Annotated in this window: 38 protein-coding genes (1 of these 38 cut by a window edge); 30 read left to right on the plus strand and 8 right to left on the minus strand. The window is 71.4% G+C overall.

The window, feature by feature from the left end; all coding sequences use genetic code 11:
* Window positions 1-829: the 5' portion of a peptidylprolyl isomerase gene (locus Psi01_RS24875; RefSeq protein WP_204066499.1), read on the minus strand. It extends 23 nt beyond the left edge of the window; 829 of the gene's 852 nt are visible here — the first part of the coding sequence; it begins with the start codon at window positions 827-829; the stop codon falls past the left edge of the window.
* A gap of 147 nt (window positions 830-976) precedes the next feature.
* On the opposite strand from Psi01_RS24875, the gene Psi01_RS24880 reads away from it, so the two are divergent.
* The 3 genes from Psi01_RS24880 to aspS are packed head-to-tail and all read left to right on the plus strand — an operon-like array spanning window position 977 to window position 4,723.
* The gene (locus tag Psi01_RS24880; RefSeq protein WP_204066500.1) at window positions 977-1,672 is read left to right on the plus strand and encodes an MBL fold metallo-hydrolase; all 696 of its coding nucleotides are present in this window, start codon (window positions 977-979) and stop codon (window positions 1,670-1,672) included.
* Window positions 1,673-1,676: 4 nt separating this feature from the next.
* Window positions 1,677-2,939, plus strand: coding sequence for a histidine--tRNA ligase (gene hisS / locus Psi01_RS24885; protein ID WP_204066501.1), 1,263 nt, complete (start codon window positions 1,677-1,679; stop codon window positions 2,937-2,939).
* The gene (gene aspS, locus Psi01_RS24890; protein WP_204066502.1) at window positions 2,936-4,723 is read left to right on the plus strand and encodes an aspartate--tRNA ligase; all 1,788 of its coding nucleotides are present in this window, start codon (window positions 2,936-2,938) and stop codon (window positions 4,721-4,723) included. The genes hisS and aspS overlap by 4 nt, the downstream gene beginning before the upstream one ends.
* A 146-nt stretch (window positions 4,724-4,869) precedes the next feature.
* On the opposite strand, the gene Psi01_RS24895 is transcribed toward aspS, so the two are convergent.
* Complete coding sequence (locus Psi01_RS24895) at window positions 4,870-6,093, minus strand: cytochrome P450 family protein (RefSeq protein ID WP_204066503.1); 1,224 nt, start codon at window positions 6,091-6,093, stop codon at window positions 4,870-4,872.
* A gap of 148 nt (window positions 6,094-6,241) precedes the next feature.
* Window positions 6,242-7,129, minus strand: a complete 888-nt coding sequence (locus Psi01_RS24900; protein WP_204066504.1) for a peptidylprolyl isomerase — start codon at window positions 7,127-7,129, stop codon at window positions 6,242-6,244.
* Between the two features lie 201 nt (window positions 7,130-7,330).
* On the opposite strand from Psi01_RS24900, the gene Psi01_RS24905 reads away from it, so the two are divergent.
* The 8 genes from Psi01_RS24905 (at window position 7,331) to Psi01_RS24940 (ending at window position 15,509) form a co-directional block, all read left to right on the plus strand.
* Window positions 7,331-7,792, plus strand: a complete 462-nt coding sequence (locus tag Psi01_RS24905) for a DUF2231 domain-containing protein (protein WP_204066505.1) — start codon at window positions 7,331-7,333, stop codon at window positions 7,790-7,792.
* 109 nt (window positions 7,793-7,901) lie between these two features.
* Complete coding sequence (locus Psi01_RS24910) at window positions 7,902-9,236, plus strand: replication-associated recombination protein A (RefSeq protein WP_239127996.1); 1,335 nt, start codon at window positions 7,902-7,904, stop codon at window positions 9,234-9,236.
* 41 nt (window positions 9,237-9,277) lie between these two features.
* Window positions 9,278-9,670: a DUF948 domain-containing protein gene (locus Psi01_RS24915; RefSeq protein WP_204066506.1), complete on the plus strand. Its 393-nt coding sequence runs from the start codon at window positions 9,278-9,280 to the stop codon at window positions 9,668-9,670.
* A complete protein-coding gene (locus tag Psi01_RS24920) occupies window positions 9,667-9,921 on the plus strand; it encodes a hypothetical protein (RefSeq protein WP_204066507.1) in 255 nt (84 codons plus the stop codon). Before Psi01_RS24915 ends, Psi01_RS24920 begins: the two co-directional genes overlap by 4 nt.
* Window position 9,922: 1 nt before the next feature.
* A complete protein-coding gene (gene alaS, locus Psi01_RS24925) occupies window positions 9,923-12,595 on the plus strand; it encodes an alanine--tRNA ligase (protein WP_204066508.1) in 2,673 nt (890 codons plus the stop codon).
* A gap of 74 nt (window positions 12,596-12,669) precedes the next feature.
* On the plus strand, window positions 12,670-13,146 hold the full coding sequence (gene ruvX, locus Psi01_RS24930; protein WP_204066509.1) for a Holliday junction resolvase RuvX: 477 nt from the start codon (window positions 12,670-12,672) through the stop codon (window positions 13,144-13,146).
* Window positions 13,147-13,518: 372 nt separating this feature from the next.
* Window positions 13,519-14,682 (plus strand): endolytic transglycosylase MltG, encoded by a 1,164-nt coding sequence (gene mltG, locus Psi01_RS24935; protein WP_204066510.1) that lies wholly within the window; start codon window positions 13,519-13,521, stop codon window positions 14,680-14,682.
* A complete protein-coding gene (locus tag Psi01_RS24940) occupies window positions 14,679-15,509 on the plus strand; it encodes a shikimate dehydrogenase (protein ID WP_204066511.1) in 831 nt (276 codons plus the stop codon). The genes mltG and Psi01_RS24940 overlap by 4 nt, the downstream gene beginning before the upstream one ends.
* A gap of 129 nt (window positions 15,510-15,638) precedes the next feature.
* On the opposite strand, the gene Psi01_RS24945 is transcribed toward Psi01_RS24940, so the two are convergent.
* Both Psi01_RS24945 and Psi01_RS24950 read right to left on the minus strand, forming a co-directional pair.
* Window positions 15,639-16,784 carry a hypothetical protein gene (locus Psi01_RS24945; RefSeq protein WP_204066512.1) on the minus strand — a complete coding sequence of 382 codons (1,146 nt, stop codon included), beginning with the start codon at window positions 16,782-16,784 and terminating at the stop codon, window positions 15,639-15,641.
* Window positions 16,781-17,167: a PadR family transcriptional regulator gene (locus Psi01_RS24950; RefSeq protein ID WP_239127997.1), complete on the minus strand. Its 387-nt coding sequence runs from the start codon at window positions 17,165-17,167 to the stop codon at window positions 16,781-16,783. The genes Psi01_RS24945 and Psi01_RS24950 overlap by 4 nt, the downstream gene beginning before the upstream one ends.
* A gap of 371 nt (window positions 17,168-17,538) precedes the next feature.
* Here Psi01_RS24950 and infC point away from each other — a divergent pair, with 371 nt between their 5' ends.
* From infC to Psi01_RS24995, 9 genes are all read left to right on the plus strand, one after another.
* On the plus strand, window positions 17,539-18,150 hold the full coding sequence (infC, locus tag Psi01_RS24955) for a translation initiation factor IF-3 (protein ID WP_275424598.1): 612 nt from the start codon (window positions 17,539-17,541) through the stop codon (window positions 18,148-18,150).
* Window positions 18,151-18,280: 130 nt separating this feature from the next.
* The gene (rpmI, locus tag Psi01_RS24960; RefSeq protein WP_204066513.1) at window positions 18,281-18,475 is read left to right on the plus strand and encodes a 50S ribosomal protein L35; all 195 of its coding nucleotides are present in this window, start codon (window positions 18,281-18,283) and stop codon (window positions 18,473-18,475) included.
* Between the two features lie 22 nt (window positions 18,476-18,497).
* A complete protein-coding gene (gene rplT / locus Psi01_RS24965; protein WP_203878766.1) occupies window positions 18,498-18,881 on the plus strand; it encodes a 50S ribosomal protein L20 in 384 nt (127 codons plus the stop codon).
* Window positions 18,882-19,011: 130 nt separating this feature from the next.
* The gene (locus Psi01_RS24970) at window positions 19,012-19,845 is read left to right on the plus strand and encodes a TrmH family RNA methyltransferase (RefSeq protein WP_204066514.1); all 834 of its coding nucleotides are present in this window, start codon (window positions 19,012-19,014) and stop codon (window positions 19,843-19,845) included.
* Between the two features lie 51 nt (window positions 19,846-19,896).
* Entirely contained in the window at window positions 19,897-20,979 is a 1,083-nt protein-coding gene (locus Psi01_RS24975; protein WP_204066515.1) for a sensor histidine kinase, read from the plus strand.
* 182 nt (window positions 20,980-21,161) lie between these two features.
* Window positions 21,162-22,202 carry a phenylalanine--tRNA ligase subunit alpha gene (pheS, locus tag Psi01_RS24980; RefSeq protein WP_239128006.1) on the plus strand — a complete coding sequence of 347 codons (1,041 nt, stop codon included), beginning with the start codon at window positions 21,162-21,164 and terminating at the stop codon, window positions 22,200-22,202.
* Window positions 22,202-24,718, plus strand: coding sequence for a phenylalanine--tRNA ligase subunit beta (gene pheT, locus Psi01_RS24985; RefSeq protein ID WP_204066517.1), 2,517 nt, complete (start codon window positions 22,202-22,204; stop codon window positions 24,716-24,718). Before pheS ends, pheT begins: the two co-directional genes overlap by 1 nt.
* 84 nt (window positions 24,719-24,802) lie before the next feature.
* The gene (locus Psi01_RS24990) at window positions 24,803-25,048 is read left to right on the plus strand and encodes a hypothetical protein (RefSeq protein WP_204066518.1); all 246 of its coding nucleotides are present in this window, start codon (window positions 24,803-24,805) and stop codon (window positions 25,046-25,048) included.
* 203 nt (window positions 25,049-25,251) lie between these two features.
* The gene (locus tag Psi01_RS24995) at window positions 25,252-27,099 is read left to right on the plus strand and encodes an RCC1 domain-containing protein (RefSeq protein ID WP_204066519.1); all 1,848 of its coding nucleotides are present in this window, start codon (window positions 25,252-25,254) and stop codon (window positions 27,097-27,099) included.
* A 134-nt stretch (window positions 27,100-27,233) separates the two neighbouring features.
* Here Psi01_RS24995 and Psi01_RS25000 read toward each other — a convergent pair whose 3' ends face one another.
* Together Psi01_RS25000 and Psi01_RS25005 are read right to left on the minus strand one after the other, a co-directional pair.
* Window positions 27,234-28,499 (minus strand): MFS transporter, encoded by a 1,266-nt coding sequence (locus Psi01_RS25000; RefSeq protein WP_239127999.1) that lies wholly within the window; start codon window positions 28,497-28,499, stop codon window positions 27,234-27,236.
* Between the two features lie 109 nt (window positions 28,500-28,608).
* Window positions 28,609-30,270, minus strand: coding sequence for a class I adenylate-forming enzyme family protein (locus Psi01_RS25005; protein ID WP_204066520.1), 1,662 nt, complete (start codon window positions 30,268-30,270; stop codon window positions 28,609-28,611).
* A 266-nt stretch (window positions 30,271-30,536) separates the two neighbouring features.
* Here Psi01_RS25005 and argC point away from each other — a divergent pair, with 266 nt between their 5' ends.
* From argC to Psi01_RS25050, 9 genes are all read left to right on the plus strand, one after another.
* On the plus strand, window positions 30,537-31,559 hold the full coding sequence (gene argC / locus Psi01_RS25010; protein ID WP_204066521.1) for an N-acetyl-gamma-glutamyl-phosphate reductase: 1,023 nt from the start codon (window positions 30,537-30,539) through the stop codon (window positions 31,557-31,559).
* On the plus strand, window positions 31,556-32,710 hold the full coding sequence (argJ, locus tag Psi01_RS25015; RefSeq protein ID WP_204066522.1) for a bifunctional glutamate N-acetyltransferase/amino-acid acetyltransferase ArgJ: 1,155 nt from the start codon (window positions 31,556-31,558) through the stop codon (window positions 32,708-32,710). Before argC ends, argJ begins: the two co-directional genes overlap by 4 nt.
* Window positions 32,707-33,699: an acetylglutamate kinase gene (gene argB / locus Psi01_RS25020; protein ID WP_204066523.1), complete on the plus strand. Its 993-nt coding sequence runs from the start codon at window positions 32,707-32,709 to the stop codon at window positions 33,697-33,699. Before argJ ends, argB begins: the two co-directional genes overlap by 4 nt.
* Before the next feature lie 29 nt (window positions 33,700-33,728).
* Entirely contained in the window at window positions 33,729-34,877 is a 1,149-nt protein-coding gene (locus Psi01_RS25025) for an acetylornithine transaminase (RefSeq protein WP_239128007.1), read from the plus strand.
* Window positions 34,870-35,799 (plus strand): ornithine carbamoyltransferase, encoded by a 930-nt coding sequence (argF, locus tag Psi01_RS25030; RefSeq protein WP_204066525.1) that lies wholly within the window; start codon window positions 34,870-34,872, stop codon window positions 35,797-35,799. The genes Psi01_RS25025 and argF overlap by 8 nt, the downstream gene beginning before the upstream one ends.
* A gap of 5 nt (window positions 35,800-35,804) precedes the next feature.
* Window positions 35,805-36,299 (plus strand): arginine repressor, encoded by a 495-nt coding sequence (locus Psi01_RS25035; RefSeq protein WP_204066548.1) that lies wholly within the window; start codon window positions 35,805-35,807, stop codon window positions 36,297-36,299.
* A 65-nt stretch (window positions 36,300-36,364) separates the two neighbouring features.
* Window positions 36,365-37,561 (plus strand): argininosuccinate synthase, encoded by a 1,197-nt coding sequence (locus Psi01_RS25040; protein WP_204066526.1) that lies wholly within the window; start codon window positions 36,365-36,367, stop codon window positions 37,559-37,561.
* A gap of 91 nt (window positions 37,562-37,652) precedes the next feature.
* Window positions 37,653-39,071: an argininosuccinate lyase gene (gene argH, locus Psi01_RS25045; protein ID WP_204066527.1), complete on the plus strand. Its 1,419-nt coding sequence runs from the start codon at window positions 37,653-37,655 to the stop codon at window positions 39,069-39,071.
* Entirely contained in the window at window positions 39,053-39,799 is a 747-nt protein-coding gene (locus Psi01_RS25050) for a DNA-3-methyladenine glycosylase (RefSeq protein WP_204066528.1), read from the plus strand. Before argH ends, Psi01_RS25050 begins: the two co-directional genes overlap by 19 nt.
* Window positions 39,800-39,933: 134 nt before the next feature.
* Here Psi01_RS25050 and Psi01_RS25055 read toward each other — a convergent pair whose 3' ends face one another.
* Entirely contained in the window at window positions 39,934-41,091 is a 1,158-nt protein-coding gene (locus Psi01_RS25055; RefSeq protein ID WP_204066529.1) for a DNA glycosylase AlkZ-like family protein, read from the minus strand.
* Between the two features lie 154 nt (window positions 41,092-41,245).
* Between Psi01_RS25055 and tyrS the strand changes: the two genes are divergently transcribed.
* On the plus strand, window positions 41,246-42,505 hold the full coding sequence (tyrS, locus tag Psi01_RS25060) for a tyrosine--tRNA ligase (RefSeq protein ID WP_204066530.1): 1,260 nt from the start codon (window positions 41,246-41,248) through the stop codon (window positions 42,503-42,505).
* The last annotated feature ends 332 nt before the right edge of the window (window positions 42,506-42,837 follow it).

The following is a 42,837-nucleotide window of genomic DNA, read 5'->3' on the forward strand; positions in this document are numbered from 1 at the left end:
CGTCTTCGATCTCGACGGTTTTCTTCGGTGCCCCGGTGCCGTCCTGTCCGGGAGTGATGACACCACCCTTGTTCACCTTGTCGACGATCTCCAGGCCCTTGGTAACCGTACCGAACGGGGTGTAGTTCGCTGGCAAGGTCGTGTCGCCGAACACGATGAAGAACTGGCTGCCGTTGCTGTTGGGACCGCTGTTGGCCATGGCCACCACGCCGCGGGTGTACTTGGCGCCTTCGAGGTTCTCGTCCACGAAGCGGTAGCCGGGGCCGCCCTGGCCGTCGGTCAGGTTCTTGCCGTCGGCCTTGGCCAGCGGGTCGCCGCACTGCAGGACCGGGAACTGCTCGGAGCCCAGACGGTGGCACTTGGAGCCGTCGAAGTAGTCCTTGCTCGCCAGGTGCGCGAAGGAGCCGACCGTGCAGGGGGTCTTCCCGCCGTCCAGCTTGATGACGATGTCGCCCTGGCTGGTCTTCAGCGTCATCGACTTGGCGGAGACGTCGAGCTTGGCCGGGGGCATGCCGACGTCCTTGACCTGACCGCTCTCCGTGGCGGCCACGTAGCCGCAGCCGCCGGTGGCCGGGTCGAAGGCCGCCGGTTCGGCGGTGGACTGGCTCGCGGAGGGCTCGGGGGTGACCGCGGCCTCCGTGTCCGAGGGGTCCGAGGACCCTCCGATCAGGGCCACCGCGGCGATGATCCCGCCTACGACCACCACGGTGCCCACGGTGCTACCGATGATCGCGTTGCGCTTGCCCTTGGCCTCGCGCTCCGCGCGTCGCTGCATCTGCCGCTCGTAGTGCTCGCGCGCCAGCTGCTTCTGGCGGTCCTTGCCGCTCACCGCTTCGCCCTCCCGAGTGCCGGAGTATTACATATTGAGTGGGCGAATCGTATCGGCCACAGGGCGATGGTTCGCAGCCCGCCGACCCGCACCGGTACCCTTCGGTTACATTCCCATCCGCATTCTTGACGAGATCAGCTGAGGCAGATGCTCATCGCCGGCTTTCCCGCAGGGTCCTTCCAGACCAATTGCTATGTCGTCGCTCCCGCCGCGGGAGAGGAGTGCGTCATCGTCGATCCCGGGCAGAACGCCGTCGGCGATCTGGACGAAGTGCTGCGCGAGCATCGGCTCAAGCCGGTCGCGGTGCTGGTCACCCACGGTCACATCGATCACATGTGGTCGGTCGCCCCGGTCTGCGGCGCGCGCGACGTGCCGGCCTGGATCCACCCCGAGGACCGCGATCTGCTCTCCGACCCGGGCAAGGGACTGTCGCTGACGACCCGGCAGCAGCTGTTCGGCGGGCTCACCTTCACCGAGCCCGACGACGTGCGCGAGCTGTCCGACGGCGCGGTGCTGAAGCTGGCGGGCATGGAGCTCACGGTCGACCACGCTCCCGGCCATACCAGGGGGTCGGTGACGTTCAGGCTGCCCGCCACGGACGAGATTCCGCACGTGATGTTCTCGGGCGACCTGCTGTTCGCCGGCTCCATCGGCCGCACCGACCTTCCGGGCGGCGACTACCCGACGATCCTGCGCAGCCTGGCCGACAAGTGCCTGCCGCTGCCGGACGACACGGTGGTCCTGCCCGGCCACGGACCACAGACCACGATCGGCCAGGAGCGCGCCACCAACCCGTATCTCGCGGAGGCGGCTCCCCACGCCGGTCCCGGCAGGGGACTTTAGAGACATGAGTTTTCAGGCGCCCAAGGGCACCTTCGACTGGATCCCGCCGCGTTCCGAGCGGGTCCTCGCCGTGCGGGAGGCGCTCGCCGCCCCCGTCCGCCGCGCGGGGTACGGCTACGTCGAGACGCCGGTCTTCGAGGACACCGCGCTGTTCGTGCGCGGCGTCGGAGAGTCGACCGACGTCGTCTCCAAGGAGATGTACACCTTCACCGACAAGGGCGGGCGCTCCATCACGCTGCGCCCGGAGGGCACCGCGTCGGTCGTGCGGGCCGTCCTGCAGCACGGCCTGCACAACGGGCAGCTCCCCGTCAAACTCTGGTACTCCGGGAGCCAGTTCCGCTATGAGCGCGCCCAGAAGGGCCGCTACCGCCACTTCTGGCAGGTCGGGGCCGAGGCCATCGGCGCCGAGGACCCGGCGCTGGACGCCGAGCTGATCCTGCTGGCCGCCGACGGCTACGCGGCCCTGGGCCTCACCGGGGTCCGGCTGCTGCTCAACACGCTGGGCTGCAAGGAGTGCCGTCCCCGCTACCGGGCCGCGCTCCAGGAGTTCCTGCGCGGGCTCGACCTCGACGAGCCCACCCGGGCCCGCATCGAGATCAACCCGTTGCGCGTGCTGGACGACAAGCGGCCCGAGGTGCAGGCCCAGCTGGCCGGCGCGCCGCTGGTCGTCGACCACCTGTGCGAGGCGTGCAAGGCCTACCACGAGGAGGTCCGCGAGCTGCTGACCGCCGCGGGCGCCGCCTTCACCGACGACCCCCGCCTGGTGCGCGGCCTCGACTACTACACGCGCACCACTTTCGAGTTCGTCCACGACGGCCTGGGCTCGCAGTCCGCGGTCGGCGGCGGCGGCCGCTACGACGGGCTGAGCGAGATGATCGGCGGCCCGGCGCTGCCGAGCGTCGGCTGGGCGCTCGGCGTGGACCGGACGCTCCTGGCGATGGAGGCCGAAGGCCTGCTTGCGGAGGAGGCCATCGGGGAACGTGTGCAGGTGTACGGTGTCCCGCTGGGCGAGGAAGCCCGCCGCCGGATGTTCCTGCTCGTCACCGAACTGCGCCGGGCGGGCCTGACCGCCGACATGTCGTTCGGGGGCAAGGGCCTCAAGGGAGCGATGAAGGGCGCCGGCCGGTCGGGTGCCCGCTACGCGCTGGTCCTGGGCGAGCGCGACCTGGCGGCGCAGGCCGTACAGCTGAAAGACCTGACCACCGCAGAGCAGACCGAGGTGCCGTTGGCCGAGGTCGCCGACATTCTGAAGGGGAAGTTTTCGTGATCCGCACGCACACCGCCGGTTCGCTCCGCAAGGAGCACGCGGGTGAGCAGGTAACGCTGGCCGGATGGGTGGCGCGCCGCCGCGACCACGGCGGCGTGGTCTTCATCGACCTGCGCGACGCCTCCGGCTCGGCCCAGGTGGTCTTCCGCGAGGAGGACGACGCGCACGGCCTGCGCGCCGAGTACTGCGTCAAGGTCGTCGGGGAGGTGCGGGTCCGCCCCGCGGGCAACGAGAACCCCGATCTGCCCACCGGTGAGATCGAGGTCGTCGCCTCCGAGGTCGAGGTGCTCAGCGAGTCGGCCCCGCTGCCGTTCCCGATCGAGGGCCACTCCGGTGTCTCCGAGGAGGCCCGGCTGAAGTACCGCTACCTCGACATCCGCCGCCAGCAGGTCGCCCAGGCCATGCGGATCCGCTCCAAGGCCACCTACCTCGCCAACGAGGTGCTGAACGAGCACGGGTTCGTCTACGTCGAGACGCCGACGCTGACCCGCTCCACCCCCGAGGGCGCCCGCGACTTCCTGGTCCCGGTCCGCCTGCAGCCCGGCAACTGGTACGCCCTGCCCCAGTCGCCGCAGCTGTTCAAGCAGCTGCTGCAGGTCGCGGGCCTGGAGCGCTACTACCAGCTGGCCAAGTGCTACCGCGACGAGGACCTGCGCGCCGACCGGCAGCCGGAGTTCACCCAGATCGACCTTGAGATGTCCTTCGTCGACCAGGAGGACGTCATCGCCGTCGGCGAGGCGCTGATCGGGCGGGTCTGGAAGGAGATCCTCGGCTACGAGATCCCCGCGCCGCTGCCCCGGATGACCTACGCCGACGCCATGGCCCGCTACGGCTCCGACAAGCCGGACCTGCGCTTCGGCCACGAGCTCGTCGAGATGACCGAGTTCTTCGCCGACACCACCTTCCGCGTCTTCCAGGCGCCGTACGTCGGCGCCGTGGTCATGCCGGGCGGCGCCTCCCAGACCCGCAAGGAGCTGGACGGCTGGCAGGAGTGGGCCAAGTCGCGCGGCGCGCGGGGCCTGGCCTACGTGCTGGTCGGCGAGGACGGCACGCTCGGCGGCCCGGTCGCCAAGAACCTGTCGGAGACCGAGACCGCCGGTCTGGCGGCCAAGGCCGGCGCCAAGCCCGGTGACGCGATCTTCTTCGCCGCCGGTGCGGCCGCGGCCTCCCGCGACCTGCTCGGCGCGGCCCGCCTGGAGATCGGCCGGCGCTGCGGCCTGATCGACGAGTCGCAGTGGAGCTTCCTGTGGGTCGTCGACGCGCCGATGTTCGAGCCCGTGCTCGACGACGCCGGCGACCAGATCGGCTGGACCGCTGTTCACCACCCGTTCACCGGTCCCAAGCCCGAGTGGGCCGACACCTTCCAGGACAGCCCGGGTGAGGCCCTGGCCTACGCCTACGACATGGTCTGCAACGGCATGGAGATCGGCGGCGGCTCGATCCGTATCCACCGCGCCGAGATGCAGCAGCGCGTCTTCGACGTGCTCGGCATCTCCAAGGAGGAGGCGGAGAGCAAGTTCGGCTTCCTGCTGGAGGCGTTCAAGTACGGCCCGCCGCCGCACGGCGGCATCGCCTACGGCTGGGACCGCATCTGCATGCTGCTGGCGGGCGGCGACTCGATCCGCGACGTCATCGCCTTCCCGAAGACGGCCTCCGGCTTCGACCCGCTGACCGGCGCGCCGACCCCGATCACGGGCGAGCAGCGCAAGGAGGCGGGCGTGGACGCCCGGCCCAAGGAGACGGGTGCGAAGGAGCCGGAGGAGGCCGGGCCCGCCAAGGCCTGACCTCCCCGCGCGGCGGGAGTACGGCGGAGCCCCGGCGAGCACCTCGCTCGCCGGGGCTCCGCCGGTCTCGGCGTCCTTCGCCGGCCCCGTGCCGATCCCGCGCTCTCCCGTCGTCTCCGCGGCTCGTACGGCGGGCCGTACGCCTTTCAGAAACGCACAGGCAGGGCCTGCACGCCGCGGATGATCGAGCCGGCGCGCCAGCCGATCTCCTCCACGGGGCAGTCCAGGGCGATGCCCGGCAGGCGGCGCAGCAGCGTCCCGAAGGCGATCGTGCCCTCCAGACGGGCCAGCGGGGCGCCCAGGCAGAAGTGGATGCCGTGGCCGAAGGCGATGTGGCGGACGTCGGCGCGGGTGATGTCCAGCGTGTCCGGGGCCTCGACCAGGGCGGGGTCGCGGCCGGCCGCGCCGAGCGAGATCTGCACCACGCTGCCCTTGGGGACGGCGACGCCGGCGATCTCCATGTCCTCGGTGGCGAAGCGCAGGGTCGCCCGCTCCACCGGTCCGTCGTAGCGCAGGAACTCCTCGATCGCCGCCGGGATCAGCTCGGGCCCGTCCTGCAGGAGGCGGAGCTGGCCGGGGTGGGTCAGCAGGGCCAGCATGCCGTTGCCGATGAGGTTGACCGTGGTCTCGTGCCCGGCGATGAGCAGCAGCGTGAAGGCGGCGACCAGCTCCTGGTCGCTCAGCAGGTCGTCCTCGTCGTGCGCGGTGACCAGCGCGCTGACCAGGTCGTCCCGGGGGTCGGCCCGGCGGGCGGCGGTGATCTCGCCGAAGTAGGCGTGGATGGCGGCGTTCACCTCGTCGCGGAGCCGGATCTCCTCGGGGGTGAAGGCGGGGGCGAGCAGGACCGCCGACCAGTGGCGGAAGTCGTCGCGGTCCTCGGCGGGCACCCCCAGCAGCTCGCAGATCACGGTGACCGGCAGCGGGAAGGCGAAGTCGTCGATGAGCTCGGCCCGGCCACGGGGCTCCATCGCGTCGATGAGCCCGTCGGTGATCTCCTGGATCCGGGGGCGCAGGCTCTCGGTGCGGCGCGGGGTGAACGCCTTGGTGACCAGCTTCCGCAACCGGGTGTGGTCCGGCGGGTCGGTGTTGAGCATGTTCTCGGCCAGCGCCGGGTTGGTGCTGACCTCCTCGCGGTGGAAGAAGGCGGGGGCGTGACGCGATCCCTTGGCCAGCCGGGGGTCGTTCAGCGCCGCCCGGCCGTGCTCGTAGTCGATGACCAGGAAGGCCGGGATGTCCGTCCCCGGGATGAACTCGACCGCGTGGACCGGCCCCCGCTCGCGCAGCGCGCCGTACTGGGTGTAGGGATCCCGGCTGAACTCCGGGCTGAACAGGAACTCGACCGGTAGCTTCTCCGTCGTCGGCTTGGACATGAGCGCCCCTCAGTGAGATGGATCACGGTTCCCTCTCCATCCAGCCTGTCCCCGGCCGCCCCGCGACCGGCGGGTTGTGAGCGGTATCACACTCCGGACGCCGAACACCCCGGCGGCAGATCGCCGCCGGGGTGTTCGATGGGTCGCGTCAGGAGAGCTTGACGTCCTTGATGATGACCGGGATCTTGGGGGCGTTGGAGCCGCCGTCGCCGGTGATGTCGTCGGGGTTGGTGATCCAGCCGCCCGCGTAGACCTTCTCCAGGATGTCCATGCCCTTGGAGACCGTGCCGAACGGCGTGTAGGCGGGCTGCAGCTGGGCGGTGTCGTCGGCCAGGGAGATCCAGAACTGGCTGCCGTTCTGGTTGCTGGCGTCGCCGGCCTGCGCCAGCGCGACCGTGCCCTTGGTGTACGGCAGGCCGCCCAGGTTCTCGTCGTTGAAGACGTAGCCGGAGCTGCCCTGGCCGTCGGTGGGGTTCTTGCCGTCGGCCTTGGCCTGCGGGTCGCCGCACTGCAGCAGGCCCAGGCCCGAGTTCTCGGGGGTGGCCAGGCGGTGGCAGCGGGTGTTGTCGTAGAAGTTCTTCTTGGCCAGGAAGGCCATGGAGTTCACCGTGCAGGGGGCCGCCTGGGTGGCCAGGTCGATCACGACGTCACCGTGGTTGGTGGTGATCGTCATGGTCTTCAGCTTCAGGTTCGGCTTCTTCGGCGGGTAGCCGACCTTCTTGGCCGGGCTGCCGCTGGTGTCCTCGCGGTACTCGCACGAGACGGGCCCGGCGCTCACCGCGGTGCTGGGCGTCGGCTGGGCGGAGACGGACGCGGAGGCGCTCGGCGAGGGATCCGAGGAGGCCGCGACGTTCGTCCTGTCGTCGCCGCCACCCAGCAGGACCGTCGCGGCGATCACGCCTCCGACCACGACGACCGTTCCGACGCCGGCGCCGACGAAGGTGCTCCGCCTGGCCTTCCTGGCCTCCTCGGCACGCTGGACCTGCCGCTCCTTGTGCTCCCGCGCCAGCTGGCTCTGGCGGTCTTCGCCGCTCACCGCTATGTCCTCCAGGATTACCGTTTCATGACTACTGACCCGGCGAAAGCGTACCGGCCCTGGAGTGTGCTGGATGTAAGTGGCGGAATCCTGCCTATGTGACGGGAGGGGAGGAGACGCAGATCTTTACAGATTTCAGAACCTCTTCGTGCTGAGATTCGTACTCGGCGAAGACGAACCCCGTAAGACCGGAGCACCACCATGTTCGACGAGATCCTGGGCCTTCCCGCCCACCCTCTCATCATCCACGCCACCGTGGTCATGACGCCGCTGCTGGCGGCCCTGGCCGCGGTCTACGCGCTGGCGCCGCGCACGCGCGCCGCGCTGGGCTGGGCGGTGCTGGGACTCGCAGTGGTAACCCCGATCGCCACTCTGGCCGCCCGGCAGAGCGGCATCTCGCTCAAGGAGAACCGCTTCGCCTCCGCCCAGGGGGAGTTCGGGCAGCGCATCGCCGAGCACGAGGCCTTCGGCACGCCCCTGACGCTGGCCGTGGCCGGGCTCGGGCTGGTCTCCCTGGGCCTGATCTACGTGAACCGCGGTGAGAGGTTCGGCGGGCCGGTGCGCACGGCCGTGACGGTGCTCACGGTGGTCCTGGCCGCGGTGGCGGTCTACTACGTGATCAGGGCCGGGCACAGCGGGGCCGCGGCCGTCTGGACGAACTGAGGCCCGGCACGGGGCGGGGGGACCGGGCCGGGGGCCGGGACCGCGTACGGCGGGGCCGGGGCCGCCCGGCCACGCTGAGACGCCCGCGAGGGGCGGTACTGTCGGGGACGTGGACAGCCTGTTCGATTCGGTGGCCGAGGAGGCTCACCGGGGCCAGGAGCCCCTCGCGGTCCGGATGCGCCCCCGCGGGCTCGACGAGGTGATCGGCCAGCGGCACCTGCTCGGGCCCGGCACGCCGCTGCGCCGCCTGGTCGAGGCCGAGGCGCCGATGTCGCTGTTCCTGTGGGGACCGCCCGGCACGGGCAAGACCACCCTGGCCTACGTCGTGGCGGGTGTGACCCGGCGCCGCTTCGTCGAGGTCTCGGCGGTCTCGGCCGGGGTCAAGGAGGTCCGCGCGGCCATCGAGCAGGCCCGGCGCGAGCTGGGCATGTCCGGCCGCCAGACCGTGCTGTTCGTGGACGAGGTGCACCGCTTCAACAAGGCCCAGCAGGACGCGCTGCTGCCCGCGGTGGAGAACCGCTGGGTGACCTTCATCGGCGCCACCACGGAGAACCCCTTCTTCTCCGTCATCTCGCCGCTGCTGTCGCGCTCGCTGCTGCTGACCCTGGAGCCGCTGTCCGACGACGACGTCCGCACGGTCGTCGAGCGCGCCGTGGCCGACCCCCGGGGCCTGGACGGGAAGGTACGGCTGGCGCCCGAGGCCGCCGACCACCTCGTGCGGCTCGCCGGAGGCGACGCCCGCCGGTCCCTGACCTACCTGGAGGCCGCCGCGCTCATCGCCGACGGCGAGATCACCGTCGAGGTGGTGGAGCGGGCCGTGGACAAGGCGGCCGTGCGCTACGACCGCCAGGGCGACCAGCACTACGACGTGATCAGCGGCTTCATCAAGAGCATGCGCGGCTCCGACGCCGACGCCGCCCTGCACTATCTGGCCCGGATGATCGAGGCGGGGGAGGACCCCCGGTTCATCGCCCGCCGAATCGTGATCTTCGCCTCCGAGGACGTCGGCATGGCCGACCCGACCTGCCTGCAGGTGGCGGTGGCCGCGGCCCAGGCGGTGGAGTTCATCGGCCTGCCCGAGGGACGGCTCAACCTCGCCCAGGCGGTCATCCACTGCGCGCTGGCCCCCAAGTCCAACGCCGTGATCACCGCCATCGGGGAGGCCGTCTCGGACGTGCGGCGCGGCGACATCGGCCAGGTGCCCGGCCATCTGCGCGACGCCCACTACGCCGGGGCGAAGAAGCTCGGCCACGGCAAGGGCTACAAGTATCCCCACGATTTCGAGCACGGACTGGTCCGCCAGGACTATCTTCCCGAGCCGCTGCGCGACCGGAGTTACTACCGGCCCACCAGGCACGGCGCCGAGGCGGGCTTCGCCGACCGGTGGTCCAGGATCCGCGCCTTCCTACGCGGCCTGCCGGGAGAGACGGGCAAGACGCGATAAGGTCGTGCCGTTCCGGCCGGTGACGTAGGGAGATTCGGCGCATGCTTACCGCAGGGGAGGTCGCCGGGCTGATCGCGGCCGTGGCCTGTGTGGTCCTGGTCTGCTTCATGATCATGGTCCTGGTCAGGCTGGCCCGGCTGGTCACCGAGACCACCAAGATGGTCTCCGAGCTGAGCGACCGGGTCGTGCCGCTGCTTGAGGACGTGGCGGTCGCCGTCGGCGAGACCAACCGCCAGCTCGTCGCGGTGGAGGCCATCACCCGTGACATCAAGCAGATCAGCGGGCACGCGGCCAAGGTCAGCAACGTCACCCAGACGCTGGTCACCGGCCCGATGATCAAGGTCGCGGCGTTCGGCCACGGCCTGCGCCGGGCCGTGGGCGCCCGTTCCCGGGGCCGCTCCGCCTCGCGCGTGCTGGAGAGGCGGCGGCGATGATCCGGCGGCTGTTCTACATGGGCCTGGGCGCCTTCGGCGCCGTGTGGGCCATGCGCAAGCTCCAGGCGCTGCACCCCAACCACGTGGCCCGCCGCGCCGTCCGCGGCGCCTCCGGCCTGCTGGAGCAGGCCCGGGACATCGCGGGGGACGCCCGCGATGTCGCGGCCAGGCGGGAAACGGAGTTGCGGTCCCGCTTCGGTCTCGACAGTGTGGAAAACACCTATCACTACGACGTAAAGGATGGCCGCTGACATGGAGTCGGCAGAGATCGCCCGCCGCTTCCTGCGCTTCTTCGAGGAGCGTGGGCACACCGTCGTGCCCTCGGCCAGCCTGATCGCCGAGGACCCGACGCTGCTTCTGGTCCCCGCGGGCATGGTCCCCTTCAAGCCTTACTTCCTCGGCCAGCAGAAGCCGCCCTACAAGCGGGCCGCCAGCGTGCAGAAGTGCGTGCGCACCCCGGACATCGACGAGGTCGGCAAGACCACCCGGCACGCCACGTTCTTCCAGATGCTCGGCAACTTCTCCTTCGGCGACTACTTCAAGGACCAGGCGATCCCGTTCGCCTGGGAGCTGCTGACCACCTCCGAGGCCGAGGGCGGCTTCGGCTTCCCGGAGGAGCGGCTCTGGGTCACCGTCTACCACGACGACGACGAGGCCGCCGAGATCTGGCACAAGCGGGCCGGGGTGCCGCTGGAGCGCATCCAGCGCCGCGGTCTGGCCGACAACTACTGGCACATGGGCGTGCCGGGCCCGGGCGGGCCGTGCACCGAGATCTACTACGACCGCGGTCCCGAGTACGGCCGTGAGGGCGGTCCCGTCGCCGACGAGAACCGCTACCTCGAGGTCTGGAACAACGTCTTCATGCAGTTCCAGCTCGGCACGGTCCGCAGCAAGGTCGACTTCGACGTCACCGGCGAGCTGCCGGCCAAGAGCGTCGACACCGGCATGGGCCTGGAGCGCATGGCCGCGATCCTGCAGGGCGTCGACAACATCTACGAGATCGACACCACCTACAAGATCCTCGACCGCGCCGCCGACCTCACCAAGACCCGCTACGGCCGCGACACGCGCTCCGACGTCAGCCTCCGCGTGGTCGCCGACCACCTGCGCACCAGCACCATGCTGGTCGCCGACGGCGTGCTGCCCGGCAACGAGGGCCGGGGCTACGTGCTGCGCCGCATCCTGCGCCGCTCGATCCGCAACCTGCGCCTGCTCGGCTCCGGCGAGGAGCGCTACATGCACGAGCTGACCGCCGTCGCGATCGACGTGATGAGCGAGCTCTACCCCGAGCTCAAGGCCGACGCCCCGCAGATCCACGCGGTCATCGACGCCGAGGAGGCGTCCTTCCTGAGCACCCTGCGCACCGGCACCGCGATCTTCGACGTGGCCGTGGAGGAGACCAAGCGCAAGGGTCAGAGCGTGCTGGCCGGCGAGCAGGCCTTCCAGCTGCACGACACCTACGGCTTCCCGATCGACCTGACCCTGGAGATGGCCTCCGAGCAGGGCCTGAAGGTCGACGAGGAGGGCTTCCGCCGGCTGATGAAGGAGCAGCGCGACCGCGCCAAGGCCGACGCCGCCGCCAAGAAGACCGGCAACGCCGACATCTCGGTCTTCGGGCAGATCCTGGAGAAGGCCGGCAAGGTCGAGTTCCTCGGCTACGACCAGGTGACCGCCGAGACGGAGGTCATCGGCCTGCTCGTCGACGGCGCGCCGGTCCCCGCCGCGGGCTCCGGCAGCATGGTCGAGGTCGTGCTGAGCCGTACCCCCTTCTACGCCGAGGGCGGCGGCCAGCTCGCCGACCAGGGCGTCATCCGCACCTCCGGGGCCGAGATCGAGATCGTGGACGTGCAGTCCCCGGTGACCGGCGTCATCGTGCACCGCGGCAAGGTCCGCACCGGCGAGGTCCGGGTGGGCGACCAGGCCGAGGCTGAGATCGACATCGAGCGCCGCCGCGCCATCTCCCGCAGCCACACCGCCACCCACCTGGTGCACCGCGGCTTCCGCAACGCGCTGGGCGAGACGGCGGCGCAGGCCGGATCGGAGAACTCGCCCGGCCGCTTCCGCTTCGACTTCACCTCCGCCGGGGCCGTGCCGCCCAGCGTGCTGCGCGACGTCGAGGACGAGGTCAACGCCGTCCTGATCAACGACCTGCAGGTCAACGCCTACCACACCTCCCAGGCCGAGGCCCGGGCGATGGGCGCGCTGGCCCTGTTCGGTGAGAAGTACGGCGACGTCGTGCGCATCGTCGAGGTCGGCGACTACTCCCGTGAGCTGTGCGGCGGCACCCACGTCAGCAACTCCGGCCAGCTCGGCCTGGTCAAGGTGCTGGGCGAGTCCTCGATCGGCGCCGGCGTGCGCCGGGTGGAGGCCCTGGTCGGCCTGGACGCCTTCCGCTTCCTGGCCCGCGAGAGCGTGCTCGTCGCCCAGCTGTCCGAGCAGCTCAAGGCGCGCCGCGAGGAGCTGCCCGAGCGCGTCGAGGGCATCGTCACCCGGCTGCGCACCGCAGAGAAGGAGCTGGAGCGCCTGCGCTCGGCCCAGGTGCTCGCGATCGCCGGCGAGCTGGCGTCGGGCGCCGAGGACGTGCACGGCGTCTCCGTCGTGACGCACCGCGCGCCCGACGGCACCTCCGCCGACGACCTGCGCAAGCTCGCCCTCGACGTGCGCGGCCGCTTCCCGGCCGACCGCGCCGCGGCGGTCGTGGTCGCCGGCGTCCCCGGTGACCGGCCGGTCGTCGTCGCCGTGGTCAACGACGCGGGCCGGGGACGGGGCCTGAAGGCGGGCAACCTGGTCGGCGTCGCCGCCAAGGCCCTCGGCGGCGGTGGCGGCGGCAAGGACGACATCGCCCAGGGCGGCGGCGCCCGTCCCGAGGCGATCGGCGACGCTCTCGCCGCCGTCCGGCAGGCGATCTCCCAGACGTCGGCCTGATCCGTCCCGGCGACCTGCCCGATGAAGGAAGACGCCCGTGAGCCCGTCCGGCTCACGGGCAGGGGGCGAAGACGATGAGGAACGGCACACGCCTGGGCGTGGACGTCGGCTCGGTCCGGATCGGCGTGGCCCGCAGCGACCCCTCGGGGCTGCTGGCCACGCCGGTCGAGACCGTACGGCGGGGCAAGGGCGACCTGGAGCGGATCGCGCAGATCGCGGCCGAGCACGACGCCGTCGAGATCGTGGTCGGCCTGCCGACCTCGCTGTCCGGCCGCGAGGGGCAGGCGGCCGAGCTCGCCCGGGCCTTCGCGGCCCGCATCGCGGCCCGGCTGGATCCGGTCCCGGTCCGGCTGTTCGACGAGCGGCTCACCACGGTCACCGCACAGCAGAGCCTGCGGGCCAGCGGCGTGCGGGCGAAGAACCAGCGCGACGTGGTGGACCAGGCGGCGGCCGTGGTGCTGCTCCAGGCGGCCCTGGACGCCGAGCGGGCCACGGGGGCGCCGCCGGGGCGGCCCGCCGTACCGCCGCCGGACGACCGGCCCGGCCGCTGAGCGGTCACCGGCGGATCGCGTGGCGGCATGGGAAAGATCACACAAGTGCGGGAGAGAACTCGCTGGTCACCAGGTCGTTGTGCTGAACGCGCTGGTTGGCCCGGTTTGCCGCTGATACTTTGGAGCATAGAATCACGAAATTCACTGACAAAGAGAGTGAGTTTGTGACAATCCGGGAAGAGTCGAGCGACCACCGCGGGCGGATCTGATGCCCGGCGGAGGGCTCCCCGTCCCGTCATGTGAGGCGGCACGCCCCGGAAGACCGAGACTCGAGGCACGCGGTACCGGCACGTTTGCATCGGTGAACCCCCATGGTTTGGCACACTCTCTTGACGCCGGGCCGTCCGCACCGGGAGATTGGCCAGCGCATCTATGAACGATCTAGATATGGACTTCCTGGTCGGCGCCGACAACGACGATGGTCGAGCGAGGCGCGGATCCCGCGCGTCCTCAGGGCGTGACGGCAGGCGCGGCCGCCGCCGCAGGCGCCGCCGCAACAAGGGCGGCTTCCTGGCCCCGATGCTCGCCGTCATCGTGCTGGTGGGCGGTCTCGGCGGGGCCGGCTACTACGGCTACACGTGGCTGCGCGGCGTGATGACCGTCGAGGACTACACCGGTTCCGGCACCGGCGAGGTCACGGTGGAGATCAAGCAGGGGCAGAGCGCCTCCGACGTCGCCCAGACCCTGGAGGAGCAGGGCGTGGTCAAGAGCGCCCGCGCCTTCACCGACGCCATCGCCGAGGCGGGCAAGAGCTCCTCCCTGCAGCCCGGCGTCTACACCCTGCGCAAGCAGATGTCGGCCGCCGCCGCCGTCGAGTTGCTCGACCCTAGCAAGCAACTGCTGGACCGGGTGACCCTCAAGGAGGGGCTGCGCCTGTCCGACACGCTGAGCACCCTGGCCAAGGCGACCGGCAAGCCGCTCAAGGAGTTCCAGACGGCGGCCAAGAACAGCGCGGCGCTGGGCCTGCCCGCCTACGCCAAGGGCAGGCTGGAGGGCTACGCCTTCCCGGCCACCTACGACATCACCCCCAAGATGTCGGCGGCCGACATCCTCACCGCGATGGTCGACCGCTTCAACCAGACCGCGGAGAAGGACCGGCTGGTGGCCGAGTCCAAGGCGCTGGGCCGCACCCCTCACGAGGTCATGATCATCGCCAGCATCGTGCAGGCCGAGTCCGGCAGCGTCGACGACATGGGCAAGATCGCGCGCGTCATCTACAACCGCCTCGAGGAGGGGCGGAAGCTGGAGATGGACAGCACGCTCTTCTACGGGCTCAACAGGTACGGCATCGCCGCGACGAACGCCGAGCTGGAGAGCACCTCGCCCTACAACACCTACCGCAAAACCGGCCTGCCCCCCGGCCCCATCTCCAACCCCGGCGACCACGCCATCCAGGCCGCGCTCAACCCGACCGAGGGCGACTGGATCTGGTTCGTCACCACCGACCCGGCCAAGGGCATCACCAAGTTCGCCTCCACCGAGTCGGAGTTCCTCAAGCTCAAGGCCGAGTTCGAGAAGAACCGGGGTAACGGGTGAGCCGCGCCGCGGTCCTGGGCTCCCCGATCGCCCACTCGCTCTCGCCGTACCTGCACCGCGCCGCCTACCGGGCGCTCGGCCTGGACGACTGGAGCTACGAGGCGATCGAGTGCGACGAGGCCGGTCTGCCGGGCCTGCTCGGCGGGCTCGGCCCGGACTGGGCGGGGCTGTCGCTGACGATGCCGCTCAAGCGGGCCGTGCTGCCGCTGCTCGACACCGTCTCGGAACTGGCCGTCGAGGTGGGCGGGGCCAACACCGTGGTCCTGCGCGAGGGAGCCCGGCACGGTGAGAACACCGACGTCTACGGCATCGTGCGGGCGCTGACGGAGGCGGGCGCGGCCCGGCCCCGGTCGGCGGCGATCCTCGGCGGGGGCGCGACCGCCGCCTCCACCCTGGCGGCCCTGCGCGAGCTGGGCCTGGGCGAGGCCACCCTGGTGGTGCGCGACCCGGGCCGGGCGGGGGAGACGGCCGAGGTGGCCGAGCGGCTGGGCACGGCCCTGACCGTGCAGACCTTCGAGAAGATCGACACCGTCCTGGACGTGGACCTGGTCGTCTCGACCCTGCCCTCGGGCGCGGCCGACGGCTTCGCCGACCTGGTGGCCGGCCGGGTCCCGGTGGTCTTCGACGTCGTCTACGCCCCCTGGCCGACCCGCCTGGCCGGCGCCGTGGCGCAGGCGGGCGGGACCGTGGTCGGCGGCTTCCCGATGCTGCTGCACCAGGCGGTGCGGCAGGTGGAGCTGATGACCGGCCGGACCGACGTGCCGGTGGAGGCGATGCGCGCGGCCGGCGAGGCCGAGATCCTCAGACGGGCCGGCCGGACGAGCTGACCGTTCTTCACTCGGACCGGCCGGGCGAGCCGGCCACCCCGCACGCGGGTCGTTTCGACGAGCTGACGCCTCTCCGCACGGTGGAGCCCGGCCGGTCTTCGGACGATCCGGCCGGGCTCGGGTGATTCCTCAGGCGATGCGTTCGGGAGAGCCGGCGGTCCCCGAGCCGTACGGTGCGAAACCGCGCCTGGCGACGGTGAACACGACGGCCACGAGAAGCATCTGCAGCAGGGCGACGGGCCACCTGCCCTCCATGGCGTAGCGGACCGGGTCGCCGCCGTACATCAGCAGCACCAGCGGGGCCAGGAGCACCCCCGCCCGCAGTCCGGCGGGGGTACGGCTGCCCGCCCCCCACGCCATGGCGATCAGCGTCGGCGCGACTATGACGTCGAGATAGTCCTCCGGCGCCCACTCGCCCGACGCCTCCACCAGGACGTGCGGCAGCACCGCCGCGGCCGCCAGCGCCGCGGTGCAGGCCACGGCCCAGCGCAGCAGGACGCGCCACCCGATCAGATCGAGGCCCGCACGGGGGCTGGGCGCGACGGTCAGCAGGAGGGCCACGAGGAGGCCGGGCGAGGCGTTGAGCGCGTGATCGGCGATGCCGGGCACGCCGCCAGGGAAGACGCCCGGCCCCATCTCCTCGACGAGGGACGCCGTCGCCGTCACGTTCATCGCGATGCCGCCGAGCGCCCAGATCCAGGCGCAGGCCACGGCGAGCCGGCGTGAACCGGCCAGCGCCAGTCCCAGGACCAGGGCGTACGCCAGGTGCCAGGCCAGGGACAGCAGGGAGCGGGCGTCGACGGCCCACTCGGACGACAACGTCATCACGGCCAGGGGGATGGCCGAGAGGCTCAGATTGATGACGAGCAGGTACAGCGGGGCCAGGACGGCGGCGACGTTCAGCGCGTCGCGCCAGTGCGGGACGGACTCGGGCCCGACGAACCGCCGGGCGCGCACGGCGATGCCGCCCCGGACGAGGTCGAGGGCGTCGCGGAGGTCCGGCAGCCTGCGGCCGGGCTCCGCCCCGGCCATGAGCACCCCGACCATCTCCTCCCCGTGCCGGGCCCGGTGGTCCGCGGGATACCAGCGCAGGAGGCGGCGGTAGCGGGTCTCCAGAGGACCGGCCCCGCCGGGCCCCCGGCCCATGCCGTGCTCGCCACTGGGATCAGGGCGACCCCGGCCCATGCCGTGCTCGCCGCCGGGGTCCGGGTGGCGCCGGTCCATGCCGTGCTCGCCGCCGGGCGCTCCGGAGGGCGAGTGCTCCCGCGGGCTCATGCCGTACCTCCGGCGGGGAGCCCCGGCAGGCGGCGGGCCCCGAGGAAGACGGCGCCGCCGGCGAGGCGGGCGCGCAGCCGGGTGGCGGCGGCCTCGGCGTGCCGCCGCAGGCGCTCGGCCTCGGCGGCCAGGCGGGTGCCTCCCTCGTCGGTCAGCCGGTAGTAGCGGCGGACCCGGCCGTCCACGATCTCCTCGCGGTCGGTCGTGATGAGGCCCTCGGACTGCAGCCGGTCCAGCGCGGCGTACAGGGTGCCCGCGCGCAGCCGTACCCGGCCGCCGGAGATCTCCTGCACGTCGGAGATCACCCCGTAGCCGTGCTGGGGAGCCGCGGCGAGGGCGGTCAGGATCAGGAACGTCGGCTCCTGCATCGAACGCTCGCTCATGTCATCTTTATATATCGATCATTTGCATATCGACAAGAGGATGATTCTGAGCCCGCTCCGTGTTGTGGTAACGTAGCTACTCGATCGGTCCGGCATGCCTGCCGGACGCGCAAGCGGAGGTTCCCCTCCCACCTGGTCGGCCCCCGGCCGGCAGGTCAAGGATCACACCGGGTGAAACCGGGGAGCTTACGGCTTCGAGGTTGTGAGCTCATGTGGCCCCGCATGCGCGACGTGCGGGGCAATTCGCGTTTCGCATCCGGTTATCGGATGCACCGGCGTGTGACCTCCCGGCACGATCGAGCACGTGGCAGCCGCCCCCAAGGGCGGCAGCGGATCGCAACCTAGGAGGCCCCATCAGCGCCGAGCCCCGCATCAACGACCGTATTCGTGTGCCCGAGGTTCGCCTCGTCGGCCCGAACGGCGAACAGGTGGGCATCGTCTCCATCGGCGATGCTCTGAAGCTGGCTCAGGAGGCCGACCTCGACCTCGTGGAGGTCGCGGCCACAGCTCGCCCGCCCGTGTGCAAGCTCATGGACTACGGCAAGTTCAAGTACGAGTCCGCCATGAAGGCACGCGAGGCGCGTCGCAACCAGGCGTACACGATCATCAAGGAGATCAAGCTCCGGCCGAAGATCGACCCGCACGACTACGAGACCAAGAAGGGTCACGTGGTGCGGTTCCTCAAGGCGGGAGACAAGGTCAAGGTCACCATCATGTTCCGCGGGCGGGAGCAGTCCCGTCCCGAGCTGGGCTTCCGGCTCCTGCAGCGGCTGGCGGAGGACGTCACGGACCTCGGTTTCGTGGAGTCCCAGCCCAAGCAGGACGGCCGAAACATGATCATGGTGATCGGGCCGCACAAGAAGAAGGCCGAGGCCAAGGCCGAGAAGGCGGCGGCCAGGACGCGGCGCGACGAGGAGTCCGCGGAGCGTCAGACGCCGGTCGAGACGGCTGTGGCCGACGAGGCGTCCGCTCCGCAGGAGTGACTCGCATAGCCTGAACGCTCAGGCAGTCGCGAGAAGAATCCGAGACCGGGTCCGGTCTCGCAGTCAGGCATGCCCTTGACTCGGGTTACCGGCCCGGGACATCGGCACGATCGAGGGAGAGACGGCTGAGATGCCGAAGATGAAGACGCACAGTGGTGCGAAGAAGCGGTTCCGGCTCACCGGTACTGGCAAGATCAAGCGCCGCCGCGCCAACCGCGCGCACTACAACGAGTGGAAGTCGTCCACCCTGACGCGCCGTCTCAAGCCCGAGGTCGTGCTGTCCGACGCCGACTCCAAGAAGATCAAGAAGCTGCTCGCTAAGTAACGACCCGGGGAGATAGATACACATGGCACGCGTGAAGCGGGCGATCAACGCCAAGAAGAAGCGCAGGGTCGTTCTCGAGCGGGCGAGCGGCTACCGGGGCCAGCGGTCGCGTCTGTACCGCAAGGCCAAGGAGCAGATGCTCCACTCGATGACCTACGCCTACCGCGACCGCAAGGACCGCAAGGGCACCTTCCGCCGTCTGTGGATCCAGCGCATCAACGCCGCTGCCCGTCAGAACGGCATCACCTACAACCGGCTCATCCAGGGCCTGCGCCTGGCGGAGATCCACGTCGACCGCAAGATCCTGGCCGACCTCGCCGTCAACGACGCCGCCACGTTCGCCACGCTGGTCGAGTCCGCCAAGAAGGCGCTCCCGGCCAACGTGAACGCCCCGGTCGCTCAGTAACCGCGCCGGGCGCCCGCGGACCTGCGCGGGCGCGCCGGCATCCGGGCGGGTCCGGTTCCGTACGGCACGCGGCCCACAGCGATCACGCTGTGGGCCGCGTTCGCATTCTTGGGCTTCTCGAAGGACGGATATGGCGGGGTCTGAACTGACCAACATCAAGTCGCCGCGGGTCAAGGCCGCGCGCAGGCTGACCAAGCGGGCCTTCCGCGACCGTGACCGGTCCTTCCTGGCCGAGGGGCCGCAGGCGGTGCGCGAGGCCCTGGCGCTGGACGACGTGGTCACCGAGCTGTTCACCACGGCGGAGGCCGAGAGCCGGCACGCCGAGATCGTCGCCGCCGCCCGGGACGCCGGGATCCCCGTCCACCGGGCCAGCGGCGAGGTCATGGCCGAGCTCGCCCAGACGGTCACCCCGCAGGGCCTGCTGGCCGTGTGCCGGTTCGTGCACGTGCCGCTGGAGCGCTCGCTCACCGATGAGACCCGCCTGGTGGCCGTCCTGGCGCACGTCCGCGACCCCGGCAACGCCGGCACCGTGCTGCGCGCGGCCGACGCCGCGGGCGCCGACGCGGTCGTCTTCACCGACGCCTCCGTGGACCCCTACAACGGAAAGTGCGTGCGGGCCAGCGCCGGCAGCCTGTTCCACCTCCCGGTCGTCACCGGGGCCCCGGTGACGCAGGCCGTACGGGCGCTGAAGGACGCCGGGCTGCGCGTGCTGGCCGCCGACGGCGCGGGCGAGCGCACCCTGGACGACGTCGACCTGTCCGGGCCGACCGCGTGGATCTTCGGCAACGAGGCGTGGGGGCTGCCGAAGGAGATCCTGGAGCTCGCCGACGACGTCGTCCGCGTGCCGATCTACGGGCGTGCCGAGAGCCTCAACCTGGCCACGGCCGCCGCGGTGTGTCTGTACGCATCTGCCCGATCCCAGCGGGCCGCGGGCGCCCAGAGCCCGGCTCCGAAGCTGCCGTAGAACACGGAAAACCCGCTATTGTCGGCGTTGTAGCGTCGAGGAGGCGGGGTCGTGCACGACGGACACACCGACGGGCGGAGCGCTGACTCCGTATGCGCGATCGATGTGGACGATCTCCCCGACGGCCTGGTGGTGACCGACCGGGACGGGCACGTGCTGGCGGTCAACCGGGCCGCCACCCGCCTGACCGGGGTCACCCGCGAGCAGGCCGTCGGCCGGCACGTGCGCGACGTGTTCTCCTTCCGCGACCAGGACGGCCGCGACTGGTGGAAGTGGCTCGACACCTACGGCGGCCTGCCGACGCGCACCCGCCACCCCGAACTCCCGCTGCGCACCCCCGGCGGCCACGAGATGCTCCTGGCCGCCCGGCTGGTGCGCGAGCCCGAGCGGGGCGGGAAGGTCGTCCGGGTGGTCATCACCATGCGCGACGCCGGCGCCCGCGCCCGCCTGGAACGCAGTCGCGCCGACCTGGTCTCCACCGTCGCCCACGAGCTCCGCTCCCCGCTGACCAGCGTCAAGGGGTTCACCGCGACGCTGCTGGCCAAGTGGACCCGCTTCACCGACGACCAGAAGCTCGTCATGCTGGAGACGGTCAACGCCGACGCCGACCGGGTGACCAGACTGATCACCGAGCTGCTCGACGTGTCCCGCATCGAGTCCGGGCGCCTGGAGATCCACCGGCAGGTCGTCGACATCCCGGCCCGGGTCAGAAAGATCATCGCCGGTCGGGTCGCGGCCGGCGAGCCGGAGGGCCGCTTCCGGCTGGAGGTGCGCGGCGAGCTGCCCGAGACGTGGCTCGACCAGGACAAGATCGATCAGGTCCTGTCCAACCTCATGGAAAACGCGGTGCGTCACGGACGGGGTACGGTGACAATAGTCGTCGAGCCGAACGAGTGGGGAGTGACCGTGTCCGTCCGCGACCAGGGTGAGGGCATCCCGCCCGAGCTGGTCACGCGCGTGTTCCGGCAGTTCTGGCGGGGCAACGCCCGCCGCCGCGGCGGCACCGGGCTCGGCCTGTTCATCGTCAAGGGCCTGATCGAGGCCCACGGCGGCACGATCTCCGTGCAGCGCGGCCCCGAGGGCGGGGCCGAGTTCCGATTTATGCTGCCCACCGGCACCCCTGACTTCGCCTGAGGCGAACGCCGGCCCGGTGGGCTCCTTCGCGCATCACCGGCCGCGCCCCCGCATCCGCCAGGCCCGGCCCGGTCTTCCCAACGATAGACTCATGGCCGCTTAGGCCCTGGATTCGGAGCTCTCTCTTGTCTAACTACGACCCGGTCGAGGTGACGCCGCTGCACGCCGACGAGGTGGCGCGCATGCAGGCCGACGCGCTCGACGCCATCAAGGCGGCGCGCGACCTCGACGAACTGAAGCAGGTACGGCTCGCGCACGCCGGTGACCGCTCGCCGATCGCCCTGGCCAACCGTGAGATCGGCGCGCTGCCCCCGGCGGCCCGCGCCGAGGCGGGCAAACGCGTCGGCGGCGCCCGCAAGGCCATCGCCGACGCGCTCGCCGAACGCCAGGTCCAGCTGGAGGCCGAGCGCGACGAGCGCGTCCTGGTCGAGGAGACCGTCGACGTCACGCTGCCCTGGGACCGCGTCCCGCGCGGCGCCCGGCACCCGCTGACCACGCTGCAGGAGCGCATCGCCGACGCCTTCGTCGCGATGGGCTACGAGGTGGCCGAGGGGCCCGAGCTGGAAGGCGAGTGGTTCAACTTCGACGCGCTGAACATCTCGCCCGACCACCCGGCGCGCTCCGACCACGACACCTTCTTCGTGGAGTCCGTCGACTCCGGCAAGGTGCTGCGCACCCAGACCTCGCCGGTGCAGATCCGCGCCCTGCTCGGCCGTGAGCTGCCGGTCTACGTGATCTCGCCCGGCAAGGTGTTCCGCACCGACGAGCTCGACGCCACCCACACCCCGGTCTTCCACCAGGTCGAGGGCCTGGCGATCGACGAGGGCCTGACGATGGCCCACCTCAAGGGCACGCTGGACCGTTTCGCCGAGGTCATGTTCGGCGAGGGCATCACCACCCGGTTCCGGCCGAACTACTTCCCGTTCACCGAGCCGTCGGCCGAGATGGACCTGAAGTGCTTCGTGTGCCGCGGCGCCTCGGTCGTGCCCGGCAACCCGCCGTGCCGTACCTGCAAGTCCGAGGGCTGGATCGAGTGGGGCGGCTGCGGCATGGTCAACCCGCGCGTGCTCATCGCCTGCGGCGTCGACCCGGCGCGTTACTCCGGCTTCGCCTTCGGCATGGGCATCGAGCGCACGCTGATGTTCCGCCACAACGCCGAGGACATGCGCGACATGGTCGAGGGAGACGTCCGCTTCACGCTCCCGTTCGGAATGGAGGTCTGATGAAGGTCCCGCTTTCATGGCTGCGGGAGTATGTCGATCTCCCCGCCGTCACCGCCCACGAGATCGCCGACAAGCTCACCGCCGCCGGCCTCAAGCTGGAGGCCGTCACCTCCTACGGCCACGACGTCAAGAACGTCGTCGTCGGCGAGGTGCTCTCCATCGAGGAACTGGAGGGCTTCAAGAAGCCCATCCGGCACTGTCAGGTAGAGGTGGGCGAGGCCGCCCCGCGCCAGATCGTGTGCGGCGCGACCAACTTCGTCGCCGGTGACCGGGTGCCGGTCGTGCTGCCCGGCGGCGTGCTGCCCGGCGGCTTTGAGGTCGGCGCGCGCAAGACCTACGGGCGCATGTCCGAGGGCATGATCTGCTCCGAGCGCGAGCTGGGCCTGGGCGACGACCACTCCGGCATCATGGTGCTGCCCGAGGGCACGCCCATCGGCGCCGACGTGGTCGAGCTGCTCGGCCTGCGCGAGGACGTCATCGAGCTGGAGATCACCCCGGACATCGGCTACGCGCTGTCCATCCGGGGCGTGGCCCGCGAGGTCGCCACCGCCTTCGAGGTGCCGTTCCGCGACCCGGCCGACGTCTCCCCGCCGGCCGAGTCCCAGCCGTCCCACCCGGCCTCGATCGCCGACCCGACGGCGTGCGACCGCTTCGTGCTGCGCAGCATCAGCGGCTTCGACCCGCACGCGCCGAGCCCGTTCTGGCTGCGGGCCAGGCTGACGCGCGCCGGCATGCGCCCGGTCTCGCTGGCCGTCGACGTCACCAACTACGTGATGCTGGAGCTGGGCCAGCCGCTGCACGCCTTCGACGCCACCAAGCTGACCGGCGAGATCGTGGTGCGCCGGGCGCAGCCGGGGGAGACCCTGGAGACGCTCGACCACGTCGTGCGCTCCCTCAACCCCGAGGACGTCCTGATCACAGACGGGTCCGGCGCGATCTCCATGGCCGGCACCATGGGCGGCCTGCACACCGAGATCTCCGACGACTCCACCGAGATCGTCATCGAGGCCGCGCACTTCTCGGCCAGCGGGATCGCGCGCATGTCCCGCCGCCACAACCTGGTCAGCGAGGCCTCCAAGCGCTTCGAGCGGGGCGTGGACCGGGAGCTGCCGCTGTACGCCTCCTGGCGCGCGGTGCGGCTCCTGACCGAGCTGGGCGGCGGCACCGTCCAGCCGGGCGTCACCCACGTCGACGTCCCGGCCGAGCCGGTCCGCATCTCCATCCCCAGCGACCACCCCGGCAAGGTCGCCGGGACGCACTACGACCGCGAGACCGTGGTCCGCCGCCTGGAGCAGGTCGGCTGCACCGTCGAGAGCGGCGCCGTCGCCCCGGCCGACGAGATGGCCGTCCTGCTCGCGGTGACCGGCGACGACATGCTGACGGTCACCCCGCCCTCCTGGCGGCCCGACCTGACCGACCCCAACGACCTCGCCGAGGAGGTCATCCGGCTCGAGGGCTACGAGAACCTGCCCTCGACCCTGCCCGCGGCGCCGGCCGGGGCCGGGCTCACCGAGGGCCAGCGGCTGCGCCGCCGGGTCGGCCGGGCGCTGGCCGGCGCCGGCTACGTCGAGGTCCTCGCCTACCCGTTCGTCGGCGAGCGCGACTTCGACAACCTGCAGCTGCCCGCCGACGACGCCCGCCGCCGCGCCGTACGGCTGGCGAACCCGCTCAGCGAGGACGAGCCGCTGATGCGCACCACGCTGCTGCCGGGCCTGCTGAAGATCCTGGTGCGCAACGTGGGCCGCGGATTCGGCGATGTGGCGCTGTTCGAGACCGGCCTGGTCTACCGGCCGGCGCCGGACGCGCCCGCGCAGGCCCCGGTGCTCGGCGTGGACCGCCGTCCGACTGCGGAGGAGCTGGCCTCGATCGAGGCCGCACTGCCCGACCAGCCCCGGCGGGTGGCCGTGGTGCTGGCCGGCGAGTTCGAGCGCTCCGGCTGGTGGGGCAAGGGCCGCCCGGCCACCTGGGCCGACGCCGTCGAGGCGGCCCGCACGGTCGCCCGCGAGGCGGGCGTCGAGCTGACGGTCCGCGCCGACCGGCACGAGCCCTGGCACCCGGGCCGCTGCGCCGCGCTGTACGCCGGGGACACCCTGGTCGGCCACGCCGGCGAGCTGCACCCGCGCGTCATCGAGGCGTACGGCCTGCCGCCGCGCACCTGCGCGATGGAGCTGGAGCTGACCCGCCTGGAGGCCGTGCTGCCCGGCCCGGCGCAGACCCCGCCGGTCTCCGCCTACCCGGTCGCCACCCAGGACGTCGCGCTGATCGTCGGCGCGGACGTCCCGGTCGCCGAGGTCGAGGCGGCGCTGCGCGAGGGCGCGGGCGAGCTGCTGGAGTCCCTGCGGCTGTTCGACGTCTACACCGGCGCGCAGGTCGGCGAGGGCAACAAGTCCCTGGCCTATACGCTGCGCTTCCGGGCGCCGGACCGCACGCTGACGGTCGAGGAGACCACCGCGGCCCGCGAGGCCGCCGTGGCCCTGGCCGCCGAGCGCACCGGCGCCCAGCTCCGCGGCGCCTGAGCACCACGGACGAGGCCCCGGCGGCATGACCGCCGGGGCCTTTCCCTACCCCGATGCACGACACAGGACGAGAGGAAGGACGAGATGAGGCACCTGCTGGTGTTCGCCGGTCGCGACGACGCCGAGGAGGTCGCCGAGGCGGTGGCCGACCGGCTCCCCGAGCTGGAGGCGCCCGCCGTGGTGCGGGAGACCCTGGCGGGCGAGGACGACGCCGAGGACGCCCAGTGGGTCGTGGTCGTCGAGGACCCCGACGGCGCCCTGTCCCGGGAGGAACTGGCCGGTCTGGACGAGCTCGCCGAGGAATACGACGGCTGGCGCGAGACCGAGTGAGCCCGGCCCCGTCTCGGGTTCCGTGCCCCGTCTGATCATCGAAGGCTTCCGGGTCCGCGAGGAGGCGCGGTGCCGGATCGCCGTCTCCCACGCAGTGCTTCCTCATGTCGGCCGTGATCCGGACGATGCGAAGAGATGGCCGACCTTCCGCAGCATCGCCGACAGGTCGTCGCCGTCCCTGTCACGACTGCACGGAAGCATCGATGAACACTTCACAGAGGGGCCCGGAACCCTCCGGCCCACGCCGTACGAGCGCCCGGCTGCGGATCCCCGCCCTGCTGACCGCCCTGCTGACCAGCCTGGCCGTCCTGATCCCGTTGACCGCGACCCCGGCCTCGGCCGTCGCCGACAGCACCGTCGTGGCCTGGGGCGACAATGACCGAGGGCAGAGCGATGTGCCACCTGGCCTGACCGATGTGACCCAGACCGCTGCTGGGTATGCCCATACTCTGGCGCTGAAGAACGATGGCACCGTCGTGGCCTGGGGTCTCAATTCCGCCGGTCAGGCCACCGCGCCGCCCGGCCTGGCCGACGTGGTCCAGATCGCCGCCGGCAACGCGCACAGTATGGCGCTGAAGAATGACGGCACCGTCGTGGCCTGGGGCGACAACACGTTCGTTCAGGCCACTGTACCGCCCGGCCTGACCGACGTGACTCAGATCGCTGCTGGGTACGTCCATACTTTGGCGTTGAAGAATGATGGCACCGTCGTGGCCTGGGGTAACAGCTATCACGGCCAGGCCACTGTACCGCCCGGCCTGACCGACGTGATCCAGATCGCCGTCGGCGCCCACCACAGTCTGGCGTTGAAGAATGACGGCACCGTCGTGGCCTGGGGTCTCAATGCCGCCGGTCAGGTCACTGTGCCGCCCGGCCTGACCGGTGTCACCCGCATCGCCGCCGGATATCTTCACAGTCTGGCGCTGAGGAATGACGGCACCGTCGTGGCCTGGGGCGACAATCTCGCAGGTCAGGCGACCGTGCCGCCCGGCCTGACCGACGTGGTCCAGATCGCCGTCGGCGACGACCACAGTATGGCGCTGAAGAGTGACGGCACCGTCGTGGCCTGGGGCGACAACACGTTCGGTCAGGTCACCGTGCCGCCCGGCCTGACCGGTGTCACCCACATCGCCACCGGACATCGTCACAGTATTGCGGTGTTGCGGCCCTCGGTCGGGTTCGCGCAGGCGAGCACGACGTTCGCCGAGGACGTCGGCGCCGTGCAGGTGTCAGTCACCCGCACTGCAACCGCTCTCGCTTCCACGGTCGACTACGCGGTTACCGGCGGCACCGCCGACGGCTCCGACGTCACCCTCTCACCGGGCACACTGTCCTTCGCCCCAGGCCAAGTCACCACCGACATCGGCTTGACCGTCATCGACGACGACGGGAACGAAGGCGATGAGACGTTCACCATCACCCTGTCGGCGCCCAGTGCGGGTACACAACTGGATCCGCAAACCACGCTGACCGTCACCATCACCGACAACGACCCACTCGCCGAACCGGAAGCGCCCACCCCACCGGCAACCTCCACCACTCCCAAGGCGCCGAAGGCTCCCAAGGTCCCGGTCAAGGCCGACACCCTGATCAGGACCAGCGGTTCGGGCTACGCCGGTGACAACGTCTACGGTCGCACTTCGGCCGCGGCCCAGACCGCGACGGCCACCGTGCACCGCGACATCGGCATCGCCGGGCACGGCGGTGCCGTCGCCCTCGGTCGTCGGCCCGTCAGCCTGCGCACCTTCTACGTCCGCATCGCCAACGACGGCACCTCCAGGGCCACCATCACCGTCAAGGGCGGCGCCGCGCCGTCCGGTGTCCGGGTCCGCTACCACGAGGGCCGCAGCAACGTCACCGCCGCCCTGCGCTCGGACTCCGGTCTGCGCGTCAAGCTGGCACCCGGCGCGCACCGGCGGATCCGCATCCAGATGCTGATCTCTCCCGACATCGAGATCGGATCGGTCAAGCAGGTCGCCGTCTCGGCGGCCCCGGCCGGTGACGCCACGCAGGCCGACATCGTCCGGGCTGCCGTCCACATCATCCGCTGACCGGCCGGGCGCTCTGTCAGAGCAGGTCGACCCGTCCCCTTCGATGTCGACATCGAAGGGGACGGACGTCTTTAGGGCCTCGTGGCGGATCCCGATCGGCGACCGTGGGTACGTACTTCACCGGTGAGCCTCGTTCAGGCCGTGGCCTGGGCGAGTTCCTCGCGGCGGGTGCGTTCGCGGACGGCGTGCTCGTCGGTGCGGGCGTCGTAGGTGCGGAACTTCGGCAGGAGGCCGGCCAGGGCGGTGACCGCGCCGACGCACAGCAGGCCTCCGGCGCCCAGGGAGAAGCGGGTGCCGCCCAGGTGGTCCATCAGGCCGGCGCGGGCGTTGCCCAGCATCGGGCCGCTGGTGTAGGACAGCAGCTCGATCCCGGCCAGACGGCCACGGTACTCGTCGGGGATGGTCTGGTTCCAGATGGTGGCCCGGAAGACGCCGCTGATCATGTCGGCGGCGCCCGCCAGCGCGAAGCAGGCCAGGACGCCCCACATGTTCGGCATGAGGGCGGCCAGCGCCACGGCCAGGCCCCACACGAGAGCGGCGACGATCACGCCCAGGCCGTGCCGGTGGACGTGGGTGGTCCAGCCGGAGGTGACCGAGGCGATCAGCGAGCCGACGGCGGCGGCGGAGTAGAACAGGCCCAGGGCGTGGGTGGCGCCGAGTTGGTCGGCCAGGAACGGATAGAGCGCCACGGCGTAGGCGAAGACCATCGCGGCGATGTCCACCAGGTAGGTGCCCATCAGGTCGGGGCGGCGCACGGCGTAGCGCACGCCGTCGGCCAGCGCGCTGAGCGAGGCCGGGGGAGCGTCCTCGGCCTGCGGCGGGGCCTTCACCAGCCAGAGCAGGACCAGCGAGGCCAGGAAGGTGACCACGTTGATCGCGTAGGCGGTCGCCACGCCGTACGAGGCGGCGATCAGGCCGCTGAGGCCGGGGGCGACGATGGCGCCGAGGTTCCAGCGGAAGCTGCTGAGCGCGGCGGCCGCGGTGAGCTGGTCGTGCCGCACGACCCGGGGCATCAGGGATTCGAGGCTGGGCCGCTGCAGGCTGCCCAGACCGGCCGACAGCGCGCCGACCACGTACAGGACCCAGATCTGGGGGTTCGGCAGCAGCGCGTTGACCAGCAGGATCGCGACCGTGAGGCAGAGGCCCACCTCGGTGTAGAGGATGATCTTCCGCCGGTCCAGCGCGTCCGCGATGGCGCCGCCCCACAGGCCGCAGACCACCATCGGCACGAACTCGGCCGCGCTGACCAGGCCGACCGCCAGGGGCGAGTTGGTCAGCTGCTTCATCTGCAGCGGGACCGCGACCACGGTGAGGAATGTCCCGAACATCCCGATCACCCCCGAGCCGAACAGCAGCCGGAAGTCACGGGAGTCGCGCAGGGGGCTCAGGTCCATTCGCATACGGCGGAGCAGGGACCTGAACGAACGATCAGGATTTTCGGGCACGAACAGCTAGTTTCGGTGGCGGCCCGCCCGAAAGCAAACCAATATCGGGCGGGCCGGACCCGGCTCAGGCGCCGAGGACCTCCTTGCGCAGGTGCGTCTTGAGGATCTTGCCACCGGGGTTGCGGGGCAGCTCCGCCTCGCGGATCCAGAACCTGACCGGCACCTTGAACGCCGCGATCCGCTCGCGCAGGAACGCCTGCAGCTCCTCGGGGGTGGCCGGGGCCTTCAGCCGGACCACCGCGCCGACCTCCTCGCCCAGCTCGTCGTGCGGGATGCCGATCACCGCTGCGTCGTCCACCGCCGGGTGCTCGAACAGGGCGGCCTCCACCTCGGCGCAGTAGACGTTCTCGCCGCCGCGGATGACCATGTCCTTGGCCCGGTCCACGATGTAGACGAAGCCCTCCTCGTCCATGCGGGCCAGGTCGCCGGTGTGCAGCCAGCCGCCGACGATGGTCTCGGCGGTGGCCTCGGGGCGGTTCCAGTAGCCCAGGATCACGTTCGGGCCGCGCATGCACAGCTCGCCGACCTCTCCGGCGGGCAGCTCCTGTCCCGTCGGGTCGGCGATCTTGACGTCGACCACGGGCATCGGCAGGCCGATGCTGTCGGGCTTGGCCAGATAGTCCGAGCCGCTGTTGTTGATCGCCAGCGCGGTGGTCTCGGTCATGCCGTAGCCGTTGGAGGGCGCCCGGCTGGGCAGCTGCTCGGTGATGCGCTCCAGCAGCTTGGGCGGGGCGGGGGCGCCGCCGTAGCCCAGGGAGGCGAGGCTGGAGACGTCGTACTTGTCCAGGTCGGGGTGGGACAGCAGCTGCCACACGTTGGTGGGCACGCCGCTGAACACGGTGACCTTCTCGCGCTCGATCAGCTCCAGGGCCCGCCCGGCGTCCCACTTGTACATCAGCACCAGGCCGCCGCCGCTGAACATCGTGGTGGTCATCACCGCGAAGCAGCCGGTGACGTGGAACAGCGGCACGGTCAGCAGGGTGACGCGGCGCTGGCCGGCGGCCTCGCCCGGGTCCTTGCCGGCCCTGACCACGGCGCGCAGCAGGCTGTAGGCCACGGTCATGGGGGACTGGCCGAGGTTGCGGTGGCTGCCGAGCGCGCCCTTGGGCACGCCGGTGGTGCCGGAGGTGTAGAAGATGGTCGCCGGGTCGTCGGGGGAGAGCTCCACGTCCGGCAGCGTCACGTCCGCCGCCACCTCGCCCAGCACGTCCTGGAACGACCGGGCGCCCTCGGGGACCTCGCCGCGCGTCACGATCAGGGCCGGGCCGGCCGTGGCCAGCTTGGCGGCGCGCTCGCCGTCGGCGATGAGCACCTTGGCCCCGGAGTCCGACAGCCCGAACTCCAGCTCCTGCTGGGTCCACCAGGCGTTGAGCGGTACGGCGATCGCCCCGGCGGCCAGCACCGCGGAGAAGGAGACGACCCACTCGGGGTAGTTGCGCATGGCGATGGCGACCCGGTCGCCCTTGCCCACGCCGTACTCCTCCACCAGCCGCCGCGCCAGCGTGGCCGCCCGGCGGAAGTGTTCCTCGTAGGTGATGTGCTCGTCCTCGTAGGCCAGGAAGACCTTGTCACCGTGGAACCGGCTGATCTCGAGGAGGGCCCGGAAGTGCACGGGCGCGTGCTTCCAGGTCCTGACCGTGCCGCCGTGGCCCGGGACCTCCTCCATCTCGAAAAGCTGTCCGGGGCCGGTGAGCTGGGCCTGGACCTGGTCATGAGTGACAGTCATGCGTTCTACTCCCCGGGTGTGGAAGGACCGGAAACGTCACGATACCGACCGGTAGGTACGTGCAACAGGGCTGAAATATCACGAAACATCACGCTGTATGACCATGCGCGGCTCTGTGCTCCGCCGTGCCGTCCGCCCCCGCCGTCACCGGGGAAGCATTCACCCCTCCGGTATATCCTCGTTTGCATGAAGATCCCGGCGCATGCATAATCTCTCTAGAAATCTTATGAGCGACAACGCATGAATATGCAGACATGGGAGGACGGATGAGAGCCGCCATCGCCGGCGCCAGCGGCTACGCCGGGGGTGAGCTCCTGCGTCTGCTGCTGTCCCACCCCGAGATCGAGATCGGCGCCCTGACCGCCGGCTCCAGCGCGGGCACCGCGCTCGGCGGGCACCAGCCCCACCTGGCCCCTCTGGCCGACCGTATCCTGCAGGACACCACCGCAGGGACTCTGAGCGGTCATGATCTGGTCTTCCTCGCGCTCCCGCACGGCCAGTCCGCCGAGATCGCCGGGCAACTCGGCGACGACACCTTGATCGTCGACTGCGGCGCCGACTTCCGCCTGTCCGACCCCGCCGCCTGGGAGCACTTCTACGGCGGCGCGCACGCCGGCACCTGGCCGTACGGCCTGCCCGAGCTGCCCGGCCAGCGCGAGGCGCTGCGCCGGACCCGCAGGATCGCCGTCCCCGGCTGCTATCCCACCGCCGTCACCCTGGCCCTGTTCCCCGCCTTCGGCGCCGGCCTGGCCGAGCCCGACGTGGTCGTGGTCGCCGCCAGCGGCACCAGCGGAGCGGGCCGCTCCCTCAAGCCGAACCTGCTGGGCAGCGAGGTCATGGGCTCCGTCAGCGCCTACGGCGTCGGCGGCGTGCACCGCCACACCCCGGAGATGGAGCAGAACCTGGCGGCCGTGGCCGGAGGACCGGTGAAGGTCTCCTTCACCCCGACGCTGGCCCCGATGAGCCGCGGCATCCTGGCCACCTGCACGGCCCCCGCCACGCCGGGCCTGACCGCCGCGGCCCTGCGCGAGGCCTACGAGGCCGCCGTCAAGGACGAGCCGTTCCTGCGCCTGCTGCCCGAGGGGCACTGGCCGGCCACCTCCATGACCCTCGGCGCCAACACCGCCGCCCTCCAGGTCGCCCTGGACGAGCGCGCCGGACGTGTCGTCGCCGTCGTCGCCATCGACAACCTGACCAAGGGCACCGCGGGAGGCGCGATCCAGAGCGCCAACCTCGCCCTCGGCCTGCCAGAAGAGCTCGGTCTTCCCGTCAACGGAGTCGCCCCATGAGCGTGACCGCCCCCCTCGGCTTCCGGGCCGCGGGCATCGCCGCCGGCATCAAGGCCGCCGGAGCCCGCGACCTGGCCCTCGTCGTCAACGACGGCCCCTCCCGCGCGGCGGCCGGCGTCTTCACCGCCAACCGCGTCAAGGCCGCCCCCGTCCTGTGGTCCCAGCAGGTGCTGGCCGGGGGCCGGGTCCGCGCGGTCGTCCTCAACTCCGGCGGCGCCAACGCCTGCACCGGCCCGGTGGGCTTCCAGGACACCCACGCCACCGCCGAGAAGGTCGCCGACGTGCTGGAGGACTCGGCCGGCGAGATCGCGGTCTGCTCCACCGGCCTGATCGGCGAGCGGCTGCCGATCGACACCCTGCTCGACGGGGTCGACATCGCCGCCTCCCAGCTCAGCCGGGACGGCGGCCTGGCCGCCGCCGACGCCATCCGCACCACCGACACCGTCTCGAAGATCTCCTTCAAGCGGGGCGAGGGCGGCTACATGGTCGGCGGCATGGCCAAGGGCGCGGGCATGCTCGCCCCGGCGCTGGCCACCATGCTCTGCGTGATCACCACCGACGCGGAGCTGACCTCCGAGCAGCTCGACGCGGTGCTCCGCAAGGCGACGCGGGTCACCTTCGACCGGCTCGACTCCGACGGCTGCATGTCCACCAACGACACCGTGCTGCTGCTGGCCAGCGGCGCCTCCGGCGTCGTCCCGGACCTCGCCGAGTTCGAGAAGAAGATCACCGAGGTCTGCGCCGATCTGGCCCGCCAGCTCCTGGTGGACGCCGAGGGCGCCTCCAAGGCCATCGCCATCGAGGTCGTCGGCGCCGCCTCCGAGGAGGACGCCGTCACCGTCGGCCGCGCCGTCTCCCGCTCGAACCTGCTCAAGTGCGCCATCCACGGCGAGGACCCCAACTGGGGCCGGGTGCTGTCGGCGGTGGGCACCACCGACGCCGTCTTCGAGAGCGACCGGCTCAACGTGGCCATCAACGGCGTGTGGATCTGCCGGGGCGGCGCGGCCGGCGACGACCGCTCCAAGGTGGACCTGCGCCCCCGCGACGTGACGATCACCGTCGACCTGTCGGCGGGACCGCACACGGCGACGATCCACACCACCGACCTCACCGCGGCCTACGTCCACGAGAACTCGGCGTACTCGTCATGAGCGCCAGCGGAACGAGCGCCGGTGGAACGAGGATCAACGGGGCCCTCTCCAAAGCCACCACCCTGATCGAGGCCCTGCCGTGGCTGGCCCGCTTCCAGGGCGCCACCGTCGTCATCAAGTACGGCGGCAACGCGATGACCGAGGAGCACCTGCGGGAGAAGTTCGCCGACGACGTCGTCTTCCTGCGCTACGCCGGGCTCAAGCCCGTCATCGTGCACGGCGGCGGCCCGCAGATCAACGCCCAGCTCGACCGGCTGGGCATCGAGTCCACCTTCACCGCCGGCCTGCGGGTCACCACCCCCGAGGCCATGCAGGTCGTCAGGATGGTCCTGGTCGGCCAGGTCAACCGCGACGTGGTCGGCCTGATCAACCGGCACGGCCCGCTGGCCGTCGGCATGTCCGGTGAGGACGCCCACCTGTTCACCGCCGTCCGCAAGCACGCGGTCGTCGACGGAGAGCGGGTGGACATCGGCCAGGTCGGAGAGATCGTCCGGGTCGAGGCCGGGGCCGTGCAGGCGCTGCTGGACGACGGGCGCATCCCCGTCGTCTCCTCGGTCGCCCGCGGCGAGGACGGCACCGTCTACAACGTCAACGCCGACACCGCCGCCGCCGCGCTGGCCGTGGCGCTGCAGGCGTCCAAGCTGATCGTCCTGACCGACGTCGAGGGCCTGTACCGCAACTGGCCCGAGAGCGACGAGGTCATCAGCCGCCTCACCGCCGGCGAGCTGGAGCACCTCCTGCCCGGCCTGTCCAGCGGCATGGTGCCCAAGATGGAGGCGTGCCTCAACGCCGTGCAGGGCGGCGTGCCCCAGGCCCACGTGCTCGACGGCCGGATGCCGCACGCCGTACTGCTGGAGATCTTCACCGACGAGGGCATCGGCACCATGGTGCTGCCCGACGAGTCCGCCACCGCCCCGGCGGCCGCCGTACCCGAACTGGTCAAGCGCAGGCTGACCGCCACCATCAAGCTGAAGGGGAGCGACACGTGAGCCTGTACGACCGGTTCGAAGCCGCGTTCATGCCCAACTACGGCGTGCCCCCGGTGGCGCTGGCCCGCGGTGAGGGCTGCGAGGTCTGGGACGTCGACGGCAACCGCTATCTCGACATGATCGGCGGCATCGCGGTCAGCTCCCTGGGCCACGCCCACCCCGCGCTCGTCGAGGCCGTCTCCCGGCAGGTCGCCACCATCGCGCACACCAGCAACCTGTTCCTGCACGAGCCCGAGGTGCTGCTCGCCGAGCGCCTGCTCGGCCTGCTCGGCGGGCAGGGCCGGGTCTTCCTCGCCAACTCCGGCACCGAGGCCAACGAGTGCGCCTTCAAACTGGCGCTGAAGTACGGCAAGACCACCGGCAGGACCTACTTCGTCGCCGCCGAGAACGCCTTCCACGGCCGGACCATGGGTGCGCTCTCGCTGACCGGCAAGCCCTCGATCCGCGACCAGTTCGGCCCGTTCCCGGTCGACGTGCGCTTCGTGCCGTACGGCGACGCCGACGCGCTCAAGAACGCCGTCACCGACGAGTGCGCCGCCGTCTTCCTGGAGCCCACCCAGGGTGAGGCCGGGGTCGTGCCCCCGCCGGACGGCTACTTCCGCGCCGCCAGGGAGATCTGCACCGCCGCCGGGGCGCTGCTGGTCGCCGACGAGATCCAGTCCGCGATCGGCAGGACCGGCCACTGGTTCGCCCACCAGCACGAGGGCGTGCTGCCCGACATCCTGACCCTGGCCAAGGGCCTGGGCGGCGGCATGCCGATCGGCGCCTGCGTCGGCTTCGGCCCGGCCGGCACGATCTTCGCCAAGGGCGACCACGGCTCCACCTTCGGCGGCAACCCCGTCTCGGCCGCCGCCGCGCTCGCCGTACTCGGCACCATCGAGAACGACGGCCTGCTGGAGCACGTCCGCACGGTCGGCGCCGAGCTCGCCGACGGCATCGCCGCCGTCGACCACCCGCTGCTGGGCGGCGTGCGCGGCCGGGGCCTGTGGCGGGCGATCGTGCTGACCTCCGCCCGCTCCGCCCAGGTCCAGGCCGCGGCCCAGCGGGCCGGTTTCCTGGTCAACGCCCTCCAGCCCGACGCGGTACGGCTCGCGCCGCCGCTGACCATCACCTCCGAGCAGGTCGCGACGTTCGTGGCCGCGCTCCCCGCGATCCTCGACGAGGCCTCCCGTGACTAGACACTTCCTCAAGGACGACGACCTGACCCCCGCCGAGCAGGCCGAGGTGCTCGACCTGGCGCAGGCGATGAAGAAGGACCGGTTCGGCTACCGGCCCTTCGAGGGGCCCAGGACCGTCGCCGTGCTGTTCGACAAGCACTCCACCCGGACCCGCGTCTCCTTCAGCGTCGGCATCGGCGAGCTCGGCGGCCTCCCGCTGGTGCTCGACGCGGGCTCCTCGCAGATGGGCCGGGGCGAGTCGATCGAGGACACCGCCCGAGTCCTGGAGCGCCAGGTCGCGGCAATCGTGTGGCGGACCGGCGGACAAGAGAGGATCGAGGCCATGGCCGCAACCTCCTCCGTCCCTGTGGTCAACGCCCTCACCGACTCCTACCACCCCTGCCAGATCCTCGCCGACCTGCAGACCGTCCGTGAACGCTTCGGCGGGACCGCCGGGCTGACGCTGGCCTACTACGGCGACGGCGCCAACAACATGGCCCACTCGTACCTCCTGGGCGGGGCCACCGCCGGGATGAACGTGCGGATCTGCGCCCCGGAGGGCTACCGGCCCGACCCGGCGGTGCTGGCCCGGGCCGCCGAGATCGGCGCGCAGACGGGCGCCGAGGTCTCGGTGGTCGACGACCCGGCGGCGGCCGCGGCCGGAGCCGAGGTGGTCACCACCGACACCTGGGTGTCCATGGGCCAGGACGGCAAGGACGAGCGGGTCGCCGCGCTCATGCCGTACCAGGTGAACGCCGGGGTGATGGCGGCCGCCGCGCCCGGTGCGATCGTGCTGCACTGCCTGCCCGCCTACCGCGGTCTGGAGATCACCGCCGACGTCATCGACGGCCCGCAGAGCCTCGTGTGGGACCAGGCGGAGAACCGTCTGCACGCCCAGAAGGCCCTATTGCACTGGCTGGCGTCGGCGGGAGAGTCGTCGTGATCCCCATGACCAAGGTGGCCCGCCAGGCACGGATCGCCGAGCTGCTGCAGCGCCGGCCCGTCCGGTCCCAGCCGGAACTGGCCAAGCTGCTGGCCGAGAGCGGGGTCGAGGTCACCCAGGCCACCCTCTCACGTGATCTGGACGAGCTCGGAGCGCTCAAGCTCCGGGCGGAGGACGGCTCCCTGGTCTACGCCCTTCCCGGAGAGGGCGGTGGCCGCATACCGCTGGCCCGGCTCGGCGGCGGGGAGACCCCCGCGGCCAGGCTCGGCCGTCTGGCCGAGGAACTGCTCGTCTCAGCCGAGGCGTCGGCCAACCTGGTGATCGTGCGCACCCCGCCGGGAGCCGCGCAGTTCCTCGCCTCGGCCATCGACCACGCCGACTGGGAGTCCATCCTCGGCACGGTGGCCGGCGACGACACGATCCTCGTCATCAGCCGCGACCCGACGGGCGGGGCCGTCGTGGCCGAGGCTCTGCTGCGCCTGGCCGACCGACGCAGTTAGCCCGCCACCCGCGGGCCGACCCCGGCGCAGCCCCTCGAACGAACGAAGACTTTGGAGCAAAGATCATGACTGACCGGGTTGTCCTCGCCTACTCCGGGGGCCTAGACACCTCAGTTGCCATCCCCTTCCTCGCCGAGAAAACCGGCGCCGAGGTCATCGCCGTGGCCGTCGACGTCGGCCAGGGCGGCGAGGACATGGAGGTCATCCGCAAGCGGGCCGTCGACTGCGGTGCCGTCGAGTCCGTCGTCGTCGACGCGCGCGAGGAGTTCGCCGCCGACTTCTGCGTGCCCGCGCTGCAGGCCAACGCCCTCTACATGGACCGCTACCCGCTGGTCTCCGCGCTGTCCCGGCCGTTGATCGTCAAGCATCTGGCGGCCGCGGCCAAGGAGTTCGGCGGCACGCACGTCTCGCACGGCTGCACCGGCAAGGGCAACGACCAGGTCCGCTTCGAGGCCGGCCTGGCCGCGCTCTTCCCCGAGCTGAAGGTCATCGCCCCCGCCCGCGACTACGCGTGGACCCGGGACAAGGCCATCGCCTACGCCGAGGAGAAGAACCTCCCGATCGAGACCAGCAAGAAGAACCCCTACTCGATCGACGCGAACATCTGGGGCCGGGCCGTCGAGACCGGATTCCTGGAGGACATCTGGAACGGCCCCATCGAGGACGTCTACGCCTACACCGCCGACCCGGCCGAGCCCCGCGAGGCCGACGAGGTGATCATCAGCTTCGTCAAGGGCGTCCCGACGGCGCTGGACGGGCGGGCGCTGACCCCCTTCCAGATCATCTCCGAGCTGAACCGGCGCGCCGGCGCCCAGGGCGTGGGCCGGCTCGACATGGTCGAGGACCGGCTCGTCGGCATCAAGTCGCGCGAGGTCTACGAGGCGCCCGGCGCCATCGCGCTGATCACCGCGCACATGGAGCTGGAGAACGTCACCGTCGAGCGCGATCTGGCCCGCTTCAAGCGGTCGGTGGACCAGCGCTGGGGCGAGCTCGTCTACGACGGCCTGTGGTTCTCCCCGCTGAAGAAGGCGCTGGACGTCTTCATCGCCGAGGCCCAGGAGCACGTCACCGGCGAGATCCGGATGACCCTGCACGGCGGCCGCGCCACGGTCACCGGCCGGCGCTCGGAGGCGTCGCTGTACGACTTCAACCTCGCCACCTACGACACCGGCGACACCTTCGACCAGTCGCTGGCCAAGGGCTTCGTCGAGCTGTGGAGCCTGCCGTCGAAGATCGCGGCCGCACGTGACCGGCGGGTCTGAACGGGTGGGGATGCCCGCGACCAGCACGCCGGAGGGCGGGCCGGTCGGACATCCCGTAGGGTCGCGGATTGAACTGGGAGGGAGAACGACGGTGACTGATGGTGGCAAGCCGATGCGGCTGTGGGGCGGCCGGTTCGAGGGGGGTCCGGCCGACGCGCTGACCAGGCTCTCGGTGAGCGTGCACTTCGACTGGCGGCTGGTGCCGTACGACCTGCTGGCCTCGCGCGCGCACGCCCGGGTGCTGCACCGCGCGGGACTGCTCACGCAGGAGGAGCTGGAGCGCATGATCGGCGCTCTGGACGACCTGGAGCGGGCCTGCAAGGCGGGCGAGTTCCGGCCGACCGTGGCCGACGAGGACGTGCACACCGCACTTGAGCGCGGCCTGCTGGAACGCCTGGGCACGCTCGGCGGCAAGCTCCGCGCCGGCCGGTCCAGGAACGACCAGATCGCCACCGACCTGCGGCTGTACCTGCGCGACCACGTCCGGCACATCGTGTCCCGGCTGGTGGAGCTGGAGACGGCGCTGATGAGCCAGGCCGAGGAGCACGCCGAGACGGCCGCCCCCGGCATGACCCACCTGCAGCACGCCCAGCCGGTCTCCTTCGGCCACCAGCTCCTGGCGCACGTGCACGCCTTCGCCCGCGACATCGACCGGCTGCGCGACTGGGACAGGCGGGCGGCGGTCTCCCCGCTCGGCTCCGGCGCGCTGGCGGGCTCCTCGCTCCCGCTGGACCCGCAGGCCGTCGCCGCCGAGCTCGGCTTCGACTCCGCGGCCCCGAACTCGATGGACGCCGTCGCCGACCGCGACTTCGCCGCCGAGTTCCTGTTCTGCGCGGCGATGATCGGCACCCACCTGTCGCGGCTGGGCGAGGAGATCGTCCTGTGGGCCTCGCAGGAGTTCCGCTGGATCGAGATGGACGACGCCTACTCCACCGGCTCGTCGATCATGCCGCAGAAGAAGAACCCCGACGTCGCCGAGCTCGCCCGCGGCAAGAGCGGCCGCCTCATCGGCAACCTCATGTCGCTGCTGACGACGCTCAAGGGCCTGCCGCTGACCTACAACCGCGACCTGCAGGAGGACAAGGAGCCGGTGTTCGACTCCGTCGACACCCTGCTGCTGGTGCTCCCGGCGATGGCCGGCCTGGTCGCCACCATGCGGGTCAACACCGCCAAGCTGGAGGCCTCGGCGCCCGACGGGTTCGCCCTCGCCACCGACCTGGCCGAGCTGCTGGTCCGCCGGGGCGTGCCGTTCCGCGAGGCCCACGAGGCGGTCGGCCACCTGGTGGTCTGGTGCCAGGTCAACGACAAGGACTTCGACGAGCTCACCGACGACGAGCTCGTGAAGATCTCGCCGCACTTCACCCCGGACACGCGCGAGGTCCTGTCGGTGCCGGGCGCGCTGGCGGCCCGCAAGGCCCACGGCGGCACGGCCCCCGACCGGGTCCGCGACCAGCTGACCGCCCTGCGGGAGGTCGTCGACGGCCAGGCCGCATGGGCGAGCGGGAACTGAGGCCGCAGGAGGGGGCCGGGGCCGCTGAGCCGGTCCCCGTGACCGGGCTCGGCGGGCCCGCCCGGTTGCCCCGGTCCTTCTTCGACCGGCCCGCGCACGAGGTCGCCCCGGACCTGCTGGGCCGGGTGATCGTGCACGGGCCCGTCGCGGTGCGGCTGACCGAGGTCGAGGCGTACGGCCTGCCGGGGGAGGACCCGGCTGCCCACACCTACCGCGGGCTCACGCCGCGCAACGCGGTGATGTTCGGGCCGCCCGGTCACGTGTACGTCTACTTCACCTACGGCATGCACTTCTGCGCGAACCTGGTCTGCCTTCCCGACGGGGTCGGCTCGGGGGTGCTGCTGCGGGCCGGTGAGGTGGTCGCCGGGGCCGAGACCGCCACGGCGCGCCGGAGCACGGGCGCCGGCCGTACCGTCCCCGCCAGGGACCTGGCGCGCGGACCGGCGCGCCTGGCCGTGGCGCTCGGCTTCACCCGCGAGCACAACGGGATCGACGCCTGCCCGCCCGATGGGGCGGAGGCGATCGGGAACGGTTCGTACGGCGAGCCGGAGCGGTCCGGATCTGAGGCGGTGGCCGTCCTGGAAGGACAGCCTCCCGAGGCGGGCCTGATCAGGTCGGGGCCGCGCACCGGGGTCTCGGCGGGCAAGGAGACGCCCTGGCGGTTCTGGATCGCCGATGACCCCACGGTCTCGCCGTACCGGCCGCACGTCCCGCGCCGCCGGACCTGACGGCCGTGACGACGCGACATGGGCCGGGACCGTCACACTGGGCATCCGGTTACGGATGGCCGTTGGTCTGCGCGGGCCCGTACGGCGGGGGCCCGTACGGCGGGGGCCTGTACGGCGGGCGTCCGGTCCCAGGCTCAGTCCCAGATGACGTCCGGCGGGTCGTCGCCGGTCGCCTCGGCGACGAGACGGGCGCTCCGCTCGGCCTCCGCACGCCGCGCGGACGACAGGGAGTCGAAGGCGGTGATCGTCAGCCGGTGTTCGGTACGGCGGTAGCGCCAGATGCCGGCCACCTCGCCGTCGACGAGCAGCGCCCCCGGCCCGGAGAGGGCCCGCCACACCTGCCGGCGCCGGTCGCCGTCCGGGACGAGCAGGGTCCGGTCGACCTGGCGCAGGTAGGGATCGTTCGGCGGGAGGAGGACGACCCCCTCGGGTTCGGGCGCCTCCCGCACCGCGTCGAGGAGCGCCTCGGGCAGATCGCAGCGCCGGTCGCCGACCTGGACCCGGACCAGGTCGTCGGCCCGTTCCCGCCACAGGCCGGTGGCGGCAGCGACGTCGCCGCCCATCCAGTCGCGGAACACGGTCTTGCCGGTGGGGCCGTTCACCCGGAAGTAGGCGTCCAGCAACGCCGTACGCGGATGGTCGATCTTCTCCTGCCGGTGCTCGGGAGGCGGGTACAGCATGGTCGTGCGCTGCTCTCCGGGACCGAGGACGATCCGCGCCTGACGCCCGGCCGCGCGGAACAACCCGTCGGGAACGTGGTTCGCCTCGCAGGGCGGACACCACTCCACGACCGAGGCCGGTACGCGACCTGTCACCAGGGTGCTCGCCTCCGACTTCGACATGGGAGCGGTCACCACGGCGCCCAGCGCGGCGGCCACCGCCTCGACCGCCCGGACGTAGTCGGCCCCGCCGTCGTCCGACTCCCGGGGGGCGAGCGCGTCGCGCACGAAGTCCAGGTGGGCCGGGCGATGGACGTGCGGCGCCCCGCGTACGGACCACATGCTCACCAGGGGACCCTGCGGGGAGACGGCGTCCGCGACGCTCGTCGTCCCGGCGGCGTCCGCGCGGGTGTCGTCTGCGCGGGTGCCGTCCGTGGGGATGCCGTCCGCGCGCTGGATCAGCGACTGCTTGGCGCCGGCCTGTCGGCTGTCCTGCACCCCCAGCAACAGCAGATCGTCGAGCACGTCCTCGCCGGACCGGCCGGCCAGGCCGTGCCGTCGCCATCTGAAGCCCAGCCAGCGAGCCCTGTCCACGGTGACCACACCGCTCATCAGCACCACTCCGATCGTCATGCCGTCCGGCCCAGCCGTACCAGATCGTTTTTCCGCTGTCACGGCCCTTTCCCGTGCGCCGGGGGCGGTTTCGAGTGGCGCAACGATGCCGGAATCGGGCAGGCTGTACCGCGAAGCCGTACAAGACCCTCGAGAACATTGGAAAGCAAGAATCGTGACCGACATTCTGGATGACCTCGCCTGGCGCGGGCTGATCGCGCAGTCCACCGACATCGACGCCCTGCGGGCGAAGATGGCCGAGGGTCCGATCACGGTCTATTGCGGCTTCGACCCGACCGCGCCCTCCCTGCACGTGGGCAACCTGGTGCCGCTGCTGACCCTGGCCCGGATCCAGCGGGCCGGGCACCGCGCCATCGGCCTGGTGGGCGGCGCCACCGGTCTGATCGGTGACCCCAGCGGCCGCAGCACCGAGCGTTCGCTCAACTCCGCCGAGGTCGTGGCCGAGTGGGTCGCGCGCATCCGGGTGCAGGTGGAGCGGTTCCTGGACCTGTCCCACCCGGAGCGCGGGCTCATGGTCAGCAACCTCGACTGGACCGAGGGCATGTCCGCGATCGAGTTCCTGCGCGATGTCGGCAAGCACTTCCCGGTCAACCGCATGCTGGCCCGCGAGTCGGTCTCGGCGCGCCTGGCTGGTGAGGGGCTCAGCTACACCGAGTTCAGCTACCAGATCCTGCAGGCCAACGACTACCTGGAGCTGTACAGGCGGCACGGGTGCTCGCTGCAGATCGGCGGCAGCGACCAGTGGGGCAACATCACCGCGGGCACCGACCTGGTCCGCCGGGTGACCGGTGACCACGTGCACGCGCTGACCGTGCCGCTGATCACCAAGGCCGACGGCACCAAGTTCGGCAAGACCGCGGGCGGCGCCGTCTGGCTCAACCCGGAGATGACCTCGCCGTACGCGTTCTACCAGTTCTGGCTGAACGCCGACGACCGCGACGTGGTGAAGTTCCTGAAGATCTACAGCTTCAAGTCCCACGAGGAGATCGAGGCGCTGGAGAAGTCCGTGGCCGAGCGGCCCTTCGCCCGCGAGGCGCAGCGCGCGCTGGCTGAGGAGCTGACCACGCTGCTGCACGGGGCGGAGGAGTGCGCCGCGGTGATCGCGGCCTCGGCCGCGCTGTTCGGTCGCGGGTCGCTGCAGGAGCTGCCGGCCCACACGCTCGGGGCGGCCCTGGCCGAGGTGCCGCGCGCGGAGGTGCCCGGGCTTGGCGCGCCGTTCGTGGACCTGCTCGCCGAGAGCGGTCTGGTGGACTCCAAGTCCGCCGCCCGCCGCGCGGTCAAGGAGGGCGGCGCCTACCTCAACAACGTCAAGGTCACCGACGAGGCGTATGCGCCGACGCAGGAGGACCTCCTGCACGGCCGGTACCTGGTGCTGCGTCGCGGCAAGACGTTCGGTGCCGTCGAAGTCGTCTGACCTGCGGCGCCGGCTGATCGACCGGCACGTGAACGCCCCGGCTGCGGCCGGGGCGTTCGTCGTTGCGGGGATAACGTTCTGATAGCGGAGAACGGCCGTCTCGCAGGGGAATCCGGGCTGACCTGGGCTTTCGATCATGGCGGTTGATTTGACGGCGGTTCGCAGGCGGCTTATGGTTTTCAGTGCCCGGGAGCGAGCCGGACGCCTCATGGCGGACGGGCCCCAGGGCCAGCCCCCTCTCACGAACGAACCTTGGTGTTCGTCCCCTGTGCATGTCGACCGGAAAATCGGTTGATTGGACACGGGCCGGATGGCACGGTAAGTTTAGAGGG

This window comes from Paraplanobispora siamensis (assembly GCF_016863175.1).
In the GTDB taxonomy this organism is placed as follows: Bacteria; Actinomycetota; Actinomycetes; order Streptosporangiales; family Streptosporangiaceae; genus Planobispora; species Planobispora siamensis.

Coding starts and splice junctions, on each gene's coding strand:
- Psi01_RS24995 (WP_204066519.1), top strand. CDS start 25,252: ATGAACACTTCACAGAGGGGCCCGGAACCCTCCGGCCCACGCCGTACG.
- Psi01_RS25035 (WP_204066548.1), top strand. CDS start 35,805: ATGACCAAGGTGGCCCGCCAGGCACGGATCGCCGAGCTGCTGCAGCGC.
- argC (WP_204066521.1), top strand. CDS start 30,537: ATGAGAGCCGCCATCGCCGGCGCCAGCGGCTACGCCGGGGGTGAGCTC.
- Psi01_RS25040 (WP_204066526.1), top strand. CDS start 36,365: ATGACTGACCGGGTTGTCCTCGCCTACTCCGGGGGCCTAGACACCTCA.
- Psi01_RS24895 (WP_204066503.1), bottom strand. CDS start 6,093: ATGTCCAAGCCGACGACGGAGAAGCTACCGGTCGAGTTCCTGTTCAGC.
- hisS (WP_204066501.1), top strand. CDS start 1,677: ATGAGTTTTCAGGCGCCCAAGGGCACCTTCGACTGGATCCCGCCGCGT.
- alaS (WP_204066508.1), top strand. CDS start 9,923: ATGGAGTCGGCAGAGATCGCCCGCCGCTTCCTGCGCTTCTTCGAGGAG.
- pheS (WP_239128006.1), top strand. CDS start 21,162: ATGCAGGCCGACGCGCTCGACGCCATCAAGGCGGCGCGCGACCTCGAC.
- Psi01_RS24950 (WP_239127997.1), bottom strand. CDS start 17,167: ATGAGCGAGCGTTCGATGCAGGAGCCGACGTTCCTGATCCTGACCGCC.
- Psi01_RS25005 (WP_204066520.1), bottom strand. CDS start 30,270: ATGACTGTCACTCATGACCAGGTCCAGGCCCAGCTCACCGGCCCCGGA.
- rplT (WP_203878766.1), top strand. CDS start 18,498: ATGGCACGCGTGAAGCGGGCGATCAACGCCAAGAAGAAGCGCAGGGTC.
- Psi01_RS25025 (WP_239128007.1), top strand. CDS start 33,729: ATGCCCAACTACGGCGTGCCCCCGGTGGCGCTGGCCCGCGGTGAGGGC.
- Psi01_RS25055 (WP_204066529.1), bottom strand. CDS start 41,091: ATGACGATCGGAGTGGTGCTGATGAGCGGTGTGGTCACCGTGGACAGG.
- mltG (WP_204066510.1), top strand. CDS start 13,519: ATGAACGATCTAGATATGGACTTCCTGGTCGGCGCCGACAACGACGAT.
- Psi01_RS25050 (WP_204066528.1), top strand. CDS start 39,053: ATGGGCGAGCGGGAACTGAGGCCGCAGGAGGGGGCCGGGGCCGCTGAG.
- Psi01_RS24990 (WP_204066518.1), top strand. CDS start 24,803: ATGAGGCACCTGCTGGTGTTCGCCGGTCGCGACGACGCCGAGGAGGTC.
- rpmI (WP_204066513.1), top strand. CDS start 18,281: ATGCCGAAGATGAAGACGCACAGTGGTGCGAAGAAGCGGTTCCGGCTC.
- pheT (WP_204066517.1), top strand. CDS start 22,202: ATGAAGGTCCCGCTTTCATGGCTGCGGGAGTATGTCGATCTCCCCGCC.
- Psi01_RS24970 (WP_204066514.1), top strand. CDS start 19,012: ATGGCGGGGTCTGAACTGACCAACATCAAGTCGCCGCGGGTCAAGGCC.
- ruvX (WP_204066509.1), top strand. CDS start 12,670: ATGAGGAACGGCACACGCCTGGGCGTGGACGTCGGCTCGGTCCGGATC.
- Psi01_RS24915 (WP_204066506.1), top strand. CDS start 9,278: ATGCTTACCGCAGGGGAGGTCGCCGGGCTGATCGCGGCCGTGGCCTGT.
- Psi01_RS24920 (WP_204066507.1), top strand. CDS start 9,667: ATGATCCGGCGGCTGTTCTACATGGGCCTGGGCGCCTTCGGCGCCGTG.
- Psi01_RS25000 (WP_239127999.1), bottom strand. CDS start 28,499: ATGCGAATGGACCTGAGCCCCCTGCGCGACTCCCGTGACTTCCGGCTG.
- argB (WP_204066523.1), top strand. CDS start 32,707: ATGAGCGCCAGCGGAACGAGCGCCGGTGGAACGAGGATCAACGGGGCC.
- Psi01_RS24945 (WP_204066512.1), bottom strand. CDS start 16,784: ATGAGCCCGCGGGAGCACTCGCCCTCCGGAGCGCCCGGCGGCGAGCAC.
- argJ (WP_204066522.1), top strand. CDS start 31,556: ATGAGCGTGACCGCCCCCCTCGGCTTCCGGGCCGCGGGCATCGCCGCC.
- Psi01_RS24880 (WP_204066500.1), top strand. CDS start 977: ATGCTCATCGCCGGCTTTCCCGCAGGGTCCTTCCAGACCAATTGCTAT.
- Psi01_RS24905 (WP_204066505.1), top strand. CDS start 7,331: ATGTTCGACGAGATCCTGGGCCTTCCCGCCCACCCTCTCATCATCCAC.